The 55,666-nt window shown below is 72.2% G+C and carries 52 protein-coding genes (1 of these 52 cut by a window edge); 35 read left to right on the top strand and 17 right to left on the bottom strand.

Translation table 11 applies throughout. From position 1 onward, the window contains the following. From ACZ6MA_RS28610 to ACZ6MA_RS28585, 6 genes are all read left to right on the top strand, one after another. A protein-coding gene (locus ACZ6MA_RS28610; RefSeq protein ID WP_469437168.1) for a phosphatidylglycerol lysyltransferase domain-containing protein crosses the window boundary here: on the top strand, nt 1–1,166 show its 3' portion. 688 nt of this gene lie to the left of the window's left edge; the window shows 1,166 of its 1,854 coding nt (coding positions 689–1,854); its start codon lies beyond the left edge, outside the window; the stop codon is at nt 1,164–1,166. 97 nt (nt 1,167–1,263) lie between these two features. Further along, on the top strand, nt 1,264–2,151 hold the full coding sequence (gene folP / locus ACZ6MA_RS28605; RefSeq protein WP_469437166.1) for a dihydropteroate synthase: 888 nt from the start codon (nt 1,264–1,266) through the stop codon (nt 2,149–2,151). After that, a complete protein-coding gene (locus ACZ6MA_RS28600) occupies nt 2,148–2,627 on the top strand; it encodes a nuclear transport factor 2 family protein (protein ID WP_469437165.1) in 480 nt (159 codons plus the stop codon). The genes folP and ACZ6MA_RS28600 overlap by 4 nt, the downstream gene beginning before the upstream one ends. 373 nt (nt 2,628–3,000) lie before the next feature. Then, a complete protein-coding gene (folB, locus tag ACZ6MA_RS28595; RefSeq protein ID WP_130878302.1) occupies nt 3,001–3,360 on the top strand; it encodes a dihydroneopterin aldolase in 360 nt (119 codons plus the stop codon). Next, nucleotides 3,357–3,950, top strand: coding sequence for a 2-amino-4-hydroxy-6-hydroxymethyldihydropteridine diphosphokinase (folK, locus tag ACZ6MA_RS28590; protein ID WP_469437163.1), 594 nt, complete (start codon nt 3,357–3,359; stop codon nt 3,948–3,950). The genes folB and folK overlap by 4 nt, the downstream gene beginning before the upstream one ends. A gap of 53 nt (nt 3,951–4,003) precedes the next feature. Further along, nucleotides 4,004–4,495 carry a DUF3180 domain-containing protein gene (locus ACZ6MA_RS28585; RefSeq protein WP_469437161.1) on the top strand — a complete coding sequence of 164 codons (492 nt, stop codon included), beginning with the start codon at nt 4,004–4,006 and terminating at the stop codon, nt 4,493–4,495. Nucleotides 4,496–4,602: 107 nt separating this feature from the next. On the opposite strand, the gene ACZ6MA_RS28580 is transcribed toward ACZ6MA_RS28585, so the two are convergent. Beyond that, nucleotides 4,603–5,769: an ABC transporter ATP-binding protein gene (locus ACZ6MA_RS28580; RefSeq protein WP_469437159.1), complete on the bottom strand. Its 1,167-nt coding sequence runs from the start codon at nt 5,767–5,769 to the stop codon at nt 4,603–4,605. A 129-nt stretch (nt 5,770–5,898) separates the two neighbouring features. On the opposite strand from ACZ6MA_RS28580, the gene ACZ6MA_RS28575 reads away from it, so the two are divergent. The 4 genes from ACZ6MA_RS28575 to ACZ6MA_RS28560 all read left to right on the top strand — a co-directional run bounded on the left by ACZ6MA_RS28575 (nt 5,899) and on the right by ACZ6MA_RS28560 (nt 9,652). Continuing rightward, nucleotides 5,899–6,591 (top strand): ABC transporter permease, encoded by a 693-nt coding sequence (locus ACZ6MA_RS28575; RefSeq protein ID WP_469437157.1) that lies wholly within the window; start codon nt 5,899–5,901, stop codon nt 6,589–6,591. Next, nucleotides 6,588–7,334 (top strand): ABC transporter permease, encoded by a 747-nt coding sequence (locus ACZ6MA_RS28570; protein WP_469437155.1) that lies wholly within the window; start codon nt 6,588–6,590, stop codon nt 7,332–7,334. Before ACZ6MA_RS28575 ends, ACZ6MA_RS28570 begins: the two co-directional genes overlap by 4 nt. Before the next feature lie 93 nt (nt 7,335–7,427). Continuing rightward, entirely contained in the window at nt 7,428–8,408 is a 981-nt protein-coding gene (locus tag ACZ6MA_RS28565; protein WP_469437154.1) for an ABC transporter substrate-binding protein, read from the top strand. An 86-nt stretch (nt 8,409–8,494) separates the two neighbouring features. Beyond that, nucleotides 8,495–9,652, top strand: coding sequence for a hypothetical protein (locus ACZ6MA_RS28560; protein WP_469437152.1), 1,158 nt, complete (start codon nt 8,495–8,497; stop codon nt 9,650–9,652). A 190-nt stretch (nt 9,653–9,842) separates the two neighbouring features. Here ACZ6MA_RS28560 and ACZ6MA_RS28555 read toward each other — a convergent pair whose 3' ends face one another. Further along, nucleotides 9,843–11,012: an NADH-quinone oxidoreductase subunit D gene (locus ACZ6MA_RS28555; RefSeq protein ID WP_469437150.1), complete on the bottom strand. Its 1,170-nt coding sequence runs from the start codon at nt 11,010–11,012 to the stop codon at nt 9,843–9,845. Between the two features lie 93 nt (nt 11,013–11,105). Next, a complete protein-coding gene (locus tag ACZ6MA_RS28550) occupies nt 11,106–12,107 on the bottom strand; it encodes an SAM-dependent methyltransferase (protein ID WP_469437148.1) in 1,002 nt (333 codons plus the stop codon). 121 nt (nt 12,108–12,228) lie between these two features. On the opposite strand from ACZ6MA_RS28550, the gene ACZ6MA_RS28545 reads away from it, so the two are divergent. Continuing rightward, complete coding sequence (locus tag ACZ6MA_RS28545) at nt 12,229–13,434, top strand: sensor histidine kinase (RefSeq protein WP_469437146.1); 1,206 nt, start codon at nt 12,229–12,231, stop codon at nt 13,432–13,434. Between the two features lie 76 nt (nt 13,435–13,510). Continuing rightward, nucleotides 13,511–14,188, top strand: a complete 678-nt coding sequence (locus ACZ6MA_RS28540) for a response regulator (RefSeq protein WP_469437144.1) — start codon at nt 13,511–13,513, stop codon at nt 14,186–14,188. A 43-nt stretch (nt 14,189–14,231) separates the two neighbouring features. Here the strand turns inward: ACZ6MA_RS28540 and ACZ6MA_RS28535 are convergent, their stop codons facing one another. Continuing rightward, entirely contained in the window at nt 14,232–15,314 is a 1,083-nt protein-coding gene (locus ACZ6MA_RS28535) for a DUF5937 family protein (RefSeq protein ID WP_469437143.1), read from the bottom strand. 98 nt (nt 15,315–15,412) lie between these two features. On the opposite strand from ACZ6MA_RS28535, the gene ACZ6MA_RS28530 reads away from it, so the two are divergent. After that, nucleotides 15,413–15,727, top strand: coding sequence for a hypothetical protein (locus ACZ6MA_RS28530; protein WP_469437141.1), 315 nt, complete (start codon nt 15,413–15,415; stop codon nt 15,725–15,727). Here ACZ6MA_RS28530 and ACZ6MA_RS28525 read toward each other — a convergent pair. Beyond that, nucleotides 15,647–16,828: a threonine aldolase family protein gene (locus tag ACZ6MA_RS28525; protein WP_469437139.1), complete on the bottom strand. Its 1,182-nt coding sequence runs from the start codon at nt 16,826–16,828 to the stop codon at nt 15,647–15,649. The two genes, ACZ6MA_RS28530 and ACZ6MA_RS28525, sit on opposite strands and share 81 nt — an antisense overlap. A 188-nt stretch (nt 16,829–17,016) precedes the next feature. Here ACZ6MA_RS28525 and ACZ6MA_RS28520 point away from each other — a divergent pair, with 188 nt between their 5' ends. The 11 genes from ACZ6MA_RS28520 (at nt 17,017) to ACZ6MA_RS28470 (ending at nt 26,046) form a co-directional block, all read left to right on the top strand. Beyond that, on the top strand, nt 17,017–17,937 hold the full coding sequence (locus tag ACZ6MA_RS28520) for a Rossmann-like and DUF2520 domain-containing protein (RefSeq protein WP_469437137.1): 921 nt from the start codon (nt 17,017–17,019) through the stop codon (nt 17,935–17,937). Beyond that, on the top strand, nt 17,934–18,800 hold the full coding sequence (panC, locus tag ACZ6MA_RS28515; RefSeq protein WP_469437135.1) for a pantoate--beta-alanine ligase: 867 nt from the start codon (nt 17,934–17,936) through the stop codon (nt 18,798–18,800). The genes ACZ6MA_RS28520 and panC overlap by 4 nt, the downstream gene beginning before the upstream one ends. Then, on the top strand, nt 18,797–20,500 hold the full coding sequence (locus ACZ6MA_RS28510) for an L-aspartate oxidase (protein ID WP_469437133.1): 1,704 nt from the start codon (nt 18,797–18,799) through the stop codon (nt 20,498–20,500). The genes panC and ACZ6MA_RS28510 overlap by 4 nt, the downstream gene beginning before the upstream one ends. Continuing rightward, a complete protein-coding gene (gene nadC, locus ACZ6MA_RS28505; RefSeq protein ID WP_469437132.1) occupies nt 20,497–21,525 on the top strand; it encodes a carboxylating nicotinate-nucleotide diphosphorylase in 1,029 nt (342 codons plus the stop codon). The genes ACZ6MA_RS28510 and nadC overlap by 4 nt, the downstream gene beginning before the upstream one ends. Next, complete coding sequence (locus ACZ6MA_RS28500) at nt 21,525–22,322, top strand: type III pantothenate kinase (RefSeq protein ID WP_469437130.1); 798 nt, start codon at nt 21,525–21,527, stop codon at nt 22,320–22,322. Before nadC ends, ACZ6MA_RS28500 begins: the two co-directional genes overlap by 1 nt. Nucleotides 22,323–22,633: 311 nt before the next feature. After that, the gene (locus ACZ6MA_RS28495; protein ID WP_469437129.1) at nt 22,634–23,305 is read left to right on the top strand and encodes a hypothetical protein; all 672 of its coding nucleotides are present in this window, start codon (nt 22,634–22,636) and stop codon (nt 23,303–23,305) included. A 173-nt stretch (nt 23,306–23,478) separates the two neighbouring features. Then, nucleotides 23,479–24,219 carry a hypothetical protein gene (locus ACZ6MA_RS28490; protein ID WP_469437127.1) on the top strand — a complete coding sequence of 247 codons (741 nt, stop codon included), beginning with the start codon at nt 23,479–23,481 and terminating at the stop codon, nt 24,217–24,219. 66 nt (nt 24,220–24,285) lie between these two features. Further along, on the top strand, nt 24,286–24,465 hold the full coding sequence (locus tag ACZ6MA_RS28485; RefSeq protein WP_469437126.1) for a hypothetical protein: 180 nt from the start codon (nt 24,286–24,288) through the stop codon (nt 24,463–24,465). 138 nt (nt 24,466–24,603) lie between these two features. Next, a complete protein-coding gene (locus ACZ6MA_RS28480; RefSeq protein ID WP_469437124.1) occupies nt 24,604–24,999 on the top strand; it encodes a BlaI/MecI/CopY family transcriptional regulator in 396 nt (131 codons plus the stop codon). A gap of 9 nt (nt 25,000–25,008) precedes the next feature. Continuing rightward, the gene (locus ACZ6MA_RS28475; RefSeq protein ID WP_469437122.1) at nt 25,009–25,545 is read left to right on the top strand and encodes an amino-acid N-acetyltransferase; all 537 of its coding nucleotides are present in this window, start codon (nt 25,009–25,011) and stop codon (nt 25,543–25,545) included. A gap of 162 nt (nt 25,546–25,707) precedes the next feature. Beyond that, nucleotides 25,708–26,046: a histone-like nucleoid-structuring protein Lsr2 gene (locus ACZ6MA_RS28470; RefSeq protein WP_469437121.1), complete on the top strand. Its 339-nt coding sequence runs from the start codon at nt 25,708–25,710 to the stop codon at nt 26,044–26,046. On the opposite strand, the gene ACZ6MA_RS28465 is transcribed toward ACZ6MA_RS28470, so the two are convergent. Beyond that, the gene (locus tag ACZ6MA_RS28465; protein ID WP_469437119.1) at nt 25,977–26,663 is read right to left on the bottom strand and encodes an SCO3374 family protein; all 687 of its coding nucleotides are present in this window, start codon (nt 26,661–26,663) and stop codon (nt 25,977–25,979) included. The genes ACZ6MA_RS28470 and ACZ6MA_RS28465 overlap by 70 nt on opposite strands. 500 nt (nt 26,664–27,163) lie before the next feature. Here ACZ6MA_RS28465 and ACZ6MA_RS28460 point away from each other — a divergent pair, with 500 nt between their 5' ends. Beyond that, nucleotides 27,164–29,689 (top strand): ATP-dependent Clp protease ATP-binding subunit, encoded by a 2,526-nt coding sequence (locus tag ACZ6MA_RS28460; protein ID WP_130878268.1) that lies wholly within the window; start codon nt 27,164–27,166, stop codon nt 29,687–29,689. A gap of 102 nt (nt 29,690–29,791) precedes the next feature. Here ACZ6MA_RS28460 and ACZ6MA_RS28455 read toward each other — a convergent pair whose 3' ends face one another. Both ACZ6MA_RS28455 and ACZ6MA_RS28450 read right to left on the bottom strand, forming a co-directional pair. Further along, nucleotides 29,792–32,809 carry an NACHT domain-containing protein gene (locus ACZ6MA_RS28455; protein ID WP_469437117.1) on the bottom strand — a complete coding sequence of 1,006 codons (3,018 nt, stop codon included), beginning with the start codon at nt 32,807–32,809 and terminating at the stop codon, nt 29,792–29,794. Nucleotides 32,810–32,814: 5 nt separating this feature from the next. Continuing rightward, nucleotides 32,815–33,144, bottom strand: a complete 330-nt coding sequence (locus ACZ6MA_RS28450) for a trypco2 family protein (RefSeq protein ID WP_469437115.1) — start codon at nt 33,142–33,144, stop codon at nt 32,815–32,817. A gap of 445 nt (nt 33,145–33,589) precedes the next feature. Here ACZ6MA_RS28450 and ACZ6MA_RS28445 point away from each other — a divergent pair, with 445 nt between their 5' ends. Further along, on the top strand, nt 33,590–34,339 hold the full coding sequence (locus ACZ6MA_RS28445) for a M23 family metallopeptidase (RefSeq protein WP_469437113.1): 750 nt from the start codon (nt 33,590–33,592) through the stop codon (nt 34,337–34,339). 209 nt (nt 34,340–34,548) lie between these two features. Here the strand turns inward: ACZ6MA_RS28445 and cseC are convergent, their stop codons facing one another. From cseC to ACZ6MA_RS28420, 5 genes are all read right to left on the bottom strand, one after another. Next, the gene (gene cseC / locus ACZ6MA_RS28440; protein WP_469437112.1) at nt 34,549–35,847 is read right to left on the bottom strand and encodes a two-component system sensor histidine kinase CseC; all 1,299 of its coding nucleotides are present in this window, start codon (nt 35,845–35,847) and stop codon (nt 34,549–34,551) included. A 114-nt stretch (nt 35,848–35,961) separates the two neighbouring features. Next, on the bottom strand, nt 35,962–36,669 hold the full coding sequence (gene cseB / locus ACZ6MA_RS28435; RefSeq protein WP_469437110.1) for a two-component system response regulator CseB: 708 nt from the start codon (nt 36,667–36,669) through the stop codon (nt 35,962–35,964). 7 nt (nt 36,670–36,676) lie between these two features. Then, nucleotides 36,677–37,336 (bottom strand): hypothetical protein, encoded by a 660-nt coding sequence (locus ACZ6MA_RS28430; protein WP_469437108.1) that lies wholly within the window; start codon nt 37,334–37,336, stop codon nt 36,677–36,679. Further along, complete coding sequence (locus tag ACZ6MA_RS28425; protein WP_469437106.1) at nt 37,324–37,872, bottom strand: SigE family RNA polymerase sigma factor; 549 nt, start codon at nt 37,870–37,872, stop codon at nt 37,324–37,326. The genes ACZ6MA_RS28430 and ACZ6MA_RS28425 overlap by 13 nt, the downstream gene beginning before the upstream one ends. 507 nt (nt 37,873–38,379) lie before the next feature. After that, the gene (locus ACZ6MA_RS28420; protein ID WP_469437104.1) at nt 38,380–39,273 is read right to left on the bottom strand and encodes an HhH-GPD family protein; all 894 of its coding nucleotides are present in this window, start codon (nt 39,271–39,273) and stop codon (nt 38,380–38,382) included. A 417-nt stretch (nt 39,274–39,690) separates the two neighbouring features. Here ACZ6MA_RS28420 and ACZ6MA_RS28415 point away from each other — a divergent pair, with 417 nt between their 5' ends. Continuing rightward, nucleotides 39,691–40,167: a pyridoxamine 5'-phosphate oxidase family protein gene (locus tag ACZ6MA_RS28415; RefSeq protein WP_469437102.1), complete on the top strand. Its 477-nt coding sequence runs from the start codon at nt 39,691–39,693 to the stop codon at nt 40,165–40,167. 529 nt (nt 40,168–40,696) lie between these two features. Beyond that, on the top strand, nt 40,697–41,518 hold the full coding sequence (locus ACZ6MA_RS28410) for a hypothetical protein (RefSeq protein ID WP_469437101.1): 822 nt from the start codon (nt 40,697–40,699) through the stop codon (nt 41,516–41,518). Between the two features lie 631 nt (nt 41,519–42,149). Here ACZ6MA_RS28410 and disA read toward each other — a convergent pair. Both disA and radA read right to left on the bottom strand, forming a co-directional pair. Next, nucleotides 42,150–43,274, bottom strand: a complete 1,125-nt coding sequence (disA, locus tag ACZ6MA_RS28405) for a DNA integrity scanning diadenylate cyclase DisA (RefSeq protein ID WP_130878256.1) — start codon at nt 43,272–43,274, stop codon at nt 42,150–42,152. Nucleotides 43,275–43,400: 126 nt separating this feature from the next. After that, nucleotides 43,401–44,816 (bottom strand): DNA repair protein RadA, encoded by a 1,416-nt coding sequence (radA, locus tag ACZ6MA_RS28400; protein ID WP_184739292.1) that lies wholly within the window; start codon nt 44,814–44,816, stop codon nt 43,401–43,403. Nucleotides 44,817–45,009: 193 nt separating this feature from the next. On the opposite strand from radA, the gene ACZ6MA_RS28395 reads away from it, so the two are divergent. Then, nucleotides 45,010–46,611, top strand: coding sequence for a BACON domain-containing protein (locus tag ACZ6MA_RS28395; protein WP_469437098.1), 1,602 nt, complete (start codon nt 45,010–45,012; stop codon nt 46,609–46,611). A 238-nt stretch (nt 46,612–46,849) separates the two neighbouring features. On the opposite strand, the gene ACZ6MA_RS28390 is transcribed toward ACZ6MA_RS28395, so the two are convergent. Beyond that, the gene (locus tag ACZ6MA_RS28390) at nt 46,850–47,710 is read right to left on the bottom strand and encodes a DUF3109 family protein (RefSeq protein ID WP_469437097.1); all 861 of its coding nucleotides are present in this window, start codon (nt 47,708–47,710) and stop codon (nt 46,850–46,852) included. 45 nt (nt 47,711–47,755) lie between these two features. Here ACZ6MA_RS28390 and ACZ6MA_RS28385 point away from each other — a divergent pair, with 45 nt between their 5' ends. The 4 genes from ACZ6MA_RS28385 to ilvD all read left to right on the top strand — a co-directional run bounded on the left by ACZ6MA_RS28385 (nt 47,756) and on the right by ilvD (nt 52,162). Next, entirely contained in the window at nt 47,756–48,688 is a 933-nt protein-coding gene (locus ACZ6MA_RS28385; protein ID WP_469437095.1) for a Ppx/GppA family phosphatase, read from the top strand. 23 nt (nt 48,689–48,711) lie between these two features. Further along, nucleotides 48,712–49,536, top strand: coding sequence for a sugar phosphate isomerase/epimerase family protein (locus ACZ6MA_RS28380; RefSeq protein WP_469437093.1), 825 nt, complete (start codon nt 48,712–48,714; stop codon nt 49,534–49,536). Then, nucleotides 49,533–50,156 carry a TetR/AcrR family transcriptional regulator gene (locus tag ACZ6MA_RS28375; protein ID WP_469437092.1) on the top strand — a complete coding sequence of 208 codons (624 nt, stop codon included), beginning with the start codon at nt 49,533–49,535 and terminating at the stop codon, nt 50,154–50,156. The genes ACZ6MA_RS28380 and ACZ6MA_RS28375 overlap by 4 nt, the downstream gene beginning before the upstream one ends. 155 nt (nt 50,157–50,311) lie before the next feature. Beyond that, nucleotides 50,312–52,162, top strand: a complete 1,851-nt coding sequence (ilvD, locus tag ACZ6MA_RS28370) for a dihydroxy-acid dehydratase (protein ID WP_469437090.1) — start codon at nt 50,312–50,314, stop codon at nt 52,160–52,162. A gap of 78 nt (nt 52,163–52,240) precedes the next feature. Here the strand turns inward: ilvD and ACZ6MA_RS28365 are convergent, their stop codons facing one another. After that, the gene (locus tag ACZ6MA_RS28365) at nt 52,241–54,433 is read right to left on the bottom strand and encodes a protein kinase domain-containing protein (protein ID WP_469437088.1); all 2,193 of its coding nucleotides are present in this window, start codon (nt 54,431–54,433) and stop codon (nt 52,241–52,243) included. Between the two features lie 168 nt (nt 54,434–54,601). Between ACZ6MA_RS28365 and ACZ6MA_RS28360 the strand changes: the two genes are divergently transcribed. Both ACZ6MA_RS28360 and ACZ6MA_RS28355 read left to right on the top strand, forming a co-directional pair. Then, a complete protein-coding gene (locus ACZ6MA_RS28360; protein ID WP_469437086.1) occupies nt 54,602–54,928 on the top strand; it encodes an SH3 domain-containing protein in 327 nt (108 codons plus the stop codon). Between the two features lie 58 nt (nt 54,929–54,986). Next, nucleotides 54,987–55,487 (top strand): hypothetical protein, encoded by a 501-nt coding sequence (locus ACZ6MA_RS28355; protein ID WP_469437084.1) that lies wholly within the window; start codon nt 54,987–54,989, stop codon nt 55,485–55,487. Nucleotides 55,488–55,666: the final 179 nt, after the last annotated feature.

The raw sequence follows: 55,666 nt of genomic DNA, 5'->3' as shown, positions 1-55,666 counted from the left end.
TGGCCACCACCGCCTACCTGGCGTTCCGCCCGGCGTACCCGGCGCCCGTCCTCACCGAGGAGGACGAGGACCGGCTGCGCGAGCTGCTCGCCAAGCACGGTGAGCGCGACTCGCTCGGTCACTTCGCGCTGCGCCGCGACAAGAGCGTCGTCTTCTCGCCCTCGGGCAAGGCCGCCGTCTCCTACCGCGTCGTCTCCGGCGTGATGCTCGCCAGTGGCGACCCCATCGGTGACGTCGAGGCCTGGCCGGGCGCGATAGAGCAGTTCATGGACCTGGCCAAGCGCCACTCCTGGACCCCCGCGGTCGCCGGCTGCAGCGAGACCGGTGGCGAGGTGTGGACCCGGGAGACCGGGCTGGACGCGCTGGAAATGGGTGACGAGGCCATCGTCGACGTGGCCGACTTCAGCCTCTCCGGGCGTTCCATGCGCAACGTCCGCCAGATGGTCAAGCGCATCGAGCGCAACGGCTACAGCACCAAGGTGCGCCGGGTCGGCGACCTGAGCCCCGAGGAGCTGGAGGTCGTCCAGAAGGCCGCCAACGCCTGGCGCGACACCGAGGACGAGCGCGGTTTCTCCATGGCGCTGGGCCGGATCGGTGACCCGAAGGACCTGGACGCGGTCATCGCCACCGCCCACAAGGACCCGGAGGAGGGCGAGGACGCCCCCTTCGGTGATCTGAAGGCCATGCAGCACTACGTGCCGTGGGGCCCGGAGGGCAGCTCGCTGGAGCTGATGCGCCGCGACCGCAGCGCCGACCCGGGCATGAACGAGCTGCTCATCGTCGCCTTCCTGCAGGCGGCGCCCGAGCTGAAGATCAAGCGCATGTCGCTGAACTTCGCGTTCTTCCGCTCCGCCCTGGAGCGCGGCGGCAAGCTCGGCGCGGGCCCGGTCGTGCGCGTCCAGCGCGCGGTGCTGATCTTCCTCTCGCGCTGGTTCCAGATCGAGTCGCTGTACAAGTTCAACGAGAAGTTCCGGCCGCGCTGGGAGCCGCGCTTCATCGTCTTCCCGAACAGCCGCGACCTGCCTCGCATCGGTTTCGCGATGATGCAGGCGGAAGGCTTCCTGGAGCTGCCGCGGCTGCTGCGCCGCCGCCCGGCGGAGCCGAAGCCCTGCGAGCACGACGAGGACGTCGCCCCCGCGCGGAACGAGGTCACCCGCGCGGCCTGACCGTGCGACGCCCGCGCGTAGCGTGCGGAATAACGCCCCCTGTCCGACCTTTCGGGCAGGGGGCGTTCTTTTTGCCGCACGCCCTAGGCTGGTGGGCATGAGTACGTTGCGCGGTTTCGGACCTGTCGGGCTGCCGGAGTGGGACCGCTGTGCGGTGATGGGCGTGGTCAACGTCACGCCCGATTCGTTCTCCGACGGCGGCCACTGGTTCGACACCGCCGCGGCGGTCAAGCGGGGCCTGGACCTGGTCACGGGCGGCGCCGACCTGGTCGACGTGGGTGGCGAGTCCACCCGGCCCGGGGCCTCGCGGGTGGACGAGGCGGAGGAGCTGCGCCGGGTGGTCCCGGTGGTGCGCGGTCTGGCGGGCGAGGGCGTGGTGGTCTCCGTGGACACCATGCGGGCCTCGGTCGCGGAGGCGGCGGTCGCGGCCGGTGCGGTGCTGGTCAACGATGTGAGCGGTGGGCTCGCCGATCCGGAGATGGTGCCCGTGGTGGCCGCGGCCGGGGTGCCGTTCGTGGTGATGCACTGGCGGGGCTTCAGCGCCGACATGAACAGCCGGGCCGTCTACGGGGACGTGGTCGCCGAGGTGCTCACCGAGCTGCGGCAGCGGGTGGAGGCCGTCGTGGCGGGGGGTGTCGACCCCCGGCGGATCGTGGTGGACCCGGGTCTGGGCTTCGCGAAGAACGCCGAACACGATCTGGCGCTGGTCGCCCGGCTGGCGCACCTGCGCCGGGAGCTGGAGCTGCCGATGCTGGTGGCCGCCTCCCGGAAGCGGTTCCTCGGCCGGGTGCTGGCCGGGGACGAGGGCAGTCCGCCCCCGGCCCGCGAGCGGGACGCGGCGACGGCCGCCGTCTCCGCCCTCGCGGCGCGCGAGGGCGCGTGGGCGGTGCGGGTGCACGAAGTGGGTGCGAGCGCGGACGCCGTCCGCGTCGCGAGAGCCGTAGAGGGTGCGGCGGCCGCGGCCGCCGCCGAGGGGGCCTGGTGAGCACAGCGCGCACGGACAGCGAGCGGGTCGAGCTGGCGAACACCGCGCTGTACGAGGCGGTGGAGCGCGGCGACACGGCGGCCATGGACAGCCTGTGGCTGGACAGCCCCGATACCGACGTCTCGTGTGTGCATCCGGGATGGCCGGTGCTGCGGGGGCGGGGCGAGGTGCTCCGCTCGTACGCGCTGATCATGGCGAGCACCGACTACATCCAGTTCTTCCTCACCGACGTGGAGGTCGCGGTCGCCGGTGACACGGCGCTGGTGACCTGCACGGAGAACATCCTCAGCGGCGGTCCCGCGGAGACGGAGGGCGAGCTGGGGCCGCTGGTGGGCCAGCTGGTCGTGGCGACGAACGTCTTCCGGCGGGTGGGGGAGGACTGGAAGGTCTGGTCCCACCACGGCTCGCCGGTGCTCGCGGGCCGTGAGGACGAGGACGACGAGGACGAGGAGCCGGGCGGCCCGGACCGGGCGTGATCCGGCGTGTTCCGACGCGATCCGGGTATCGGCCGGGGGCGAAATGGGTGATACGCCAGTGGCATGCGTCACGTAGGAGGCGTGGGGTCCGTCACGGCCCGACGTCCGCGTGACGTCAGTGTGAGGGGAATGTGATCACTCGTTCGAGCTGCTTGCGGGCGGGGTAGGGGTGGAGCGCGAGGGCATCGGGTAGACGCGGCGGAAGCCGTCTAGCAGCGCATGCCCTCCTTGTCCATAGCACCCGTGGGCGGGCACTGTCGGTGCGCGCAGGTAGATTCGAAGATGGGGAACCCGGCCGAAGGCAGGGGACGGGCGATGTGCCGGCAGCGGTCGGCGCGCTCCCGCACACCGACAACCAGCAGGAGTGATTCGTGTGGATCGTGTCGCGCTGCGCGGCTTGAAGGCTCGCGGACACCACGGGGTGTTCCCCCGGGAGCGCGAGGAGGGCCAGACCTTCATCGTGGACCTGGTGCTGAGCCTGGACACCCGGCCCGCCGCGGACGCGGACGACCTCGCGAAGACCGTGCACTACGGCGTGGTGGCCGAGGAGGTCGTCGGCGTGGTGCAAGGTGAGCCGGTCGACCTGATCGAGACGCTGGCCGAGCGGATCGCCCAGCAGTGCCTCAAGCACGAAGCGGTACGGGAGGTGGAGGTCGTCGTGCACAAGCCCGACGCCCCGATCACCGTGCCGTTCGACGATGTGACGATCACGATTACCCGGAGCCGAGTATGAGCAGCAGCGACCCGACCGTGCAGCCGGTGCCCGCCTCCGTGGTGGAGCAGGTGGACGCCGCCGATGTGACGTTGAGCAACCCCAAACGGGCGGTGATCTCGCTCGGCAGCAACCTGGGCAACCGCCTGGAGACCCTGCAGGGCGCCATCGACGCGCTGGAGGACACCCCGGGCCTGCGGGTCAAGGCGGTTTCCCCGGTCTACGAGACCCGGCCCTGGGGCGTCGACGCCGATACGCAGCCGCCGTACTACAACGCGGTGGTGCTGGTGAAGACCACACTGCCGCCGGCCTCGTTGCTGGAGCGCGGACACGCCATCGAGGAGGCCTTCGAGCGCGTGCGGGACGAGCGCTGGGGCCCCCGCACCCTTGATGTCGATATCGTGACGTACCAGGATGTTTTGTCGGACGACCCGCTGCTGACGCTGCCGCACCCGCGCGCCCACGAGCGCGCTTTCGTCCTGGTGCCGTGGTACGACGTGGACCCGGAGGCCGTGGTGCCCGGCCGCGGCCCGGTCGTCGAGCTGCTGTCCGGTGTCGGTACGGACGGCGTCAGTCCGCGCGTCGACCTGGAACTTCGACTGCCCGAGTAGCCGTTGGGCCCATGTAGTTCCGGTGCGCCGAGGAATCATGGAGGAGCGACCCAGTGAAGCAACTGCGGGTCAGTGTGCTGGTCGGGCTGTTCGCGGTGGCCGGGGTCCTGTCCTGGGCGGGCGCCCGGCTGTGGGACTCGGTCGGCACCCTGCCGAGCGTGCCGGTGGCGGCGCCCATCGTGCTGGCGGTCATCGCCGTCGTCCTGGCAGCGACCGCGTTCTCGCTGCGCTCCAGGCTGCGGGCGCAGCGTGAGCGGCGGCCCGGCGCCAAGGGCGTGGATCCGCTGCTGGCCGCCCGCGCGGTCGTCTTCGGCCAGGCGAGCGCGCTGGTCGCGTCGCTGGTCGCCGGAATGTACGGCGGGGTGGGCGTTTTCATGCTCATCGACGGCCTGGAGGTCACGGCCCGCCGGGACCAGGCGATCTACGCGGGCGCGTCCGTACTGGCGGGCGCGTGCGTGGTGGCCGCGGGCTTCTTCCTGGAGCGCGTCTGCAAGCTTCCCGAGGACGACGACGAGGACGGCGGTACGGCGGCCAAGGCGGCGTAGCCGCCGCGGGGCGCGTCTGTCCGCACCTCCGCCGCGCGGCGGTGTCCTCACACGCCGGACGGGCCGGATGGGGCCGGCCTCGGCCCATCCGGCCCGTCCGGCGCGGGTCAGACGCCGGAGATCGTCTCCAGCTCCACGTCACCCCGCGCGGCCCCCCGGGAATCCGCGCCGATCGAGCGGCGCAGCGCCTCGTGGAGGCGCGCCGGGGTGAGGACGCCCAGGAAGTGGTCGGCGTCGTCGCCGTCGAGGACGGCGATCCACCCGGCGTCGTGCTGGAGCATCGTGCTGAACGCCTGCTTGAGCGAGGCACCCACCGGCAGCCAGGCGTCCATGCGCCGCGAGTGCCGCCGGACGGTGCCGTCGGAGCCGGTCAGCGCGTCGGCGGAGACCCAGCCGTGCAGATGGTCCGCGTCGTCCAGGACGACGGCCCAGCGCGCGCCCTCAGCGGCCAGGCGGGCGGCCGCCGTCACCACCCGGTCGTCGAGGTGGACGACCGGAGGCTGCTCCAGGTCGCCCGGCTCGATGGAGGTCACCGACAGCCGCTTGAGGCCGCGGTCCGCCCCGACGAAGTCGGCGACGTACGGCGTGGCGGGGGCGCCCAGGACCGCCGCGGGCGGGTCGAACTGCTCGATGCGCCCGTTGCCGTAGACCGCGATGCGGTCACCGAGACGGACGGCCTCCTCGATGTCGTGGGTGACGAACAGGACGGTCTTGCGGACCTGCGACTGAAGCCGCAGGAACTCGTTCTGCAGGTGCTCGCGGACGACGGGGTCGACCGCGCCGAAGGGTTCGTCCATCAGGAGTACGGGCGGGTCGGCGGCCAGGGCGCGCGCCACCCCCACCCGCTGGCGCTGCCCGCCGGAGAGCTGGTCGGGGTAGCGGTCGCCGTAGACCGACGGGTCGAGGCCCACGAGGTCCAGCAGCTCGGCCGCGCGGGCGCGGGCCTTCTTGCGCTGCCAGCCCAGCAGGTGCGGGACGGTGGCGGTGTTCTCCAGCACGGTCTTGTGCGGGAAGAGGCCGACCTGCTGGATGACGTAGCCGATACGGCGACGCAGCTCCACGGGGTCGACCGTGGCGATGTCCTCGCCGTCGAGGTGGATGTGGCCGCTGGTCGGCTCGATGAGCCGGTTGACCATCTTCATCGTGGTGGTCTTGCCGCAGCCGGAGGGTCCGACGAGCGTGACCAGCTCACCCTCCGCCACCTCGAACGACAGGTCGTCCACGGCGGTCGTGCCATCGGCGTAGCGCTTGGTGACGTGCTCGAAGCGGATCATGCTTCCCCATTCTGGCCGTACTCCTGACGGACATTGTTGCCGTTGTGTGGCGGCCGCAGTCGAATGTCAGTGCGCGGGGTTAGGGTCGCCAGTAACCGAGGGTCAAGGGCCAGGGGGAGGTGAGGGCGGATGGCGGGACAGAACTGTCTGATCACCAATGAGTGGATCTGCGGCGAATACCTGCGCACACGGGGGCAGGAGCTGACCGACGCCACGCTCCAGCACGTCGGCATCACGCTCGCGTCGGTCGCCATCGGGCTGCTCGTCGCCTTTCCGCTGGCCCTGCTGGCCCGCAGATGGCGCGGCGTGGCCGGGCCGGTGCTCGGGATGACCACGATCCTCTACACCGTCCCGTCGCTGGCCATGTTCTCGCTGCTGGTGCCCGTCTTCGGGCTGTCGGTGGCCGTCGTGGTCACGGGCCTGGTGCTCTATTCGCTGACGATCCTCGTGCGGAACATCCTGGCCGGGCTCGCCTCGGTGCCGGAGGAGGCGCGGGAGGCGGCCCGCGGCATGGGCTACGGGCCGGTGCGGCTGCTGTTCGGCGTCGAGCTCCCGCTCGCGCTGCCCGCCCTGATGGCGGGCCTGCGGATCACCACGGTCTCCACGGTCTCGCTCACCACCGTCGGCGCGATCATCGGCTACGGCGGTCTGGGCAATCTCATCTACGACGGCATGCACAGCTTCTTCAAGGCGCAGGTGCTCACCGCGTCCGCGCTGTGCGTGGCCCTCGCGATCCTCGCGGACCTCGCCCTGCTGCTCGTACAGCGGCTGCTGACGCCCTGGGCGCGGGCCGGGAAGCGGAAGAAGGCGGCGGCCCGATGAGTGTCATCGCGAACAGCTGGACGTGGCTGACCACCGGCTCGCACTGGTCCGGTGCGGACGGAATCTGGCTCCGCCTCGGCGAGCACCTGTTCCTGACCGTGGTGTGCCTGGCGATCTCCTGCGCCATCGCGCTGCCCGTCGCCGTGCTGCTGGGCCACGTCGGGCGGGGCGGCGCGCTCGCGGTGAACCTCTCCAACGCCGGCCGCGCGGTGCCCACGTTCGCGGTGCTGGTGCTGCTGCTCCTCAGCCCGCTCGGTACGCACGGGTCGTGGCCGACGATCATCGCGCTGGTGCTGTTCGCCATCCCCCCGCTGCTGACCAACGCGTACGTCGGCATGCGCGAGGTCGACCGGGACGTGGTCGAGGCGGCGCGGGGCATGGGCATGACGGGCCGCCAGCTGATCGGCCGTGTCGAACTGCCGCTCGCCTTCCCGCTGATCCTCACCGGTGTCCGGACCGCGGCCGTGCAGGTCGTGGCCACGACCACGCTCGCCGCACTGCCCGGCGGCGGTGGTCTCGGCCGGATCATCACCGCGGGTTTCCGGCTCACCGATACCGCGCAGGTGGTATCCGGGGCGTTGCTGGTGGCCGCGCTCGCGCTGCTGGTCGAGGGGGCGTTCGTGGTCGTGGAGCGACTGCTCGACCCGCGGCGCCGCCGCAGGCGCATAGCGGACCGGAAGGGCGGCGGCACCGGCCCGGCGGCCCCCGCCGAGCCGCTGCCACCGGTGGGGAACCCCGCCTGACGCGGCGCCGCGCTCCGCGATGCCGTCGTTCTGACGTCTGAACACCCGTGCGTCCGCCCAGGTGGACGCACAGCCGAAGTGGATGGAGTGCCCATGAGCTGGACCTCGCGCCCCGCGCGGACCACCCGCGCCCTGCTGGCCGTGGCCGGCGTCACCGCCCTGGCCGCGGGTCTCGCCGCCTGCGGTGGCGACAGCCTGGAGAAGTCCGGCGGTGGTGGTGGTCCGGCCGAGCCGGGCCAGGGCTCGCTGGTGATCGGATCCGCCTCGTTCACCGAGTCCAAGCTGCTCGCGGAGATATACGCGGGGCTGCTCAAGGACGCCGGGTATTCGACGCGGATCAAGACCGTCGACGCCCGCGAGCTGTATGAACCGGCCCTGGAGAAGGGGCAGATCGATGTGGTCCCGGAGTATGCGGCGACCCTCACCGAATTCCTGAACAAGAAGCAGAACGGTAAGGACGCGGACCCGCTCGCCTCGGCCGATGCGGACGCCACGGTGAAGGCCCTGCGGAAACTCGCCGAGCCGCGCGGACTGAAGGTGCTCGACCCCGGCCGGGCGGTCGATCAGAACGCCTTCGCCGTGAGCCGGGACTTTGCCGCCGAACACCGGCTCAAAACCCTTTCCGACCTGGGGAAATCGAAGCAGAAGATCAAGCTCGCGGCGGGCGACGAATGCTCTCGGCGGCCCTTCTGCCGGCCCGGTCTGGAGAAGACCTACGGCATCGACGTCACCGGCATCGACCCGCTGGAGGTCGGCAGCACCCAGGCCAAACAGGCCGTCAAGGACGGCAAGGACCAGATGGTCCTCACCACCACCACCGATGCCACCCTCGAACAGTTCGGCCTCGTTCTCCTCAAGGACGACAAGAACCTCCAGAACGCCGACAACGTACTGCCGGTGGTGAATGCGCGGAAGGCCGGTTCGCAGAAGGTCGCGGACGCGCTCGGGAAGCTCAGCAGGGTGCTGACCACGGCCGATCTCACCGAACTCAACAAGAAGGTCGACGCGGAACGGCTGAAGCCCCAGGATGTCGCCGCGCGCTACCTCAAGGACAAGGGTCTGCTCACGAAGTAGCCGGGAAGGCGGGGCGAAGTAAGATCAAGGGAAGAGTTTGGTGGTGGGGTCACACTCTTCGGGCGTCGCACGGTAAGTTTCAGGCCATGCCACGAGGACGCCACCGCCATTCGCCGCCCCTGCACAGGCTTCTTCCCTCATCGACGGTCGCCGCGACATCGGTCGCCTGCGCCGCCGGTGCCTGGGTGGTCGGAGAAACGGTCCTCATCCGCAGTCTCGCGGCGGCCGCTGCCGCCGCCTCTGTGGTCGGCGCCGTACTGATGCGCCGCTGGGACCGTTCCGCCGGCAAGCGCGTCGCCCAGCTCACCGCGGCCCGGGTGCGCGACGAGTGGAAGACCGAGGAGCGCATAGCCGAGCTGGAAACGGACCTCGAGGAGTCGCGTCTCCTGCGCACCAGGCTGGAGACCAAGCTCCGCGCCAAGCGTTCGGAGCTGGCACGGCTGCGCACCGAGCACGCCGATCTGCTGCGCCGGTACGCCACCGCCGAGACCGAGCGGGCCGGAGCCCTGGAGCGCCAGCGGCTGCTCGCCAAGGGCCCCGCCGCGTCCGCCGCCAAGGAACTGGAGGCCGCGGCATCGGCCCGGTCGGCGTCGGCCGCCGCCTACGTCAAGGCCGCCGAGGCCCTCCGCGATCTGGAGCGCAACGGCGCGGCCCAGCGGGCCGCCGCGGCGAACCCGGCCGTGCCCGCGGCCGCGATCCCCGCGCCCAAGGCCCTGGAGAAGGCCGCGAAGCCCGCGAACGCCCCGGACCCCGAGGCGGTCAAGGTCCCCCAGCCCGCGCGGAAGCCCGGCGGCCCGGGGAAGCCGGGCACACCGGGGACGCCCGCGTTCATGCCCGTACCGCGGCCCGGCACCGGCGGTGTCGTGCGCGACCAGCGCACGGTGCCCGCCGCCGCGGCCGTGCTGCCGCAGGCCCCCGCGCGCACCGCGTCCCGGGCACAGGGCGGGTTCGACTTCTTCGGCACCCAGGCGACGCCGGCCCTGCCCGCGCGCCCCGTCGAGGAGGAGGACCTCGCGGACGTCGTCGGAGAGGAGGCCCTCGCCGAGCGTGAGCGCCGCCAGACGGCCGAGGCCGAGGCCGCGGACGTGCCCGGCATGGAGGACACGGACGGGATCGAGGACGACGACGTCGAGGCCATAGCCGATGCCGAGCCGCGGACCGCGGCCGACGGTTCGGTCATCGACCTGACCGCGCACGACGAAACCGAGCAGATCGACGTCGCCGGCCTGCGCCGCGTGATCTGAACCCCATCGCCGGACGGGCTGGTGGTGGCTGACCTCAGCCACCACCAGCCCGTCCGGCGCTTGAGGACGCGCCCGCAGGGCGCTCGCCGCCGCAGGCGGCAAAGACGGCCCGCAGCCGAGGATCCGCCGGCCAAGCGTGAGACCGAGGATCCGCCGGCCAGGCGAGCGGCGGCAAAGACGGCCCCGAACGTTACTTGTCGATGTCCCCCACCACGAAGAACAGCGAGCCCAGAATCGCCACCATGTCCGCGACCAGCGTCCCCGGCAGCAGTTCCACCAGCGCCTGGATGTTGTTGAACGAGGCCGAGCGGAGCTTGAGGCGGTACGGGGTCTTCTCGCCCTTGGAGACCAGGTAGTAGCCGTTGAGCCCGAGCGGGTTCTCCGTCCACGCGTAGGTCGAACCCTCCGGCGCCTTGAGCACCTTGGGCAGCCGCTGGTTGATCGGGCCCGGCGGCAGCTCGGCCATCCGGTCCAGGCACGCGTCCGCCAGCTCCAGCGCGTTGTGGGTCTGCTCCAGCAGGCACTCGAAGCGGGCCAGGCAGTCGCCGTCCTGGCGCGTGACGACCTTCAGCGTGTCCTGGAGCTCCCCGTACGCGAGGTACGGCTCGTCGCGCCGCAGGTCGAAGTCGACGCCGGAGGCACGGGCGATGGGGCCGCTGACCCCGTACGCGTGCACGGCCTCGCGCGACAGCGTGCCCACGCCGCGGGTCCGGGCCCGGAAGATCTCGTTGCCGAGCACCAGCCGGTCGTAGACGTCCATCCGCGAGCGGACCTCGGCGACCGCGTGCCGGGCCCGGCCGAGCCAGCCCGCGGGCAGGTCCTCCTTCAGCCCGCCGACGCGGTTGAACATGTAGTGCATCCGGCCGCCCGAGACCTCCTCCATCACCGTCTGGAGTTCCTCGCGCTCCCGGAAGGCGTGGAAGACGGGCGTGATGCCGCCCAGCTCCAGGGGGTAGGAACCGAGGAACATCAGATGGTTGAGGACCCGGTTCAGCTCGGCCAGCAGCGTGCGCGTCCACACGGCCCGCTCGGGCACCTCCATGCCGAGCATCCGCTCGACGGCGAGGACGACCCCGAGTTCGTTGGAGAACGCGGACAGCCAGTCGTGGCGGTTGGCCAGCATGACGATCTGCCGGTAGTCGCGCGCCTCGAACAGCTTCTCCGCGCCCCGGTGCATATAACCGATGACCGGTTCGGCGTGCTGGATCCGCTCTCCGTCGAGGACGAGCCGCAGCCGCAGCACCCCGTGCGTGGACGGGTGCTGCGGGCCGATGTTGAGCACCATGTCGGTGCTTTCCGCCGCGCCGCCGATGCCGACCGTCGTCTCGGAGGTGGCGGAGGAACCAGAGGAAGGGGCCATGGGGAGTAGTTTGTCAGTCACGCGCGCGTGAGGCCGTCCGGGGCGCCCGAGGTGCCAGAGCCGGCCGCTGCTCAGCCCGCGGCCGGCCGCCGCTCAGCCCGCCGCCAGCTCCGCCGGAAGCCCCGCACAGGCCTCGCCCACCGGGTGCAGCAGCCAGCCGAAGCCCCCCAGCCCCGCCGGGGCCACCAGCTCCGCCGCCTCGCCCGCCGCGCCCAGCGCCCGTACGTACGCCGCCGGATCGGTGGAGGCGAGCGTCAGCGGCGGCCTGCGGCCGTCGACCCCGAGCGCCGTCAGGGCCTGGCGCTGGGTCAGCAGCGAGCCGCCCGCGCCGGCGCAGGCGTCCAGCGCGACGTGTGCGGTGATGTCGCACGAACCGTCCGGCACCGGCCGCACCTCGCGGCCCTCGCGGAACCCCGTCAGGGTGCCGAAGGGCGGGCGGTGGTCGCGGCCGTGCGCGTAGTCCACCGCCACCGCCAGCCCGGCCCGCAGGCCACGGACCGCCCGGGCCCACGCGGCGTCGCGCGGGTGCCCGATCTCCGCGCGGGAACCGGGGGGCGCGCCCTCCAGGGGCCACCAGCGGGCCAGCCAGGCGGCGTCCTCACCCATGACGGGCTCACCGAGCAACTCCTCGCCGTCCGGCCGCACGAGCACCAGGCGCGGTGTGCCCTCGGCGTCCGCCTCGGCCACGTCGAGCGGCACGTTGTCCAGCCACTCGTTGGCGAACAACAGGCCCGTCACGCCCTCCGGAGGGTCACTCAGCCAGGTGATCCGCGCATCGAGCCCCGGCGGCCGCGCCGCCCGCTCGACCGCGTACGGGCGCAGCCGCGCCGCGAGCTCCGGCGGCACCTGCGCCAGCACCCCGGTGAGCAGTTCGCCGCGCCCGGCCCCGACATCGATCAGCGCCAGCTCCGCCGGATGCCCGAGCGCCGCGTCGACCCGGCCCAGCAGCCGGGCGACGGCCCCGGCGTACAACGGCGAGGCGTGAACGGAGGTACGGAAGTGCCCGGCGGGGCCCTCGGGGCGCCGGTAGAAGCCATCGGGCCCATACAGGGCGGTCTCCGCCGCTGTCCGCCAGGTTCTCGTTCCCTCTGCCATACGCACACGCTATGCGCCCTCGGCGGTCACCTCGCCTCCACCTTGCGGAGTAGGCGGGACGTACAGGGATCGATCGTCCGGTTGACCCCGGCACGTACCCGGCGTGCCTACGCTGGGTGACGTGCAGCGCCTCTACGACTTCCTCCGCAGGCACCCGACGGGTGTGGACGGCTTCTGGGCCGTCCTGCTGCTCGGTCTGATCGTGATCTCCTCCTCCTCCTCGTCGGGCGGGCCGGGCGGCCGGGGGTCGGTGTTCGCGGAGATCGTCATCTACGGCGCGCTGTGCCTCGTGATCGGGCTGCGCCGCCGCGCCCCGGAGAAGATGCTCCTGCTGGCGACGGCCGCCGGGGTGGCCCAGCTCGTCTTCGACGTGCCCCAGCATCCGGCGGACTTCGCCATGCTCGTGATCATCTACACCGTCGCGTCCGGCCACACCCGCTGGGCGTCCCGGTACGCCCTCGTCGGCGCCCTAGTCGCCCCCGCGCTCGCCACGATCCGCTGGGGCACCTACGGGGGAAGTGTGACGAGCAAGGTCATCCAGACGGTGTTCCTCACCGTTCCCTTCGTCCTGGCCTGGGTGCTGGGCGACTCGATCCGGACCCGCCGCGCCTACTGGGCCCAGCTCGAGGAGCGGGCGGCGCGGCTGGAGAAGGAGCGCGAGCAGCAGTCGCGGATGGCGGTGGTCGCCGAGCGGGCGCGGATCGCGCGCGAACTCCACGACGTCGTGGCGCACAACGTCTCGGTGATGGTCGTCCAGGCCGACGGCGCCGCGTACGTGCTGGACGGCTCGCCGGAACAGGCCAAGCAGGCGCTGGAGACGATCTCCGGGACCGGCCGGCAGGCCCTGGCGGAGATGCGCCGGCTGCTGGGCGTACTGCGTACCGACGACGGCGGCGAGGGCGGCGAGTACGTGCCGCAGCCGGATGTGGAGCAGATCGGCGACCTCGTCGAGCAGGTGCGCAGCGCGGGCCTGCCGGTGGACTTCCGGATCGAGGGATCCCCCCGGCCGCTGCCCAGCGGGGTGGAGCTGACCGCGTACCGCATCGTGCAGGAAGCGCTCACCAACACCCGCAAGCACGGCGGCCCGGACGCCGCCGCGAGCGTGCGGCTCACCTACTTCGACGACGGGCTGGGGCTGCTCGTCGAGGACGACGGCCGTGGCGCGCAGCACGAGTTGTACGAGGAGGGCGGCGCGGACGGCATGGGGCACGGGATGATCGGCATGCGCGAGCGGGTCGGCATGGTCGGGGGCACGCTGGACGCGGGGCCGCGGGCGGGCGGCGGGTTCCGGATCAGCGTGCTGCTGCCGATCAGGTCGGGCCGCTGACCGGCGGCCGCTTTCGTTCACGGAGTATGGAAGGACGCGCGTGCCGCCCGTACGCGCGCCGAGGAAAGGGACCCGCATGTCGATCCGCGTGATGCTCGTCGACGATCAGGTGCTGTTGCGCACCGGATTCCGCATGGTGCTGGCGGCGCAGCCGGACATGGACGTCGTCGCCGAGGCCGGGGACGGCGCCGAGGCCCTGGAGGTGCTGCGCGGGACCGAGGTCGACGTGGTGCTGATGGACGTGCGGATGCCGCGGATGGACGGGGTGGAGGCGACCCGGCGGATCTGCGCGCAGGAGGGGGCGCCGAAGGTGCTGATCCTGACCACCTTCGACCTCGACGAATACGCCTTCTCCGCGCTCAAGGTCGGGGCGAGCGGCTTCATGCTCAAGGACGTGCCGCCGGCCGAGCTGCTGGGCGCGATCCGCGCGGTGCACAGCGGGGACGCGGTCGTCGCGCCCAGCACCACGCGGCGGCTGCTGGACCGCTTCACGCCCATGCTGCCGAGCGCGGCCGACGAACCGTTGAGCGCGGAGCTGGACCGGCTGACGAGCCGGGAGCGCGAGGTGATGCTGTTGGTGGCCCAGGGGTTGTCCAACGGTGAGATCGCGGCCCGGCTGGTGCTCTCCGAGGCGACGGTGAAGACGCACGTGGGCCGGATCCTCACCAAGCTGGGGCTGCGGGACCGGGTCCAGGTGGTGGTCCTGGCCTACGAGAGCGGTCTCGTACGGGCCGGGGGCGGCGGCGCGCAGTAACGGCGGCCATGGTGACGGCGACGGCATCTGCGCGCGCGCCGCGTCAGCGGAGGACCGTCTCCAGGAAGTCGCTGCCCAGCCGGGCCACCAGCGTCAGGTCCAACTGGTGCAGCACATACCGGCCGCGCCGCCGTGTCGTGAGGAGCCCCGCCTTCTTCATCACCGCTATGTGCCGGGAGACCTCGGGCGGCGTCAGCCCGTAGGCGGCGGCCAGTTCGCCCGTGGTGTGCGGGCCGCGGGCGAGGGTGCGGCACAGGCGCATGCGCACGGGGTGGGCGAGGGCCTCCAGCCGGTCCTGTACCAGCTGCGGGGCCGTGAGCTGGGGCAGTTCGGGGCCTGCCACGGGGTACTGGATCACCGGCTGCCAGCCGGACCGGTGCACGACGAACAGGTGCGGCCAGCCGAAGGCCGTCGGCAGGAACGTCACCCCCTGCCCGTAGGCGGTCGTCCGGCCGCTCGCCAGCTTGTCGACGACGATGCGGGACTGGTCCTCGTTGAGCGAGACCGCGGGGGACACCGCGGCCAGGGCCTCCGCCAGGCCCTTGCGCCGCAGCAGGTCCGCCTTGTGCCGGGCGTCGGCCGCGAGCTGGATCCGTACGCGCTGCCAGTTGTCGCCGAAGAACGCCTGCTCGCAGTCCTCCAACAGGCGCCGCAGCCAGGCCCGCAGGGCGCCCGGGTCGTCCAGCATCCGGTCGGTGAACCGTGCCTGCCGCGGCCCCCGGGCCGCGGAGAGTTCACGGATCAGCGTCCGCTGGCCCGCGTCGACCAGCGGGGAGGGCAGTCCCCGTTCGTAACCGGTCGTGCAGGTGATCTCGAACGCCGCGGAGGTGAACGTCTCGTCGTCCATCCGGTCGAGGTCGTCCAACTCCTCGGCGAGCGTGGCGCGGGGCACGGCCGGCAGCAGGATGTCCGAGCGCGAGGAGCGCCACAGGAAGTCGGCCTCGGTCAGCCGGTCGGCGAGATCCGGCTTGAGGGAGGAGGCCGTGGCCGTGGCCCAGGGATGCAGCCCGGGGTGGTGGCCGGGCTCGGACAGGGCGTGCAGCATCGCCCCCAGCTCCGCCAGCGGGGACGGGCTGAACCGAATGCGTTCGGCGGGCAGGCCGGTGATGTCGATGTCCACGCTCATGCGCTCATCGTGCCTCTCTTCTCGCAGGTCGGGCCGTCGATTGACGGTCCTCGTCAATCGACGGGCCGACGGGCCCTAAGCGGCGCAAGGTGATGCTCATGAACGCCACTCAGCAGCACATGCTCGACCTCTACCGCGCCGCCCAGCACGGCGAGCCCGCACCCCCGGCCCCGGGCCGTGACGACTGGCAGGCGGTCCGGGAGTTCCGCACTTGGCGGGAGTTCCGGGCGGTCGTCGACAAGAACACCGCGACCCGCCACGCCCGTTGGGCGGCACTGCTCCGGCTGTTCCGGCCGCAGCGGCCCGTGGCCCCTGCCCCCCGCCCCGCCCCGTCAGACGTCCGCCGCGACCCGGTCCAGCAGAGCGCCGACAGCCGCTGCGACGTCCTCGGCCGTCCAGCTCAGTGCGGATGAGGCGACGGTGACCTCGGTGACGGACAGGCCGGGTATCCCGCCCGGGGACCAGCGGTTGAAGAGGGAGGTGCGGGTCTCCTCCGCGAGCCGCACCCCCGCCTCTTCCAGGACCTCCGGCGGATACGGCAGCCACACCTGGAACTGATGGGTGTGCGGCACCCCCGGATGGATCCGGAACCAGGGCACCCCCGCCGCGCCGAACGCCTCGCCCAGCGCCTTCGCGACGACCTTCGCGTGCGCCACGTACGACGGCAGCCTCGGCAGCTCGCGGTCCAGCCCGGCCAGCGCGGACAGGACCGTCGGCCACTGCTGGAAGATCTGGCCGCCGTACCGGTGCCGCCACGCCTTCGCCTCCTCGATCAGCGTCGCGGGGCCCGCCAGGGCCGCCCCGGCGATACCGTCGAGCGACTTGTAGAACGACACATAGACCGAGTCCGCGAGAGCGGCGATGTCCGCGAGCCCCACGCCGAAGTGCGGGGCGCACTCCCACAGCCGGGCCCCGTCGAAGTGCACCACCGCGTCCCGCTCGCGGGCGGCTTCGACCACCGCCGTCAGCTCCTCCCACGTGGGCAGCACGAACCCCGGCTCACGCAGCGGCAGCTCCAGGGCGAGCGTCCCGAACGGCTCGTCCAGCGCGCGGATCTCCGCGGCCGTCGGTGTCCGCGGCTCACTCGTGGGGTGCACCGGGCGCAGCCCGCCCAGCACCGTGTACGCGTTCCGCTCGTGCCTCTCCAGGTGTGACAGCGGGTGCAGCGCCACCACGTCGTTGCCCGTACGGCCCGCCCAGCACCGCAGCGCCACCTGCTGGGCCATCGTCCCGGTGGGGAAGAACGCCGCGGCCTCCATGCCGAGCAGCCCCGCCGTCCGCGTCTCCAGATCGGCGACGATCCCGTCGCCGTACAGGTCCGGCCAGCCGTCCAGGTCGTAGGAGTCCGGGGCCTCGGCGGCCAGGTGGGCCAGCCGCTCGCCGATCGTCCGGGCGAAGGGGCCGGCCGACAGGACCCGCTCGGAGCCGCGCAACGCCGCCAGCCTGCGGTCACGGCTCACCGCCCGCACCTCTTCGCCACCGGTGCCGTCCGTGGATGCGCTCTCGTCAGCCATGCCCCGATCATGACGCATGGGCCCGGCACCGGCCCGGGTTATCCACAGGGGGTGGGCGGCGGCCCGCGGCGGCGTCCCCGTTGTCCACAGGCCCCGCGACGCCCGGAAGGTGCGCACGCACTCTCGCGTAGCATGACGAAGGAATCGTCCGGTACCCCCCGCGGACTGGAACGGAAGGCCACCGCCGCGTGAACGCACACCACTCCCCGGAGCACCCGAGCCCGCAGGACCGCCCCGCCCGGCTCACCGTCGGCGTCGTCGGCGCGGGCCGCGTCGGCCCCGCCCTCGCCGCCGCGCTGCGGCTCGCCGGGCACCGCCCGGTCGCCGTCTCCGGAGTCTCCGACGCCTCCGTGCGCCGGGCCGCGGACCTGCTGCCCGACGTGCCGCTGGTGCCGCCCGCCGAAGTCCTCGCCCGCGCGGAGCTGGTGCTGCTCACCGTGCCGGACGACGCGCTCCCCGGCCTGGTCGCCGGCCTCGCCGAGACCGGGGCCGTCCGCCCCGGCCAGCTGATCGTCCACACCTCCGGCCGGCACGGCACCGCCGTCCTCGACCCGGCCCGGCGAGCCGGTGCCCTGCCGCTCGCCCTGCACCCGGCCATGACCTTCACCGGCACCCCGGTCGACGTCGACCGCCTCGCCGGCTGCTCCTTCGGCGTCACCGCGCCCGAAGAGCTGCGGCTGGCCGCCGAAGCGCTGGTCATCGAGATGGGCGGCGAGCCCGAATGGATCGAGGAAGCCGCCCGCCCGCTCTACCACGCGGCCCTCGCGATCGGCGCGAACCACCTCGTCACGCTCGTGGCCCAGGCCATGGAGCTGCTGGGCACCGCCGGGGTCGCCGCCCCCGCCCGGATGCTCGGCCCGCTGCTCGGCGCCGCCCTGGACAACGCCCTGCGCAGCGGCGACGCCGCGCTCACCGGCCCGGTGGCGCGCGGCGACGCGGGCACCGTCGCCGCCCATGTGGCCGAACTGCGCGCACACGCGCCGCAGGCCGTCGCCGGATACCTGGCCATGGCCCGTACGACCGCCGACCGTGCCCTCGCGCACGGCCTGCTCAAGCCGGAACTGGCGGAGGACCTGCTCGTCGTCCTCGCGGACGGAGGCACCCAGTGACCACCCAGCTCGCCCGCACCGCCGAGGAGCTGCGCGCCCTGCCGCGCGGCGGCCGCCGCGCCGTCGTCATGACCATGGGCGCCCTCCACGAGGGGCACGCCACCCTCATCCGCACGGCCCGCACCCTGGCCGGGCCCAACGGGCAGGTCGTCGTCACCGTCTTCGTCAATCCCCTCCAGTTCGGCGCCGGCGAGGACCTCGACCGCTACCCGCGCACCCTGGACGCCGACGTCCTGCTCGCCGGGAAGGCCGGAGCCGACGTCGTCCTCGCCCCCGCCGTCGAGGAGGTCTACCCCGGCGGCGAGCCCCAGGTACGGATCACCGCCGGCCCCATGGGCGAGCGCCTCGAAGGTGCCTCGCGCCCCGGGCACTTCGACGGCATGCTCACGGTCGTCGCCAAGCTGCTGCACCTCACCGGCCCCGACGTCGCGCTGTTCGGGCAGAAGGACGCCCAGCAGCTCGCGCTGATCCGCCGCATGGTCCGCGACCTCAACTTCCCCGTCGAGATCGTCGGCGTGCCCACGGTCCGCGAGGGCGACCACCTCGCACTGTCGAGCCGCAACCGCTATCTGTCCGACGCCGACCGCGCCACGGCACTGGAGATCTCCCGCGCCCTGCTGACCGCCGGGGCCGCCGCCGGCACCGGCGCCGCGTCCGTACGGCGCTCCGCCCGGACGATCCTCGACGATGCCGCGCGCAGGGAGCCCCCGCTCCGCCTGGACTACGTGGCCCTCGTCGACCCCGCCGACTTCACCGAGGTCCCCGACGACCACACGGGCGACGCCGTCCTCGCCGTGGCCGCCAAGGTCGGCACCACCCGCCTGATCGACAACATCCCCCTGTACCTCGGAGCGCAGCGATGACCGGCATACGACTCCACGCGCCCCGCCCCGGCTGGGCGGTCGACGCCGACGTCGTCGTCATCGGCTCCGGCGTCGCCGGGCTCACCGTCGCGCTGCGCTGCGCCGCCGCCGGCGCGAAGGTCACCGTCGTCACCAAGGCCCGGCTCGACGACGGCTCCACACGGTGGGCGCAGGGCGGCATCGCGGCCGCCCTCGGTGAGGGCGACACCCCCGAGCAGCACCTCGACGACACGCTCGTCGCCGGCGCCGGGCTCTGCTCCGAGGAAGCCGTCCGGGCGCTGGTCACCGAAGGCCCCGACGCCGTGCGCCGCCTCATCGCCACCGGCGCCACCTTCGACACCGACGACGACACCGGCGAGATCCTGCTGACCCGCGAGGGCGGCCACCACCGCCGCCGCATCGCCCACGCCGGCGGTGACGCGACGGGCGCCGAGATCTCCCGGGCCCTCGTCCAGGCCGTCCGGGACGCGGGCATAGAGACCGTCGAGAACGCCCTCGTCCTCGACCTCCTCAAGGACGCCGAGGGCCGGGCGGCGGGCGTCTCGCTGCACGTCATGGGCGAGGGCCGGCACGACGGCGTCGGCGCCGTCCGGGCCAAGGCCGTCGTCCTCGCCACCGGCGGCATGGGCCAGGTGTTCTCCGCGACCACCAACCCCGCCGTCTCCACCGGCGACGGCGTCGCGCTCGCCCTGCGCGCCGGAGCCGAGGTCTCCGACCTCGAGTTCGTCCAGTTCCACCCCACCGTGCTCTGGCTGGGCCCCGACGCCGAGGGCCAGCAGCCCCTGGTCTCCGAGGCCGTGCGCGGCGAGGGCGCCCACCTCGTTGACGCGACCGGCCATCGCTTCATGGTCGGCGCCCACGAGCTGGCCGAGCTGGCCCCCCGCGACATCGTCGCCAAGGGCATCATGCGCCGGATGCGGGAGACGGGCACCGAGCACATGTACCTCGACGGCCGGCACTTCGGCGCCGAGATGTGGGCGAGCCGCTTCCCCACCATCCTCGCCGCCTGCCGCGCCCACGGCATCGACCCGGTGACCGAGCCGGTCCCGGTCGCCCCCGCCGCGCACTACGCCTCCGGCGGCGTCCGCACCGACCTGCGCGGACGCACCACGATCGAGGGCCTCTACGCCTGCGGCGAGGTCGCCTGCACCGGTGTGCACGGCGCGAACCGGCTGGCGTCCAACTCCCTGCTGGAAGGGCTGGTCTTCGCGGAGCGCATCGCCGCGGACATCGCCACGACGGCACCGGCCACCCTGCCCCACTGGGACGGACGGACGGAGGAGACCGACAGCCCCGCGACGTTCCTCGTCGCCCCCGCCGCCCGCATCGAGATCCAGCGCACCATGACCGCGGGCGCCGGAGTCCTGCGCTCCGCCGACAGCCTGCAGCAGGCCGCCGCCCGCCTGGAACGGATCGACACCGAGGTCGGCGCGGAGGACGTGCCCGGCACCGAGGCCTGGGAGACCACCAACCTGCTCCTCGTCGCCCGCGTCCTGGTCGCCGCGGCCCTGCGCCGCGAGGAGACCCGCGGCTGCCACTGGCGCGAGGACCGCCCCGACCGCGACGACAGCGGCTGGGGCCGCCACCTCCTGGTGAGCCTGCGCCCGGACCGTACCCTGGCGGTCTCCACGACGGAAACGGCCGCCTTCCCGCCCGTCAGCCCGCTTGTCACGCCCGCTGCCCCAAGGAGAACCGCGTGAGCACCCCCGACACCCCCGGTGAGACCCCCCTGCACCAGATCGGCCGGCCCGGCGAGGAATTTGCCCCGGCCACCGGCGGCTGCGGGGACGCCTGCGGCTGCGGCGGCGAGGAGTACGACGGCGACCCCATGGAGTGCGGCCTCGACCCGCAGCTCGCGGAACTGCTCGCCGACGCGGGCCTGAACCCGCTGCAGATCGAGGACATCGCCCACCTGGCCATCGAGGAGGACCTCGACGGCGGCAAGGACGTCACGACCTTCGCGACCGTCCCCGCCGACGCCGTCGCCACCGGCGACTTCACCGCCCGCGAGCCCGGCACGGTCTCCGGGCTGCGCATCGCCGAGGCCATCCTCTCCGTGGTCTGCACCGACGAGTTCGAGGTCGAGCGGCACGTCGAGGACGGCGACCGGGTGACGGCGGGTCAGAAGCTGCTGAGCGTCCGGACCCGCACCCGCGACCTGCTCACCGGCGAACGCAGCGCCCTCAACCTCATGTGCCGGCTGTCGGGCATCGCCACCGCGACCCGCGCGTGGGCCGACGCCCTGGAGGGCACCGGCGCCGCCGTCCGCGACACCCGCAAGACCACCGTCGGCCTGCGCGCCCTGGAGAAGTACGCCGTGCGCTGCGGCGGCGGTGTGAACCACCGCATGTCCCTGTCGGACGCGGCCCTCGTCAAGGACAACCACGTCGTCGCCGCCGGTGGCATCGCCGAGGCGTTCCGGGCCGTACGGGCCGAGTTCCCCGAGGTACCCATCGAGGTCGAGGTGGACCGGATCGACCAGATCCCGCCGGTCCTCGCCGAGGGCGCCGACCTGATCCTGCTCGACAACTTCACCCCCGAGCAGACCCGCGAGGCCGTCGGGCTCGTCGCCGGGCGGGCGAAGCTGGAGTCCTCCGGCCGCCTCACCCTGGACAACGCCCGCGCGTACGCCGAGACCGGAGTCGACTACCTCGCCGTCGGCGCGCTCACCCACTCCTCGCCGATCCTGGACATCGGCCTGGACCTCCGGGAAGAAGCCGTCTGATGCTGCTCACCATCGACGCCGGCAACTCCCACACCGTCCTGGGCCTGTTCGACGGCGAGGACATCGTCGAGCACTGGCGCATCTCCACCGACGCCCGGCGCACCGCGGACGAACTGGCCGTGCTCCTCCAGGGCTTGATGGGCATGCACCCCCTCCTCGGTGACGAACTCGGCGACGGGATCGAGGGCATCGCCATCTGCTCCACGGTGCCCTCCGTCCTGCACGAGCTGCGCGAGGTGACCCGCCGCTACTACGGCGACGTGCCCGCCATCCTCGTCGAGCCGGGCGTGAAGACCGGTGTGCCGATCCTGATGGACCACCCCAAGGAGGTCGGCGCGGACCGCATCGTCAACGCGGTCGCCGCCGTCGAGCTGTACGGCGGCCCGTGCGTGGTCGTCGACTTCGGCACGGCCACCACGTTCGACGCGGTCAGCGCGCGCGGCGAGTACGTGGGCGGGGTGATCGCCCCGGGCATCGAGATCTCCGTTGAGGCGCTGGGCGTCAAGGGCGCCCAGCTCCGCAAGATCGAGCTGGCCCGCCCGCGCAACGTCATCGGCAAGAACACCGTCGAGGCCATGCAGTCCGGCATTCTCTACGGCTTCGCGGGCCAGGTCGACGGCGTCGTCAACCGCATGGCGCGCGAGCTGGCCGAGGACCCGGACGACGTCACCGTCATCGCCACCGGGGGGCTGGCGCCGCTGGTGCTCGGCGAGGCGTCGGTCATCGACGAACACGAACCGTGGCTCACGCTCATCGGCCTGCGGCTGGTGTACGAGCGCAACGTCTCCCGGGCGTAGGCCTGGCCGGCGGGCCGTCGTTGCCGCCTGCGGCGGCGAGCGCCCTGCGGGCGCGTCCTCAAACGCCGGACGGGCCGATATGGGCCGAGCCCAGCCGAATCAGCCCGTCCGGCGTTTGAGGACACCGCCGCGCAGCGGTGGTGCACTCCCTGCCCTGCGGGACAACCCCCGGGCCCAAGGCCCATCTGGCCCCCCGAACCGCCGCCCGCCGGGTAAGTTGCACACCACACGATCCGAGGCAACCAACCGGTCGCCCCAACTGTCCTGACAGGCACGGAACATGATCGTGCGACAGGGATGGGCGAGGGCGTATGGGCTCGAAACGGACACTGCGGCGGACGGTGGCGGCCACCGCGGTGCTGGCGGCCGGCCTGGGGCTGGCCGCCGCCCGGGCCCATGCCGACGAGGCCACGCGGCTCGTCGACTACCAGGCCATCGCCCAGCCCGTCGCGGGCCGGATCGGCCAGACCGTCGAGGTCGAACTCGGCGTGCGCAACGGCGGCCCGGCCGGCCGGGACACCGCCCCTGGGGCCGGGCGCGACCCGGGAGCCTACGAGGTGACGGCCCCGGAAGGCACCACCATCACCTCCCTGGCCACGCCCGCCGACGGGCGCGCGCACCCGTGCACGGCGAAGCTCCGTGCCGCGGGCGGCCCCGCCTACGTCTGCGCGATAGGCGACGACTTCCCGGCCGGGGACCGCGAGACGCTGCGCTTCCACGTCCGCATCGACAGAAAGGTCGAGGGCGCCGAGGGCCGGGTGGAGATCATCGACCGCGACGGCCACCCGGCCCGCGACCCGGACCCGCAGAACGACTCCGCCCCCATCCGCGTCGAGGTGGTCGACCCCGCCCCGGCGTACCCGTCCTCCCCGTCCTCGACGGTCGACGCGGCCACCTCCAAGACCCTTCTGCTCGCCACCACCTCGGGCACCGCCTTCTCCGCGGGTGTCATCGCCCTGGGCGTGGCGCGCCGCCGACGCTGACCCCGGGCCGTACGCGACACCTGCACGCCCGGGTCCCGTACGGCAAAACCCGGGCGTGCGAAGGGCCGGGACGGGTAGGAGGGCCGACGGGTGACCGCGCCGGGTGGCCCTCATGCCACGCCCGAATTATTAAGCTAAGCGAAAATTGTCCGCTTAGCACTTAAAATCGGTCCATGCCCACGCCCTATGGAACCCGCGGCGGCATGGCGTTCAGCGCGGACGAACTGCGCGTGCTGCGCCGAGCCCTCGCCATCGCCCTCCAGCCCCCGTCCGTGTCCCGGCGCCCCGGCCCCGAGCGCGGCGCGGAGGTGCGCGACTGCCTCCTCCTCATGGAAGCCGTGGACGAGACGGCCCGGGAGGGCGACAGGCTGCGCGCCTTCCTCCTCGCCGACCTCGCCCGCTACCGCGCCGCCCTGCCCGGCGCCGCGTCCGGCTACACGGAGCGGCTCCAGGACGCCCTCGCGGCGGGCTACCGGCCCGGTGCGGAGGACCTCGCGGCGCTCCGGGCGCTGTGCGCGGTCCCGTCCGGCGACGCCGAGACCGACCGCCGCCGCGCCCTGCTGCACCGCTGTGAGCGCCTGGCCGAGCTGTCCGTGCGGGCCCGGCTCGCCGGCCGTGCGACCGCCGCGGCGACGCCCGCGCAGCGCGTCCGCGGGTCCGCGCCCGGCCGTACCCGGCTGCTCGCCGTACCCGGCGGCCGCGCCGCGGGGGCCGACGCGGCGGAGCCGAAGCCCAAGCCCGCGGACCGACCGGACGGGAGGCCCGCCCCGGGCGCGCCGCCCGCCTCCCCCGCCAAGCCGCCCACGGGCCCCCGGCCCGGCCGCCCCGTGCCGACCCCCGGCGAGGTGTTCCCGCCCCGCCGGAAGCCCGCCCCGCCGTCCGCGTCACCGGCCCCCGAGACCCGGACCGCCTGACGCGCGCGTAATCTGGATCCGTCGTTCAGCAACCGCGTAAACCGGATTCAGAAGGAGCCGACGGCCATGGACTATGTGTCCGCGCTGGTCCCGCCCGTGGTGATGGCGGTGGCTTTCATCGCGCTGATCGTGACGATCGTCAAGAGTCAGGGCGGTGCGAACAAGGGCAAGGAAGACGCTCTCGTCGACGCCGCGCTCGCCCGCGCCGAAGGTGTTCGACAGGCACCCGAGGGCACCGGCGTCTGACCGGCCGCCGGGAGGCGATCGCCGCACCCGTGAGGGGCGTGCGCTGCGAGAGGAATTCTCGGACCGCACGCCCTTTTTGCTGCCTTCACGCCGCCCCGATAAACCGGCATTCAAGACATCTGCCACTATTATTCGCTTGTGGTTCGACGCCTGGGTGATCTGGAAGACGCCGTCATGACGCGCGTGTGGGACTGGAACCGACCGGTCACTGTTCGAGAAGTCCTGGAAGACCTTCGGCAGGAACGGTCCATCGCCTACACGACGGTGATGACCGTAATGGACAACCTGTATCAGAAGGGCTGGGTGCGCCGGGAAGCCGAAGGGCGCGCCTATCGATATGAGGCGGTCTCCAACCGCGCCGCCTACTCGGCCGCACTGATGAACGAAGCCTGGTCCGTCAGCGACAACCCCGCGGCCGCTCTCGTCGCCTTCTTCGGCATGATGTCTGCCGAACAACGCGAAGCCCTGCGGGACGCCGTCCGCATCGTGCAACTGGACGGGCCCGGGGACGGTACGACCGCCGAGGAGCGATAACGTCCGGCTGTGTCTACTCCCTCGGCCAAGGCCGCCCTATCTAAAGTCGTCACCGTCCGCCGGGCCCGGACCAGCGATGTCCCGGCCGTGCGCCGGCTCATCAACCTCTACGCCCGTGAGCGCATCCTGCTCGACAAAGCCACGGTGACGCTTTACGAGGACATCCAGGAGTTCTGGGTCGCGGAGCGGGACGAGGACGGCACGGTCATCGGCTGCGGCGCGCTGCATGTGATGTGGGAAGACCTCGCCGAGGTCCGTACTCTCGCCGTGGATCCGACGGTCCGGGGCGGCGGAGTCGGACACTTCGTTCTGGACAAGCTCCTGCAGACGGCACGCTGGCTGGGCGTGCGCCGCATTTTCTGCCTCACCTTCGAAGTCGACTTCTTCACGAAGCACGGCTTCGTCGAGATCGGCGAGACGCCGGTGGACGGCGATGTCTACAGCGAGCTGCTGCGTTCCTATGACGAGGGCGTTGCCGAGTTCCTGGGTCTCGAACGGGTGAAGCCGAACACCCTTGGCAACAGCCGGATGCTTCTGCAACTGTGATCGCGGTGCCTATGTCCGAATCGCGCCCCTATCACAGGCCTCCGGAAGGCATGGTTCCCACAGGGAAGGCGGGCTGAACCTTCCCGGGGGGTTTGTGTTTTTTCGAGAAAGGCGGTTTGCTATTCCCTCGTAATCCCTTTTCCACTGCTGAAAGGATTCCCCGTGGCACAGAAGGTTCAGGTCCTTCTTGTTGATGACCTCGACGGTGGCGAGGCGGACGAGACCGTGACGTTCGCGCTCGACGGCAAGACCTACGAGATCGACCTCACGACTGCGAACGCGGACAAGCTCCGTGGGCTGCTGGAGCCGTTCACCAAGAGCGGTCGTCGCACGGGTGGCCGCGCCGCGGCCGGTCGCAGCAAGGTGCGCGCCGGTGCGCCCGGCGGCAGCCAGGACACCGCGAAGATCCGCGCCTGGGCCAAGGAGAACGGCTACAACGTCAACGACCGTGGCCGCGTCCCCGCCGACATCCGTGAGGCGTACGAGAAGGCCAACGGCTGATTTCCCGTCGGCTGATCTCTGCGCACCTTTCCGGAACGCAGCAATCGGGCCCGGTGGCACTCCGTGGCCGCCGCGCTCACGAGCCGTACGAGATCGGGGGCGTCCGTCTCGCCCCCGAGGCCGGTCACCGGCAGCGTCGGCTCGATCTCGCACCCCGGCTCGGGAGGCCGTAGCCAAACGGCCTCCCGCGAGCCGGACGGACCCAGCGGTCCGCAGCGCCCCCGGTCGTCGCCGACGGGCGCCGGTGCGGCCATCCGGCCGCCCGGCCCCAGTGCGGTCAGCTCCAGGGCCACCCCGCCCCACTCCAGCCAGTCGAGCAGCGCCGGCAATTCGTCCGCACTGCCCGCGGCGGTCAGGAACCGCATCTTCCGGGCCTGCCCGTCGAAGGCGACCGGCCCGGTGCGGGGCACGCGGCCGAGCACCGCGAAACCGGCGTCGGCGGGCAGCTCGAGCACGTCGAAGCGCACCCCGGTGAGCAGCTCCGGGGGCCGCCCGTCCCGGGTGGGCCAGCCCATCTGGTGCTCGTACCACCGGCGCCACTGGCACCATGGGTGCGAGGCCCGCACCTGGTGCGTGGCATCCAGGGATCCGCAGGGGCGCGGGAGGACGACGGTCATGACTGAAGCAACTGCGGAAACCCCAAGAGGTTACGCAGGGTGGATAGTTGGGCACGCTGCGTATAGGGCCTGCGGGGCGCATAAAGACTCCGTACGGCGCGAGGGTGTTCGCCCGTAGCGGATGGAATGGGCCTGCGCGGCATGGAGTGTCCGTGCTTGCGGGTAAGACATTCCCCGTGGGGAGAGGCGATATAACACCGCGCGGAGCGGGCCGCCGGGGTGGCGGCCGGGCTACGCGCGGGCGTGTCGGCCCGGGCACGCGTTCGCCATCGGCGTAGTGATGGTGGGCGTATATGCCTGGCCTGCGGGAACATCGTCTCCCACCATCGGGTTGGAGGAGTTGTCGGCTGTTCGGCAGCAGGTTTCCCCGCCGACCGCGGGGTGATCCGGACGGATGTCGGCAGTTGGAATGAGCTGTCCCGTCCTGCGGGACTAGCATGCGGAAGGACAGGGAGGGGACCGACCCCTAACTGCCTGACCGCTCTGAGGAGCGATTAACGATGTTCGAGAGGTTCACCGACCGCGCGCGGCGGGTTGTCGTCCTGGCTCAGGAAGAAGCCCGGATGCTCAACCACAACTACATCGGCACCGAGCACATCCTCCTGGGCCTGATCCACGAGGGTGAGGGTGTCGCCGCTAAGGCCCTGGAGAGCCTCGGGATTTCGCTCGAGGCGGTCCGCCAGCAGGTGGAGGAGATCATCGGGCAGGGCCAGCAGGCTCCGTCCGGTCACATTCCCTTCACTCCCCGTGCCAAGAAGGTCCTGGAGCTCTCGCTCCGCGAGGCCCTTCAGCTCGGCCACAACTACATCGGTACGGAGCACATCCTGCTCGGCCTGATCCGCGAGGGCGAGGGCGTCGCCGCCCAGGTCCTGGTCAAGCTGGGCGCCGATCTGAACCGGGTGCGTCAGCAGGTCATCCAGCTGCTCTCCGGCTACCAGGGCAAGGAGGCCGCCACGGCCGGCGGCCCGGCCGAGGGCACGCCCTCGACCTCGCTCGTCCTGGACCAGTTCGGCCGCAACCTGACGCAGGCCGCTCGCGAATCCAAGCTCGACCCGGTCATCGGGCGCGAGAAGGAGATCGAGCGGGTCATGCAGGTGCTCTCCCGCCGTACGAAGAACAACCCGGTCCTCATCGGCGAGCCCGGCGTCGGCAAGACGGCGGTCGTCGAGGGCCTGGCCCAGGCCATCGTCAAGGGCGAGGTGCCCGAGACCCTCAAGGACAAGCACCTCTACACCCTCGACCTCGGCGCCCTGGTCGCCGGCTCCCGCTACCGCGGTGACTTCGAGGAGCGCCTGAAGAAGGTCCTCAAGGAGATCCGCACCCGCGGCGACATCATCCTGTTCATCGACGAGCTGCACACCCTGGTGGGTGCCGGTGCCGCCGAGGGCGCGATCGACGCCGCGAGCATCCTCAAGCCGATGCTGGCCCGAGGCGAGCTCCAGACCATCGGTGCCACGACGCTCGACGAGTACCGCAAGCACCTGGAGAAGGACGCGGCCCTCGAGCGCCGCTTCCAGCCCATCCAGGTCGCGGAGCCGTCGCTGCCGCACACCATCGAGATCCTCAAGGGCCTGCGCGACCGCTACGAGGCGCACCACCGCGTCTCCATCACGGACGAGGCCCTGGTCCAGGCCGCCCAGCTGGCCGACCGCTACATCTCGGACCGCTTCCTGCCGGACAAGGCGATCGACCTGATCGACGAGGCCGGCTCCCGCATGCGCATCCGCCGGATGACCGCGCCGCCGGACCTCCGCGAGTTCGACGAGAAGATCGCCGACGTGCGCCGGGACAAGGAGTCCGCGATCGACTCGCAGGACTTCGAGAAGGCCGCCTCCCTCCGCGACAAGGAGAAGCAGCTCCTCGCCGCCAAGGCGAAGCGCGAGAAGGAGTGGAAGGCCGGCGACATGGACGTCGTCGCCGAGGTCGACGGCGAGCTGATCGCCGAGGTCCTGGCCACGGCCACCGGCATCCCGGTCTTCAAGCTCACGGAGGAGGAGTCCTCCCGCCTGCTGCGCATGGAGGACGAGCTGCACAAGCGCGTCATCGGCCAGAAGGACGCCATCAAGGCGCTCTCCCAGGCCATCCGGCGCACGCGTGCGGGCCTCAAGGACCCGAAGCGCCCCGGCGGCTCGTTCATCTTCGCGGGCCCGTCCGGTGTCGGTAAGACGGAGCTGTCCAAGACGCTCGCCGAATTCCTCTTCGGCGACGAGGACGCGCTGATCTCCCTCGACATGTCGGAGTTCAGCGAGAAGCACACCGTCTCCCGGCTCTTCGGCTCCCCGCCCGGATACGTGGGTTACGAAGAGGGCGGTCAGCTCACCGAGAAGGTGCGCCGCAAGCCGTTCTCCGTCGTCCTCTTCGACGAGGTCGAGAAGGCCCATCCGGATATCTTCAACTCGCTGCTGCAGATCCTTGAGGACGGTCGCCTGACCGATTCCCAGGGTCGCGTGGTCGACTTCAAGAACACCGTCATCATCATGACGACGAACCTCGGCACCCGGGACATCTCCAAGGGCTTCAACCTGGGCTTCGCCGCCCAGGGCGACGTCAAGACCGGGTACGAGCGGATGAAGGCCAAGGTCAACGAAGAGCTGAAGCAGCACTTCCGGCCGGAGTTCCTCAACCGTGTCGACGACACGGTGGTCTTCCACCAGCTGACCGAGGAAGACATCATCCAGATCGTCGACCTGATGGTCGCCAAGGTGGACGAGCGTCTCCGCGACCGCGACATGGGCATCGAGCTCAGCTCGGAAGCCAAGTCGCTGCTGGCGAAGAAGGGCTACGACCCGATCCTGGGCGCCCGCCCGCTGCGCCGCACGATCCAGCGCGAGATCGAGGACATCCTCTCGGAGAAGATCCTCTTCGGTGAGCTGCGCCCCGGTCACATCGTGGTCGTCGGCACCGAGGGCGAGGGTGAAGAGAAGAAGTTCACCTTCCGCGGCGAGGAGAAGGCAGCCCTGCCGGACACCCCGCCGATCGAGTCCGCCACGGGTGGCGCGGGTCCGAACCTCTCGAAGGACGCGTAAGTGGTAGCTGCCCTCGGGGCAGCGTGAACAGCAGGGCCGGCCCCGGAACCGTTCGATCGGTTCCGGGGCCGGTTTTGTTTTCCCGGCGGGCGGTGGGCGGAGTCAGTGGATCCGGAGCCGGTCGCCGAAGTGCTCGGCGCCGAGGATTTCCACTTTCTCGGTGTTCACCACATCCAGTCGCAGCTCCGGCTGGATGTGCAGGGCGCTCAGATCCAGCGGCTGTGGTGGTGCCCTGAGTACGTGCAAGCCCAGGAAAGACAGGTTGGGGAAGAGGTGGAGAACCTGCTCGATCACTGAGAAGTCGTCGGTCAGTGTGAGGAGGAGGCTGGTGGTCTGTGGCAGTGGCCCCGTGCTCGTGGCGATGACCTCCAGGTTGGGGCTCCCCAGAGCCAGCCCGAGCAGTTGTAGTTTCAGGTCCGCCAGTGCGGAGAAGTCCCGCAGCCGGGGGCAGGCCGTGATGGTCAAATGCTGGATTTCCGGGTGTTCCCTAAGGAAGTGCAGGTCCCGGAGAACGGAGTTGTGCTCCAGCTCCAGCCAACGCACCTCTTGTCCCGCGAGGCCGCGGCGTAGCTCGGCCGAGCTGTGGTCCTGCGAGACGGAAAGGTTCCCGATCCGGTCCAGATGGCGCAGGGCGGAAAGCTGTTCCGGGAAGAGGATGCGCAGTGACACATCGTGCAGTGGCATCGCGGCGAGGACTTCTTCCGCGTACCGCTGTGGGGGCTGAGACCGCCACGCGTTGGCTACCGCGTTGCGGGCCAGGGGGGAGCTGTGCTGTCCGTACCGCTTCAGCAGCGGAAGAGCTGTCTCCCCGAGTGAACCGAGAATTCTTGCGATTCTGGCTGCCTGTTCGGCGCCCAGCCCTTCCGGCTCCGGCAGAATCGGCAGCACTTCCGGCCCCAGAGAGGCCAGAAAGCCGTACTCCCGCTCCTCGCGCGGCGGCCCCAGCGCCTTGAGCCCGCCCCACACAGCCTCATGCAGTGCGTCGTCCACATACGCCGAGCCGATCGCACAGGCCGCGGCGAGTGTGCGGAGCGGCCACTCCGCCTCCGGATCGGGCGCCTCGTCCGCCGCCTTCAACACCCCCGAGATGACCCGCCGGGCTTCGCTCCGCCCGCAGTGCCCGATCACGAGCCGGATGACGTCCTGCCATTGCTCCTCGGCCGCGTGGCCCAGCAATTCGTCCAGGCTGTCGTTGTCCTGGAACTCCTTCGCCGCGAGGTAGTCCTGGAACGTGCGATGAATGAATTGAATGACGTCCGTCGCCCGCTCCTGGAGCAGTCCACTGCGGTTGAGCAGATGCGTCAGCACCTGGTCCGCCGTGCCCTGCTCGCGCACATGCCGTAGGCCGCTCATGGCCAGTGTCAGTTGGCGTACGGCCTGGGCGCGGGAGAGTTCCACGCGGCCGTTGCGTACGAGCCACAGGGCGATGTGCTGGAGCAGTTGCTGACCGTCGTCGACGCTGAGGGTGATGCCTTCCGGCTTGTGGATGCGCCGGTAGTCGTCGCGGCCGCCGAGCAACATGGCCAGCGCGGCACGGTAGAGGTCCCACCGGGTGCGGGGCAGCAGCCCGCTGCGGCGGCGGTGCAGGGCGCAGATGACGGCGCACAGCAGGGGGGTGCGGGCCAGGTCGCGCAGAGTGGCGTTGCGCTGGAATTCCTGGGCGAGATCGCGCTCCAGGGAGTCGAGCCGGCCGCGTTGCCGCAGGGCGTGCGGCGCGTCGGGGAAACGCTCGCACTCCAGCCGGGCCGCCTGGTGCCAGGCGCCGACGAAGGCCTGGATGTCGGTGTCGCTCATGGGGAGCAGCAAGAGCTCCTCGAAGCCCTCCGACTCCAGCCAGGAGTCCTCGACGGCGAGCGGCCGCACGGTGACCACGCACCGGGTCTCCGGATGGAGCCGTAACAGCTCGGCAAGCCATCTGCGGGCGGGGGCGCGGTCGGGCTGGGGAAGCTCGTCCAGGCCGTCGACGAGCAGGAGGGCGCGGCCGGATTCCAGCACGCGCCCTGCCCAGCCGGTCGGAGGTTCGCCCACCTGGAGCTGAGCGACGGCGGGCAGCCGGTCCGGAGTGGGCGTGAGGGTGCCCTGGGCCGCGAGGCTGCGCATGGGGACGACGAAGGGGATCAGGCCGTTGAGCGCGCTCAGCTTCGGAGGCAGGGTGCGGCAGACGGCGTGGGAGGCCAGCCACCACACCAGGGTCGTCTTTCCGGCGCCCGCCTCGCCGCGCAGGACGGTCCGGGGCCTGGAGGCGAGGAGGTCCTCGACGCGCTGGGTCTCGGGGCGGGCGCGGTGCTCGCCGTGGTCGGCCGCGTCCCGGGGCGCGCGGGCTTCCAGGCTCAAGTAGGCGGTGTCCAGGTCCCAGCTGTTCTCGTTGGTGCCGAGGTCGTCGAGGCCGAAGATCTCCAGGCGGCTGTAGCGGGCCTTGAGCGCCTTGGCGTACCGCTCCTCGTGGGCGAGGTCCTCCGGGTGCGGGGAGTGGATCGGCTCCAGGGCGGGGGCGTTCGGCCAGTGGTCCAGCAGGGCGGCCGTGAAGCCCTTGTCGCTCATGGCCGAGGTCAGCGGGACCGCGTCGATGGAGGAGTGCTCCCAGCCCATCGGGTCCTCGGCGGCGATACCGACGAGGACCTGACCGATGACGACGGGGCCGCCCGACAGCCCCGCCCAGGGGGAACCGTCCCCTGGGGACGAGGGCGGGTGGTGATCGCTGCGGAGCACGTACCGGCCGCGCAGCCGGCCCGACAGGGGCACGAGCGTGCCCGGGACCTGGACCGCCTCCAGCTCGTCGTCACCGAAGCGCTGCACCTGGGGAAAGCCCAGCGCCTGGCACCCGTGCACCGGCTCTCGGGTGACGATCTCGCCCCAGCGCAACGCGGCGAGGTCGGTCTCGCCCGCTACGGCGTGCCGGGTCCGGAGGAGGGCGGCATCACAGCCGTCGGGGCGTCCCAGCCACAGGACGTCACAGCTCACCGGCTGTCTGCCGTCGAGGCCGAGGACCGCGACCTCCGCCGGGTCGGGCCCTATGACGTGGGCGCTGGTCAGGACGAGCCGCGGGGTCAGCAGCACCCCGCTGCCCTGGGAGCCGGCCAGCACCGCCACGAGCCGGTCCGCCACGGAACGTAAGCGCACGCCCGTCACCCCTGGGGGGTGCCGAACCGCGAGGTTTTGCCCTGGCGGTCGTTGCCGACCTTCCAGCCCTCGCCCGTGCGCCGGTCCTTCGGCGTCAGGGTGAACGCGACCTTATGCGTACGGGTCGAGCCGCGGGATGCCTCCGCGTCCGCGCTGACGACCCAGGCCTTCACGCCACCCTTGCCCTTGGCGTCCTTGCGGATCTCGACGGTGAACTCCATCGAGATCTCGCCGACGTCGAAGCCCAGATCCCGGCCCGAGCCGCGGGCGGCGGCCTCGGTGAGGCCGTCGCGGACCGCCTCGACCGCGTCCGCCAGCTCGATGTCGTCGTTCATCGTGGTGCCCCCCGGCTGCCGGGCCGCGCGTGCCGCGGCCGCTGCCCGGGAGCGTACCGGTGGGGCGGGCACCGGCCCCCGGGAATCGGCGGGCCTGTGACCTGAGTGAGCCCAAGAGCTTGCCGGTGCTGTGGGGGCTATTGGTGCGTACGAAGACGCAGAATTCCGGCGGGTCGAAGGTCCCAAAACCGGTAAGGCCGTAAGTCCATTCGCGGTGATACGGCCCATAGGGTGTGGGTCACATACTGGGCCGGTTAGTAGAAATGCCGCCCATGGAAATCCTCCATTGCCACCCGATGCGCCCCCGGATAAGGGGGTGATCGCCCGCCGCCCGGCTACGGCATTCTCTAGTAGTGGCCGCCCTTGGCCGGACGGCGAATGCGGGTTACCAAGGTATGGCGATCCCGGTCCGCAGCCGGGACCAATTCATGCCTGGAGGTTTCACATGTCGAAGCACACCACTTTCCGAAATTCCGGTAAGACCCTGCACCGCGCCCGTACCGCCGTTGTCGTGGCCGTCGGACTCGGAGCCTCGGTCGTGCTCGGCACCGGCGCGGCGCTCGCCGCGGACACCACCTCCGCTCAGGCACAGCTTCCGGCCTTCGCCTCCGTCGCGGCCCTGGGCGACGCGATCAACGCGCAGGCCGAGACGCAGCTGAAGGTCGCGGCCAAGGAGAAGGCGAAGGCGCAGCAGGACGCGGCCAAGCGCGCCGCCGACGCCCGTAAGCAGGCGGAGGCCTCCCGTAAGCAGGCCGAGGCCGCCCGTAAGCGCCTGAACGGCTGGGTGGCGCCGGTCGCCGGTTACCAGGTCGGCCAGCCGTTCGGTAAGGCCGGCAGCATGTGGGCCAACAAGCACAGCGGCCAGGACCTGGTCGTCGGCACCGGTACGTCCGTGATGGCCGTGCACGGCGGTACGGTCGTGAAGGCCGGCCCGAACGGCGGCGGCGACGGTCCCGCGTACGGCAACGCCATTGTGATCAAGCACGACAACAACACGTACTCGCAGTACGCGCACCTTTCGCAGGTGAAGGTCTCGGTCGGCCAGACCGTGACCACCGGCCAGCAGATCGGCCTGTCGGGCTCCACCGGCAATTCCTCCGGCCCGCACCTGCACTTCGAGATCCGTACGACCGCGAACTACGGCACGGCCGTCGAGCCGGTCGGCTTCATGAGCGCCCACGGCGAGAAGCTCTGATCCAGGCGGATAACCGAGAACCACATACTGCGGGGACCACGGGCCCCCGAGCCGGCCACCACCGGCTCGGGGGCCCGTGCCGTTTTCGCTGCCGCTCCGGTTGCCGGATATCCCGCCGGATTGTTCTGTGTCCTCAATCGCCGGACGGGCTGCTGTGCCGTGTCCTCAATCGCCGGACGGGCTTTTGGCTGAGGTGTGCCGGGCCGGTTCTAGTCCGGGACCTGGATGATCGGGAAGCTTCCGGTCGCGGTCGGCGAGGACTCCGGGAGCCAGAGCACGGCGACCGCGCCGCCGTCGCCCTCCGCCGTCGGGTCCGCGTTGCGGAAGGTGAGGCGTGCGCCGAGGACGCGGGCCTGGCCGGCCGCGATGGTCAGGCCCAGGCCGTGGCCCTTGCCCGCCCGGTCCTTGCTGCCCGTGCGGAAGCGGCTCGGGCCCTCCCGCAGCAGCTCCTCGGGGAAGCCGGGGCCGTGGTCGCGCACCCGCAGGACCCGGCCCTCGACGGTGACCTCGAAGGGCGCCTTGCCGTGCTTGGCGGCGTTGGCCAACAGGTTGCCGAGGATCCGCTCCAGGCGGCGCGGGTCGGTGGAGACGTAGGCCTCACGGACGACCTTGACCTTCGCGTCCGGGGCCGCGGCCCGCACCCGCCGGAGCACGAACTCGCCGAGTTCGATCTCCTGCATCTCCGCCCGTTCGGCGAAGCCGTCCAGCCGGGCGACCTCCAGGACGTCCTCGACGAGCGTGCGCATGGCCTGGGCCCGGTCCCGTACCAGCTCGGTGGGGCGGCCCGGCGGCAGCAGTTCCGCGGCCGTGAGCAGCCCGGTGACGGGCGTGCGCAGCTCGTGCGCGATGTCGGCGGTGACGCGGCGCTCGGCCTCCAGCCGGTCCTGGAGGGCCTCGGCCATCCCGTCCACCGCGCGGGCGAGGTCGTCGGTCTCGTCGCGCACCCGGCCGCCGATGGCCTCGCGGACGCGGACGTCCGGGTCGCCGTCGGCGAGTTTGCGGGCGGCGGTCGCGGCCTTGCGGAGCCGCCGCGAGAGCTGGCCGCCCACCAGGATGCCGAGCGCGCAGCCGCCGAGGACGACGGAGACCGAGCCGACGATCAGTGCCTTGTCGAGGTCGTCGAGGATGTCGAAGCGGTCCTTGAACCGGGTGTGGATGGAGAGGACCTTGCCGTTGCGCAGCGGCACGGAGGCCCAGACCTCGGGGGCGCCGTCACCGGAGTCCTGCAGATAGGTGGCGCGCAGCCCTATGTCGGCGGCGTCGCGCAGCTGCTTCGGCAGCGCGGGGTCGTCCAGCTTCGCGCGGAGCATCAGCCGGCCGGTGGTCTCGTAGAAGCGCTGGGCGACCTGGACCCGCTCGTCCATCACGTCGCGGCTGTTGTCGAGCATGGAGACGCGGGCGGCGTTGTGCACGACGAGGCTCAGCGCGACGGCCACCAGGGCGCCGACGCCGGCGATGGCCAGACTGACCTTCCAGCGCAGTCCGCTGCGGAGGGCGAGCTTCACCACGGCGCGACCGTGACCTTGCCGGACGCCACCCGATCACAAACGAACTCACGCGCGGGAGCGGTCATGTCGTGCGCGATCACGCCCTTCGCCATGCGGGGGTTCACCACCTGGCGCTCAGCCTCTGAGCTTGTAGCCGAAACCACGGACCGTCTCGATCCGGTCCTGGCCGATCTTGCCCCGCAGCCGCTGCACGTGCACGTCCACCACGCGGGTGTCCCCGCCCCAGCCGTAGTCCCAGACCCGCTCCAGCAGCCGGTCCCGGGAGAGGACGGTGCCGGGCGCGGCCGAGAACTCCAGCAGCAGCCGCATCTCGGTGGGGGTCAGCGCGACGGGCAGGCCCGCCTTGCGGACCTCCATGCCCTCCGTGTCGACCTCCAGGTCACCGAAGCGCAGCACGCCGCCCTCGATCGCCTCGGTGGTCTCGGGCGCGGCGTTGCCGTTCGGCCCGCTGGCGTGGCCGAAGCGGCGCAGTACGGCCCGTATCCGGGCGACGAGCACGGCACCGTCGAAAGGTTTCGTCACGTAGTCGTCGGCACCGGCCTCCAGGCCGAGCACGACGTCGATGGAGTCCGCGCGGGCGGAGAGCATGATCACGGGAACGGTGGACTCGTCACGGATCCGGCGGCACAGGCTCACACCGTCCAGGCCCGGGACCATGACGTCCAGCAACGCGATGTCCGGCTGACGCCGGCGGAAGCGCTCCAGCCCCGTCAGCCCGTCCGGTACCGCGGTCACCTCGAAGCCGTCGCGCTCCAGCGCCAGCTGGGTCGCCTCGCGAATGACGTCGTCGTCCTCGACGAAGAGCACATGCGTATCACCCACGCCGCTCTCAGCCCTCCGTTCCTTCGCTCGGGAGATCGGCCTTGCCGTCGTTCCCCGTCTTGCTGTAGTCCGTGTGCGTACGGCCGGTCTCGCGGAAATCCTTGCCCGACCAGTGGTACGTCACGACATCTTCGCCGGACGCGCAGCACACCGCGTCACCGGGGCCGTAGACCTGCTTGGTGAGCCGCAGGTCCCGGCGGTCGATCTCGGCGTACACGGGCGGCTGCTCGGCCACGAAGACGTTCTCGTACCCGTCGCCCTTGGCACGGTACACATACGCGCCGATGCCGATGCCGTCACCGCAGGTCAGGATGTTCACCACGACGTCGGACCGGGAGCCGTCGGTCAGTTTCCCGTAGGTGATGTCGACCGGGTACTGGTTCTTCACGCACGGCTTGAGGTTCTTCTTGATCTGATCGCTGATCTTCGGATCGCCCTTGATCAGCTTGACGGCGTCGACCTTCTCCTGGGTGGGAGTGGCCGACGCCGAAGGCATGCGGGTGGCTTTCGCGGCGGACTGGCTCTGCGCCGGTCCCTCCTTGCGCACGCCCTGACTGCTCGCGTCGCAGCCGGCAAGCAGAAGACCGGCGACGGCGGCCATTCCCGCGACCGCGCCGCCGGTGATCAGTGCCGGCTTGAGGGGAGCCGCCTTTTTCAGGCCGCGCACCGTTCCTGCCCCCGCTCGTCGCGTTCGAGGGCGTGGAAGTCCAGGTCGCGGCTCTCCAGCTCCTGACGCAGCCGGGCCAGGGCCCGGTGCAGCGTGCTCTTGACCGTGCCGGTCGACATGCCGAGCGCCTCCGCGGTCTCCTCGGTGCTCATCTGCTCCCAGTGTCGCAGCACGACCACGCTGCGCTGCTTGGGCGCCAGGACTCCCAGGATGTCCATCAGCAGGGCGCGATCGGCGTGCTGCTCGGTGCCGTCCTCGACGCGGGCGTCGGGGAGCTGCTCCGTGGGCACCTCGTCGAGCTTCCGGGCGCGCCACCACTCCGTACGAGTGTTGATCATGACACGACGCAGGTAGGCGTCGGCCAGCGACTTGTCCGCTATGCCTTCCCAGCGGCCGTACGTGCGTACCAGGGCGGTCTGGAGGAGGTCCTGCGCGTCGATGGGGTCCGGCACGAGACGGCGGGCGCTGCGCAGGAGGGCGTCCTGACGGTTGCGCACGTACTCTTCGAAGTCCAGAACCTTGCCGCTGCTGGCCATCTCGCAGCCTCCATTCCGCTTGCGTCCCCACGTCACGCTGGTGGTCCTCCAGCACGAGTAGGACGCTACGGAGACGCTGTTGCGGCGTGATGTGCAGCAGCCCTTCGACTGGTGCACAGCTACCCATAGGTTGTGTAACAGCGGGGAGGAAAGAGCGGCTCTGTCCGTTTCGCAGGGTGAAACGGGTGTGCGGTGATGAAACGAAGGAACGCCTCGCCTGGTCGGCGGATCTTTGGCTGCGGGCCGGTCTGTGCCGCCCGCGGCGGCGAGCCTCTCGCCTGGCCGGCGGTCTCTTCGGCTGCGGGCCGGTTGTGCCGCCTGCGGCGGCTCAGCGCCCTGCGGGCGTGTCCTCAATCGCCGGACGGGCTTGATTGGCTGGGCTCAGCCGCAATCGGCCCGTCCGGGCCAAACCAGCCCGTCCGGCGATTGAGGACACAGGCACAGCAGCCCGTCCGGCGATTGAGGACGGCACCGTGCAGCGGGGGGCAGTAGCGAGCGACGGGCCGGCTAGGCCAGCGGCAAGCGGTACGTGCCGTCGTCGAGCGGTTCGACCAAGCCGTCGGCGACGAGTCCGTCCAGCGCGCGGGCTCGCTGTACGGGCTCGTCCCACACCCGGTCCAGTGCCTCCTGCGGCACCGGGCCGACGGTCTCGCGCAGTACGGCCAGCAGCTTGCCGCGCACCTGCCGGTCCGTACCGGCGTAGGTCTGGCCGCGCCGCGGCGGGCCGTCGTGGGCGGGCGACCCGGCGGCCTTCCAGGCGCAGCGCCCGGCGATCGGGCAGTGGGCGCAGGAGGGGGTGCGGGCGGTGCAGACCAGCGCCCCCAGCTCCATCGTCGCGGCCGCCCAGCGCGCGGCGACCGGCTCCTCCTCGGGGAGCAGGGCACGGGCGAGCTTGCGCTCGGCGGCCGTCGTGGCGTTCGGCGGGTACTGGGCGCCGCTGACCGCACGGGCGAAGACCCGGCGGACGTTGGTGTCGAGGACCGCGTGCCGCTGCCCGTACGCGAAGGACGCCACGGCCGCCGCCGTGTATTCGCCGACCCCCGGCAGCGCCAGCAGCTTGGCGTGGTCACGCGGTACGTCGCCGCCGTGCCGTTCGGTGATGGCCGTCGCCGCGCCGTGCAGCCGCAGCGCGCGCCGTGGGTAGCCGAGCCGTCCCCAGGCGCGCACCGCCTCGCCGGGCGGCTCGGCGGCCAGGTCGGCGGGGCGCGGCCAGCGGGCGAGCCACTGCTCGTAGACCGGCAGGACCCGGCTGACGGGGGTCTGCTGGAGCATGAACTCGCTGACCATCACACCCCACGGACCGGCCTCGGGGCGGCGCCACGGCAGATCACGGGCGTGCTCGTCGAACCAGTCGATGACGGGGGCGTGCAGGACGGTGGGCGTCTGGGGGATGGCAGTCATGGCGCCACCGATCCTGGCATGAGCGCGTACGACGGGGAAACGCGCCGGGCCCCGGACACCCGACTTTCGGCAGGGGCGGGCCGCCCCCGCGCCCCGTGGCGGCGGCAGACCGGTCCGCGCGGGGCGTACCCACCGTCGCCGTGTCGCGAGACCGGCCGCGGCCCTGGCCCTGGTCACGGCCCTCGGCTGCCCGCCGGGACGCCGCTCGGCCGCGCCCTGGCCGGCGCCACCGGACTTCGCGGGGGTCACCTCGGCCGGTGCCGTGCGCGGCTTTTCCACTGCGCCGACCCGGTGGTCGAATGGCTGGTTCTGATCGGCACGCAGCCGTTCGCCGGGGTCCTCGTGCACCCCCGCGCACCGGCTGTCGGCCTTCCACCCCGCTGGTACCCCGGAGCCGATCGGGGTGGAATGGGGATCATGACCGAAACCCAAGCCCGCCCCCCGCTGGAGCTCCTCGCCGCGCTCGACGCCCACACGACCATGACCCTGGCGTACACCGACGAGGACGGACCCCAGGCGTGCGCCGTGCTCTACGCGCCCGCCGAGGAGTCCGTGCCCGCCCTGGTGTTCGTCACCTCCGCCACCACCCGTCACGGCCGTGCCCTGCGCGACGGCGAGACGCGCGTCGCCTTCACCGCCCAGCGCGACCACCAGGACTGGATGACCCTGAGTGGCGTCCAGGGCCGGGGCGTCTGCCGTCGGCTGGAGGGCGCGGAACGCGAGGCCGCGTGGCGGTCCTTCACGACGCGTTTCCCCTACGTCGAGGAGACCGAGCAGCTTCGGCAGGCGATGGAGCGCCAGGACCTGTGGGAGCTGCGCCCCGACTGGCTGCGCCTGATCGACAACGGCCAGGGCTTCGGCCACAAGACGGAGTGGCCGCCCGCCGGAGCCTGACGGCACGTGCCGTCAGACGAGCCGTCACCCCTTGGGCTGAAGGGGGAACGACAGGGGGACGCTGCTCCATGGTCATGGTCACGGTCACCCCGGCGTACGGGCGGCCGTGGCGGCGGCGCCGAGAGCCCTTGCCGCGCCCTGAACCTCCGGGCACGACCTCGTTCACGGCGTAGGCGACGGCCGTGCTGCCCGGCACGAGCGCCGCGCGCGCCACCCCGCGCGCCCCGCCACGCCTGGCCTGCCGTCAGATTCCGATGGCCGCCCCCCCATCGGCGGCAACAATGCGGCTTCCGCGCCCACTTCCCCGAGGCGCCGCGCCCAACCCGGGGCACCGCGGGTGCGCTGGAACCGTCGGGTACACGCCCCACCGCCCCATCGGCAAGGCCCGTGCCCGACCTTCGCCGGATGGCGTGGCCCTTCTCCGGTGTGCGTATGTCGGCTCTCGGAGCCGGGTAGATGATGAGAAAAGTCTGCACTCCTACGGCGGGTACTGGCTGGTGCCCTGGCCGATCTCTCGTAGAGTCTTCGCGTGGGATCTTTGCGCAATCCGATCGGGCCGCTTCCCTCCTCCATCTACTGGCGGCGGAGGGCAGTTGCGCTTGGCCTGCTCGGCGTCCTCTCGCTGCTGGTGCTGTGGGCCGTCTTCGGAGGCGGTGACGGCTCCGGCGGCGACTCCAACGGATCGAACAGCAAGGGCCCCGAGGACACCACCATCACGCCCGGGCCCACCCCGTCGGGGCCGCATTTCAGCCAACGGCCGGGCGGTCGCGATGGATCGGGCACCGGCGGCAGCGGCGGTGGCGTCGGCGGCGACCATGGCGGGACGGGCAATGCCGGCAGTGGCGGCGCGGGCGCGGGTGCCGGCGGCGGTACGGGCGGCTCCGCCGGTTCCGGTGGCGGCGGACTGGGCACGGGCGACGGCAAGGCCGTGCCGGCCGGATCGAAGCTGCCCGACTGTGCGTCAGGATCCGTACAGGTGAGCGTGCGTACGGTGAAGGACGTCTACAAGCCCGACGAGAAGCCGAAGTTCGAGTTCGTCGTGAAGAACTCCGGCGGTACGGCCTGCAAGGTCGACTTCGGATCGGCCGCGGCCGCCCTCAAAATCGTGAAGGCCGACGGCAACGACCACGTGTGGTCCACCGACGACTGCGTCACGGGCGGCGCGCCCGTGCTGCTGGAGCTCCCCGGCTCGGGCGAGATCAAGAGCGCCCTGGAATGGGACCGCAAGCGCAGCGCCCCGCGCTGCGCGACGCCGTCCGGTTCCCCGACCGCCGAACCCGGTACCTACAAGGTCGAGGTCAAGATCGCGGGGGTCACCCAGACGGTGAACTTCACGCTGGAAAAGGCCTGACCCCCGAGCCAAGGCCCGACCCCGGCTGCCCCGCCGGGCACCCTGCGGGCAGCGCGGCGGGGGCGCCCCACCGCGGCCCGCAGGGCCAAGCGCACTCCGCCCCGCCTGCGGGGCCAAGTGCCCGTTGCGGCCCGCAGGGCTGCACGCACACCACGGCCCGCAGGGCCAAGCACAAAGCGCCCGCAGGGCTGGACGCACGTCGCGCCCGCAAGGGCCAAGAACGTGCGGCCTGCAGGGCCAAGCCCACATCGCCCACAGGGCGGACGCACGACGCCCGCAGGGCCAAACGCACGTCACCTACAGGTAGAAACACACGACCCCTGCAAGGCCATACGCACGGCGCGCCCAGGGGTCGAACGCCCACCACAGCCCGCGGGATCAAGCGCACGTGCCCGCAGGACCAAGTGCACGCCGTGCCCCTGCCGGGGGCCAAGCGCACGCCGCGCCCGCAGGGGCGAACGCACGACGCGCCCGCAGGGCCGAACGCCCACCACTTGCCTGCAGGGCCCAAAACACGCGGCCCGCAGGGCGAAACGCACGCCGCGCCCGCAAGGGCCGAACACGGCGGCCCGCAGGGCCAAGCGCACGGCCCGCGAGGGCCAAGCGCACAATCGCCAAACAGCCGGCCAGGCTAAACGTACCGCTCGAGGATCGAGGACTCCGCGAGTCGGGACAGACCCTCGCGGACCGAGCGGGCGCGGGCCTCGCCGACGCCGTCGACCGTCTGGAGGTCGTCCACGCTCGCGGCGAGCAGCTTCTGCAGTCCGCCGAAGTGCTCGACGAGCCGGTCGATGATCGCGCCGGGCAGTCGCGGCACCTTGGCCAGCAGCCGGTAGCCGCGCGGGGAGACCGCGGAGTCCAGCGTCTCGGGGGAGCCGCTGTAGCCCAGGGCGCGCGCGACGATGGGCAGTTCGAGCAGCTCGGCGTGGCTGAGGGAGTCCAGCTCGGAGAGCGCCTCCGGGACCGTGCGGGTGCGCTTGGCGGTCGGCTCGGGGACGTAGTCCCGCACGACCAGGTCACGCTCCGGCTCGACGCCCGCGATCAGCTCCTCCAGCTGGAGGGAGAGCAGACGGCCGTCGGTGCCCAGCTCGATCACATACTCCGCGATCTCCGTGGCGATCCGGCGGACCAGCTCCAGCCGCTGCGAGACCGCCGTGACGTCGCGGACGGTGACCAGGTCCTCGATCTCCAGGGCGGAGAGCGTGCCGGCGACCTCGTCGAGACGGAGCTTGTAGCGCTCCAGGGTGGCCAGCGCCTGGTTGGCGCGGGAGAGGATCGCGCCCGACTCCTCCAGGACGCGGCGCTCGCCGCCCACGTACAGCGCGATCAGCCGCATCGACTGGCTGACCGAGATGACGGGGTAGCCGCACTGGATGGACACGCGCTGCGCGGTGCGGTGCCGGGTGCCGGTCTCCTCGGTGGGGATCGAGGCGTCCGGGACGAGCTGCACGCCCGCCCGCACGATCTTGGTGATGTCCTTGTCGACGATCAGCGCGCCGTCCAGCTTGCACAGCTCGCGCAGCCGGGTGGCGGAGAACTCCACATCGAGGACGAACCCACCGGTACACATCGATTCGACGGTCTTGTCCATGCCCAGGACGAGCAGTCCGCCGGTGTTGCCGCGGAGAATGCGCTCCAAACCGTCCCTCAGGGGAGTGCCGGGCGCGACGGCGCTCAGCGAAGCGCGCATCAGACCGTCAGCACCGGAGCTTCCCCCGGCCTTGCCGGGGCCCGATGCCCGGTCGTTGGCTGCCACTGCACTCCTCCGGTCGCAAGGTCATCGGTGCCGCAGGCCGCCCTGGCTGTCGCGTACGTGCGTACGTACGGGCGAGACCAGGGCAAAGTCTACTGGCGCCCAGCCTATTAGAGAGGGCTCCTCCGGTCAGGCGTCCGCATCGGCCTCCCGCCGGCTCTCCCGGCGTACCCGCTTGGGGAGCACCCGAAGCGCGTCGCCGATGTCCGCGACCTCCAGAACCTTCATCCCGGCCGGGATCTTCCCCGGGTCGGAGGGCACGAGGGCGTGGGTGAAACCGAGCCGGGCGGCTTCGGCCAGGCGGCGCTGTACGCCCGTGACGCGCCGGACCTCGCCCGCGAGCCCCACTTCGCCGATGGCCACCAGATTCTTCGGCAGCGGCGAGTCACTGGCGGCGCTGGCGAGGGCGAGCGCGATGGCCAGGTCGGCGGCGGGCTCGGAGAGCTTCACACCGCCGACGGTGGCGCTGTAGATGTCCCGCTTGCCCAGGGCACTGATCCGGCCGCGCTGTTCGAGGACGGCCAGCATCATCGACACCCGCGAGGTCTCCAGGCCGGAAGTGGTGCGGCGGGGCGAGGGGATCTGCGAATCGACCGTCAGCGCCTGCACCTCGGCCACCAGCGGGCGGCGGCCCTCCAGGGTGACTGTGAGACACGTACCGGGCACGGGCTCCGCACGCCGGGTCAGGAAGAGGCCACTGGGGTCGGCGAGGCCGGTGATGCCTTCGTCGTGCAGCTCGAAACAGCCGACCTCGTCGGTGGCGCCGTAGCGGTTCTTCACACCCCGCACCAGGCGCAGCCGGGCGTGCCGGTCGCCCTCGAAGCTCAGCACGACGTCGACCAGGTGCTCCAGCAGACGGGGGCCCGCGATGGCGCCGTCCTTGGTCACGTGGCCCACCAGCAGGGTGGCCATGCCGCGCTCCTTGGAGGCGCGGATCAGGGCGCCCGCCACCTCGCGCACCTGGGCCATCCCGCCCGGCGCCCCGTCGATCTCCGGGGAGGCGACGGTCTGCACCGAGTCCATGATCAGAAGGGAGGGCTTCACGGAGTCGAGATGGCCGAGGACGGCGGACAGATCGGTCTCGGCGGCGAGATAGAGATGGTCGGAGAGCGCGCCGATGCGGTCGGCGCGCATCCGCACCTGGCTCGCGGACTCCTCACCCGTCACATACAGCGTGCGGTGCTCGTCGGACGCGGCCTTCGCCGCCACGTCCAGCAGCAGCGTCGACTTGCCGACCCCGGGCTCGCCCGCGAGCAGCACCACCGCGCCGGGCACCAGCCCGCCGCCCAGTACACGGTCCAGCTCGTCCACGCCGGTGCTGCGCGCGGTGGCCTGCCGGCCGTCGACCTGGCCGATGGGCAGCGCGGCGGAGGTCACCCGGCCCGGTGCCGTCGTGCGGACGGCGGGCGCGCCGTACTCCTCGACCGTGCCCCACGCCTGGCACTCCGGGCAGCGGCCGAGCCACTTGGCAGTGGTCCAGCCGCACTCGGTGCAGCGGTAGGAGGGCCGGTCCTTGGCGGACGAGCGAGCGGTACGGGCAGCCATGGGGTCACCGTAGCGGTGCCCACTGACAGGGCCGTGAGAGCGGCCCTTGAGAGACGCCTGAGAGACGCCTCCGGAAAGGGGCCTCGCGGAACGTACAGTTCCTGTCCCCCTTCGAGGGAGATGGTCACCCGAACGGGTTAAACCTGTGCGAGCAGGACGAGGGAGGCCGCACCATCCGCCTACCGTCGCCGGGATGACAAGCAGCGGCCCCGAGCACCCTACGTACGCCACCGGCGCGTTTCACGCACACCGCCGTGCGCCGCGCGCGGTCGACGACACCCTCGTCCAGCGGCCGCCCGTGCGGTACGAGCCGTTCCTGGACGGGTTGTTCACCTACTGCCTGTCCGTGCTGTGCGAGCACGACTCCGCCACCTCCGTGCTCGGCGAGGCGCTCGCCCTCGCCGAGCGGCGCGCCGACCGGGCCCCCGCCGACGAGGAGATGCGCCGCCCCTGGATGTACGCCCTGGCCCGCTGGGCCTGTCTGCGCCGGCTCGCGGAGCGCGGCGCCAAGGTCGCCGACCCGGTCCCCACCGGGTCCCTGGCGGCCCATCGCCGCGCGGAGCTGTCCCTGCTGGCCTGGCCGGAGGCCGCCGGCACCACCCCTGAGCAGCGCGAGGCCCTGGAGCTGGCCGTCCGCCACGGCCTCACCCCCCACGAGGTCGGGATCGTGCTGCGGCTGGATCCCGACGCCACCCGGGCGCTGCTGTCCAGCGCCGCGTGCGAGGTGGAGCGGACCCGGACCGCGCTCGCCGTCGTGGAGTCCGGCCGCTGCCCGGTCGTCGCCCGGTTCGCGGGCGACACGGAAATGCTGCTGGGAGCCGCGCTGCGGCGCGAACTCGTGCGGCACGTCGACGACTGCGCCGACTGCCGGCGGACGGCCGAGCGGGCCAACGCGGGCGACCCCTGGCCGGGTACGTCGGCGTCCACCGCCGCGCTGCCCGTGCTCGAAGCACCGCGCGCCGCGGCGCACGCCGCCATGCTGTGCGCGCTGGCCGCCCGCCCGCAGCGCGCGGCGGCGGCGGGAGTGATGCCCCGGTTCGACCGCAAGGGGTTCCCGCTGGCGCCCAAGGACCGCACCGCGCGGCGCGGCCGGCTGCGCAGCAGAGCCGTGACGACGACCGTCGTCGCGACGGTCGTGGCCGCGCCGGTGCTGGCCCTGTGGGCCGCCTACCGAGGAGCACCGGCCCTCGGGGAGGGCCAGGACACGGCCTCGGTCTCCGCCCGGGAGACCGAGGGGCTCGGCCAGTACCCGTACGAGGAGACCGGCCGGTCCCACAACTCCACCGACGCGCGCTCGGCCGTGCGCCACCGGGCCTCCGACGTCTCGGTCGCCGTGCTCGGCCCGGACGGCAGACCCGTGCCGGTGGTGGCCGACGCCAGTGCCTCGCCCACGCCGGGCGACAGCACGCGGCCGCTGCCGGCCCCGTCCGGACCCGGCCCGGGGCCCGGCCGGCTGACGGTCGAGGCGCAGCCCAGCGGGGGCACCACGCTGATCACCCTGACCGCGAGCGGCGGGGGGCCGGTGCGCTGGTCGGTGACGGCCGACGCGCCGTGGCTGCGGCTGAACCGGGTGGGCGGGGTGCTCACCCCGGGGCAGTCGGTCACCGTCACGGTCTACGTGGACCCGGACCGCGAGCCGGTGGGCCACTGGACGGCGCGGGTGGCCGTCGCGCCGGGCGGTTCCGTGGTGACGATCGAGGGCCGCGGCGCCGCCCCCGAGCCGACCCCCACCCCGACCCGGCCCCCCGCGAGCCCGACCGGCACGCCCCCGGCGCCCACCCCCAGCACCGGCTGACCTGCGGTCGCCTGCCCAAGCCGCCCCTCGGGCCGCCGCGCGGGCGCCCCCGCGAAGGCCCCGGCTCCGCCGTGCGCAGGCCGCCGCCGCGTGAGCTACCCGGCCACGGGCCGGGCGCCGCTGTGCGCAGTCACCGGGGGAGTGCCTCGCGAAGCGACCGGCCGGCTGTCCGCGAGTCGTCGTACGGGCTGCCGCGCGAGCCGTCCCGGCACGGGTACCGGCTCACCCGGCGGGGGCGTCAGCGACGATTCGGCAGCTTCGCCGTCATTCCGCCGTCCGCCGGGTGCGGAGCCATCGGCAGCAGCGAGGACAGCCGTTCCTCGCACAGCTCCACCAGCCGCGCGTACCCCTTCTTGCCCATCAGCTCCGTCAGCTCCGGCGCGTAGCTCACGTAGACCGGGTCTCCCGCGCCGTGCGCGGACGTCGCCGACGTGCACCACCAGTGCAGGTCGTGGCCGCCCGGGCCCCAGCCCCGGCGGTCGTACTCGCCGATCGTGACCTGGAGCACCTGCGTGTCGTCCGGCCGGTCGAGCCAGTCGTAGGTGCGCCGGATCGGCAGCTGCCAGCACACGTCCGGCTTGGTCTCCAGCGGCTCGCGGCCCTCCCTCAGCGCGAGGATGTGCAGCGAGCATCCCGCGCCGCCCGCGAAGCCGGGCCGGTTCTGGAAGATGCACGAGCCGTTCCAGCGCCGGGTCTGCCGCTCGCCGTCGTCCTCGTCGAGCTGGGTCCAGCCGCTGTCGGTGCCCACGTCGTGGAACTGCCAGATGTCCGGCGTCAGCCGCGCCACATGGCCGGCGACCCGCTTCTCGTCGTCCTCGTCGGAGAAGTGCGCGCCCAGCGAGCAGCAGCCGTCGTCGGCGCGGCCCGCCTGGATGCCCTGGCAGCCGCTGCCGAAGACGCAGCTCCAACGAGAGGTGAGCCAGGTCAGGTCGCACCGGAAGAGCTGCTCGTCGTCGGCCGGGTCGGGGAATTCGACCCAGGCACGGGCGAAATCAAGCCCCACCTCGTCGGAGATCTCGGCCTTCACATCGATGACCTTGGTCTTCTTGGAGGCTTTGTCCTGCGCTTTGTCCTGCTTCGCCTTCTTCGTCTTTGCCACCCCTCAAGCCTAAGCGCCCCCGGAGCGGGCAGTAGCGTTCACGCCATGAGACTCGGTGTCCTCGATGTGGGTTCGAATACGGTCCACCTGCTGGTGGTGGACGCGCATCCGGGCGCCCGTCCCCTGCCCGCCCACTCGCACAAGACCGAGTTGCGGCTCGCCGAACTCCTCGACGGCGACGGCGCGATCAGCGACACCGGCATAGACCGGCTGATCGCCGTCGTCCAGGACGCCCTTCAGGCCGCCGAGGACAAGGGTGTCGAGGAGGTCCTGCCGTTCGCCACCTCCGCGGTCCGCGAGGCGGCCAACGCCGACGCCGTCCTCGCACGTGTGGAGAAAGAGACCGGCATCACGCTGCCCGTCATGACCGGCGACGAGGAGGCCCGGCTGACCTTCCTCGCCGCCCGCCGCTGGTTCGGCTGGTCGGCGGGCAAGCTCCTCGTCCTCGACATCGGTGGCGGCTCCCTGGAGATCGCGCTGGGCCTGGACGAGGAGCCCGACGCGGCCGTCTCGCTGCCGCTGGGCGCCGGCCGGCTCACGGCCGGCCGGCTTCCGGGCGACCCGCCGGACGCCGGCGACGTCCGCGCGCTGCGCCGCCACGTACGGGCCGAGATCGCCCGTATCGTCGGCGACTTCGCCCGCCGCGGCACCCCCGACCGTGTCGTCGCCACCTCCAAGACCTTCAAACAGCTCGCCCGCATCGCCGGCGCCGCCCGCTCCACCGAGGGCCTTTACGTCACCCGCACGCTGAGCCGCCGCGCTCTGGAGCAGTGGGTGCCCAAGCTCGCCGCCATGACCGTGCGGCAGCGCGCCGCGCTGCCCGGCGTGTCGGAGGGCCGGGCGTCCCAGCTGGTGGCGGGCGCGCTGGTCGCCGAGGCCGCGATGGACCTGTTCGCGGTGGAGGAGCTGGTGGTCTGCCCGTGGGCGTTGCGCGAGGGAGTGATCCTCCGGCGGCTGGACCACCTGCCCGTCGCGTGAGAGGCGGTCGTACGCTGTTCCCCGTGACAGAGCCAGTGGTGCGCATCCCGGATGCGAAGGTCGCGCTGTCCACGGCCTCGGTCTATCCCGAGTCGACGGCGACGGCCTTCGAGATCGCCGCCCGCGTCGGGTACGACGGTGTCGAGGTCATGGTCTGGACCGACCCGGTCAGCCAGGACATCGAGGCGCTGCGCCGCCTCTCCGACTACCACCAGGTCCCGATCCTGGCCGTCCACGCGCCCTGTCTGCTGATCACCCAGCGCGTCTGGTCGACGGATCCGTGGGTCAAGCTCCAGCGCGCCCGGGCGGCGGCCGAGAAGCTGGGCGCCACCACCGTGGTCGTCCACCCGCCGTTTCGCTGGCAGCGCTCGTACGCGCGTGACTTCGTGCGCGGGATCTGGCGGATGGCCGACGAGACCGACGTCCGCTTCGCCGTCGAGAACATGTACCCCTGGCGCTACCGTGACCGCGAGATGCTCGCCTACGCGCCCGACTGGGACGTCACCAAGGACGACTACCGGCACTTCACCGTCGACCTCTCGCACACGGCGACCGCCCGCACGGACGCCCTCCACATGGTCGACCGGATGGGCGACCGGCTCGCCCACGTCCATCTCGCCGACGGCAACGGCTCCGCCAAGGACGAGCACCTGGTGCCCGGCCGCGGCAAACAGCCCTGCGCCGAGCTGCTGGAGCGGCTCGCGGGCAGCGGCTTCGACGGGCACGTGGTGATCGAGGTCAACACCCGTCGCGCGATGTCCAGCGCGGAGCGCGAGGCCGACCTCGCCGAGGCCCTGGCCTTCACCCGCCTGCACCTCGCCTCCCCGACCCGCGTGCCCCGACCGTGAGCGACGCGCGGGAGGGCACCCCCAGGAAGCGCGGCAGGCCCGCCCGGACGGACGCGGGCGACGGTCCCGGCGCCCGCGAGCGGATCCTCACTGCGGCCCGCGCCGAGTTCGCCGAGCACGGCTACGACAAGGCGTCCATCCGCGGCATCGCCAAGGGCGCGGGCGTCGACCCGGCACTCGTCCACCACTACTTCGGCCCGAAGGAGAAGATCTTCGCGGCCGCCGTCGAGGTGGCCGCCGCGCCCGCCGTCCGGTCCCAGGACCTCGTCGCGGACGGCGGCCTCGACACGCTGGGGGAGCGGCTCTCGGCCCACATGCTCGGCATCTGGGAGGACCCGGTCACCCGGGAGCCGCTGCTCGCCATCGTCCGGTCCGCGGTCGCCAACGAGACCGCCGCCGCCGTCTTCCGCGACCTCGTCACCGAGCGGCTGATGACCCACGTCGCGGACGCCCTCGACGTCCCGGACGCGCGGCTGCGCTCGGAACTCGCCGCGGCCCAGCTGGTGGGCGTCGCCCTGCTGCGCCACGTGATGAAGGTCGAACCCCTGGCGTCGGCGCCCATCGACCAGATCGTCGCCATGGTGGCCCCGGCGGTCCAGCGCCACCTGACCGACGACTGAGGGCCCTCCAGGGGGCGGACGCGGGACCACCGTCTGAGCTACGCGTCTCAAATCGCGGAATCCTGTCCGGATCTTGGATCGCGGGCGTAGGCTCGGAAGACGCCGACCCGGCGCCGGTCCACCGCGCGCCGACGCACTTCGAGGAGTGGAGCAGGATGCCCGAGCTGAGGTCCCGCACCGTCACCCACGGCCGCAACATGGCGGGTGCCCGAGCCCTCATGCGGGCGTCGGGCGTAGCGAGCGAGGACATCGGCAAGCCGATCATCGCGGTCGCCAACTCCTTCACCGAGTTCGTCCCCGGCCACACCCACCTCGCCCCGGTCGGCCGGATCGTCTCCGAAGCGATCCTGGCGGCGGGCGCGGTGCCCCGCGAGTTCAACACGATCGCGGTCGACGACGGCATCGCCATGGGCCACGCCGGCATGCTCTACAGCCTGCCCTCCCGCGATCTGATCGCCGACTCCGTCGAGTACATGGTCGAGGCGCACTGCGCCGACGCCCTGATCTGCATCTCCAACTGCGACAAGATCACGCCGGGCATGCTGATGGCGGCCCTGCGCCTCAACATTCCCGTCGTCTTCGTCTCCGGTGGCCCGATGGAGGCCGGCCAGGCCACCCTCGTCGACGGCACGGTCCGCAAGCTGGACCTGATCAACGCCATCGTGGACGCGGTCGACGAGAACGTCTCCGACGAGGACGTCCTGCGCATCGAGGAGAACGCCTGCCCGACCTGCGGCTCCTGTTCCGGCATGTTCACGGCCAACTCCATGAACTGTCTGACCGAGGCCATCGGCCTCTCCCTCCCGGGCAACGGCTCCGTCCTCGCCACCCACACCGCCCGCAAGGCGCTGTACGAGAACGCCGCCCGCACGGTCGTCGAGATCACCAAGCGCTACTACGAGCAGGACGACGACTCGGTCCTGCCGCGCAACATCGCCACCCGTGCCGCCTTCGACAACGCCATGGCCCTCGACATCGCCATGGGCGGCTCGACCAACACGATCCTGCACCTGCTCGCCGCTGCCCAGGAGGCAGGGCTCGACTACGACCTCAAGGACATCGACGCGGTCTCCCGCCGGGTGCCCTGCCTCGCCAAGGTCGCGCCCAACGTCGCCCCCGGCGGCACGTACTACATGGAGGACGTGCACCGCGCCGGCGGCATCCCCGCCATCCTCGGCGAGCTCTACCGCGCCGGTCTGCTCGACGAGGACGTCCACACCGTCCACTCGCGCGGCATCAAGGACTGGCTGGAGACCTGGGACGTGCGCGGCGGCTCCCCGTCGCCCGAGGCCGTCGAGCTGTGGCACGCCGCGCCCGGCTGCGTCCGCTCCGCGACCGCCTTCTCACAGTCCGAGCGCTGGGACTCCCTCGACACCGACGCGGCCGGCGGCTGTATCCGCGACGCGGCGCACGCCTACTCCAAGGACGGCGGGCTGGCCGTCCTCAAGGGCAACCTGGCCGTCGACGGCTGTGTCGTGAAGACGGCCGGCGTCGACGAGTCGATCTGGACGTTCGAGGGCCCGGCCGTCGTCTGCGAGTCACAGGAAGACGCCGTCGACAAGATCCTCCGCAAGGAGATCAAGGAGGGCGACGTCGTCGTCATCCGCTACGAGGGCCCCAAGGGCGGCCCCGGCATGCAGGAAATGCTCTACCCCACCTCCTTCCTCAAGGGCCGTGGTCTCGGCAAGTCCTGCGCCCTGATCACCGACGGCCGCTTCTCCGGCGGCACCTCGGGCCTGTCCATCGGCCACGCCTCACCCGAGGCGGCCTCCGGCGGCACGATCGCCCTGGTCGCGGACGGTGACCGGATCCGGATCGACATCCCGGCCCGCTCGATCGAACTCCTCGTCGACGACGAGGAGCTGGCGGCCCGCCGCGAGGCGCTCGGCGGCACGTACGCCCCGAAGAACCGCGAACGCCAGGTCTCGGCGGCGCTGCGGGCCTACGCGGCCATGGCGACCAGCGCGGACAAGGGCGCCGTCCGGGACGTCTCCCGACTGGGCTAGGCCGTGCCGACCGCCGCCGCGGACGCTAGATACGGCTCGCGGCTCGCAGTCGCCGGGAGCGCGGAGCGCCGCGTCCGGCTACCGCCAGCGGGACGGTGACCCGGCGTCCACCGCGAACACCGTCCCGTCCGGCGCCGCGCCGAACACCTTCCCGTCCGCCGCGACCGGCGCCGGCAGCAGCTCCAGATAACCCCGCCCGGCCCTGGCCAGGCGGGGTGACGTCTGCCCGAGCAGCGTGCCGTGGGCGGTGTCCACGGCCAGCAGCCGCCCGTCGGCCGCCGAGAAGTACAGCCGGTCGTCGTCCGCGACGAGCGCCGACGCGTTGGCGACGGAGGTGTCCAGCCGCCAGAGCCGAGCCGAGGGTTTCGATCCCGCGGCGGTGCTGAAGGCGGTGAGCCCGCCGTCCGAGGACAGCACATAGACCGCACGGCCGTGCACGACGACGCTCGTGGCGGCCACCGGCGCCCCGAGCGGCACCCGGTACGCGCGACCGGCGGCCGGGTCATAACTGACGACGGCGGAAACCCGGGTGTCCGCGTCGGCGGCGCTGAGGTGGAGGACACCGCCCGGACCGGCCCCTACGGCGGACAGATTGCCGTCGGCCGTCCACTGCCACAGCGTCGTGCCGCGCACCGGGTCGAGCGCGACGACGTGCGTACGGCGCCCGTCGGGCGACGGGGCGACGGCATAAGCGGGCCCGGCCCCGTACGAGGAAAAGACGGGCTTGGCGTGACCGGGCAGCCGGTGGTGCCACCGCTCCTTGTTCGTGGCCCCGTCGACGGCGGTGACCGACCCGTCCGCCGCGACCAGCAGCACCGTGTCGCCCGCGTGGTAGACCCGCCCCCGGAACGCCGACACGTCCCGCGACCAGCGCGGCTCACCCGACCCCGGATCGAGCGCCGACAGCCGCCGGCCGTCCGGCGCCAGCACGTGCACCAGACCGCCGGAGACGACGGGCGCGCTCGGCGCGCCGTCACCGGGCCGTCCCGACCCGCCCGCCACCGGCCGCCGCCAGGCCACCGCACCGTCACCGGCCCGGATCCGGGCCGCCGACACCCCGCGCGCGGAGCAGTACAGGGCCGACTTCCCGTACGTACAGAACCCGGCCCGCACCTCACCGTCCCCCGCCGCGTCCTCCCGTACGGACGTCTCCCACGGCTGCCACGCGGCACCCATCGGCGTGGGCCGGGCCCCGGACGGCCGGTGCAACCCGTCCACCTCGCGCAGTGCCCAGTAACCACCGGCGCCGGCCACGGCCACGACCGCCAGGGAGGCAGCGGCGATCCACCGGTTCCGCCGCCGGAGCCGGGCCCGCCGGGGAAGCGGCGCCGCGGCCGGCCCGGCCGACGGCTCCACAAGATCGGTGGCCGGGGCCGGAACGGGGGTGCCGGCCCGCTGCCCGGGGACCGGGGGCGCGACCGAGGCGGGGGCAGCGGGAGCGGAAGGGGGTGGGTGCGGCAACCGGGCCATGATCGCGTCGGGCGTCGGCCGGTCCCCGGGCTCCTTCGCCAGGCACGCCAGGATCAGCGGCACGAGATCCTCCGGCACCCCGGCCAGCTCCGGCTCGTTGTGCACCACCTGGTACGCGACGATGTACGGGCTCTCCGACTCGAACGGCCCCCGCCCCGTCGCCGCGTGGACCAGCAGCGAGGCCAGCGCGAAGACATCCGCCGCGGGCCCGACCTCACGCGGCCGCTGGAACTGCTCGGGCGCCATGAACGGCGGGGTGCCGATCAGCTTTCCCGTCTCGGTGCGCAATTCACTGTCGTACGGCCGGGAGATACCGAAGTCGATGACCTTCGGCCCGTCCTCGGCGAGCAGCACATTGCTCGGCTTCAAATCGCGGTGCACGACGCCCGCGCGATGGATGTCGCGCAGCGCCTCCGCGAGCCCCGCCGCCAGCCGCCGTACCTCGTCCGGGCTCAGCGGACCGTTCCGCTTCACCCGCTCGGCAAGAGTGGGCCCGGGAATGTAGAGGGTGGCCATCCAAGGCCGCTCGTCATCGGGATCCGCGTCCACGACCGACGCGGTGAACGCCCCGCTCACCCTCCGGGCGGCCGCGACCTCCTGCCGGAACCGCGCCCTGAACTCCGGATCCACCGCGTACTCGGCGTGCACCACCTTGACCGCGAGGGGCAGCCCCGACGCGGAGCGCGCCAGGTGCACCACTCCCATGCCGCCGGAGCCGAGACGCCCTTCCAACCGGTACCGGCCGGCATACTCCGGCTCCTCCGCTTCCGGGCCCGTCCCGGACGTGCGCAGCGGCGGCATTCCCCCCACCCCCGTTGTATTTCGGCCGCGTCAGGCGGCGTGGCGGAGCCTAGTCGATGGCACCTCACAGACCCGGAAGGCTTGCCGAGCGGAGTTGCTAGCCTGCACATGACATACGGGCGGGGCAGTTTTCCGACGCCTTTCGACGCTTGCACGGGGGAGGGCCGGATGGCCACCGAAGAGTTGAACGAGACCAGCGGCAGCGAGGAGAGCGCGACGCTCTCGGTCCAGGCGGCCGGCGCCGTGGCCTACTACCCGATCGCCCCCGGCTACCAGGTCAACGTCCGCCGTGGCCCCAGCTCGGACAGCCAGCTCATCAAGGTCCTCCCGCAGGGCTCCAGCGTGCCGATCCGCTGCCAGACCCGCGGCGAGAGGGTCTCCGGCCCGTGCGGCACCACGGACATCTGGGACAGCATCGCGCCGGGGCAGTACGTGTCGGACGCCTATGTGAAGACGGGCAGCAGCGACTTCGTTGCCGTCCGCTGCTCGGGCTGACCCACCGGCCCGCACATTCCCTCCGGGGCGCTTCCCGGGCGGCGGCGATAATCGATGTATGAGCGATGAGCACGAGGCAGCGGGTCCGCGGCCGGAGCCGATCCGGTTCTTCGGTACGACCTGGGTCGACCACGACGGCGGCTACGCACTGCGCAGGGCGGGGGTCGCCGTGGGCGCGCTCGCCGCGGCGGCGGCCGGCGCGTTCGTCCTCCGCCTCGGCTACGAGGGTCTGGCCGTCGCCGAGGTCGGCAACCTCGTCAACATGCTGGTCGTCGTGGCCTTCGCCATCTGCAGCGCCCTTGCCTTCCGCCGGACCTGGGAGGGCTTCCAGCGCCGCCCGGACCCGGCGGCCGACCCGGCGGCCGAGAAGTCGATGCGCAGCATCCTGATGATCGGCTTCATCGGGTCGCTGCTCGCGTACTTCTTCCGCGCCCTGCGCGAGGCCCCGGGCGAGCGGCTCCACCGGGAGGAGTACGAGGAGGCGCGCACCCGTTACGAGCGTCGCCGCACCACCCGCGCGGGCAACCCGGCGGCCCGTAAGAAGAAGCGCAAGAACTAGGCCCACCCGGGGCGGAGCACCCCCCGGCCTCGTGTAGAGTTCTTCGAGTTGCCACGGCGTCCGCGAGGACGGCGAGGCGGCACTTCACGCCTGACTGGCGGCAATCTCTACTGCACGGCCCTTGAACGGGATCGATTTCGGCATGCCGGAATTCGGGACCGGGTTCCGATTAGGAACCG

It is taken from the genome of Streptomyces sp. NPDC042259 (assembly GCF_055582085.1).
This window is presented reverse-complemented; position numbering and strand designations above follow the sequence as displayed.

What these genes read in the sequence shown, in the direction of transcription:
- ACZ6MA_RS28495 (WP_469437129.1), top strand. Translation starts at nt 22,634, where the DNA reads ATGGGCTCGAAACGGACACTGCGGCGGACGGTGGCGGCCACCGCGGTG.
- ilvD (WP_469437090.1), top strand. Translation starts at nt 50,312, where the DNA reads ATGCCCGAGCTGAGGTCCCGCACCGTCACCCACGGCCGCAACATGGCG.
- ACZ6MA_RS28460 (WP_130878268.1), top strand. Translation starts at nt 27,164, where the DNA reads ATGTTCGAGAGGTTCACCGACCGCGCGCGGCGGGTTGTCGTCCTGGCT.
- ACZ6MA_RS28360 (WP_469437086.1), top strand. Translation starts at nt 54,602, where the DNA reads ATGGCCACCGAAGAGTTGAACGAGACCAGCGGCAGCGAGGAGAGCGCG.
- ACZ6MA_RS28555 (WP_469437150.1), bottom strand. Translation starts at nt 11,012, where the DNA reads ATGGCCCCTTCCTCTGGTTCCTCCGCCACCTCCGAGACGACGGTCGGC.
- ACZ6MA_RS28530 (WP_469437141.1), top strand. Translation starts at nt 15,413, where the DNA reads ATGAACGCCACTCAGCAGCACATGCTCGACCTCTACCGCGCCGCCCAG.
- ACZ6MA_RS28565 (WP_469437154.1), top strand. Translation starts at nt 7,428, where the DNA reads ATGAGCTGGACCTCGCGCCCCGCGCGGACCACCCGCGCCCTGCTGGCC.
- ACZ6MA_RS28560 (WP_469437152.1), top strand. Translation starts at nt 8,495, where the DNA reads ATGCCACGAGGACGCCACCGCCATTCGCCGCCCCTGCACAGGCTTCTT.
- ACZ6MA_RS28465 (WP_469437119.1), bottom strand. Translation starts at nt 26,663, where the DNA reads ATGACCGTCGTCCTCCCGCGCCCCTGCGGATCCCTGGATGCCACGCAC.
- ACZ6MA_RS28445 (WP_469437113.1), top strand. Translation starts at nt 33,590, where the DNA reads ATGTCGAAGCACACCACTTTCCGAAATTCCGGTAAGACCCTGCACCGC.
- ACZ6MA_RS28500 (WP_469437130.1), top strand. Translation starts at nt 21,525, where the DNA reads ATGCTGCTCACCATCGACGCCGGCAACTCCCACACCGTCCTGGGCCTG.
- ACZ6MA_RS28450 (WP_469437115.1), bottom strand. Translation starts at nt 33,144, where the DNA reads ATGAACGACGACATCGAGCTGGCGGACGCGGTCGAGGCGGTCCGCGAC.
- ACZ6MA_RS28415 (WP_469437102.1), top strand. Translation starts at nt 39,691, where the DNA reads ATGACCGAAACCCAAGCCCGCCCCCCGCTGGAGCTCCTCGCCGCGCTC.
- ACZ6MA_RS28575 (WP_469437157.1), top strand. Translation starts at nt 5,899, where the DNA reads ATGGCGGGACAGAACTGTCTGATCACCAATGAGTGGATCTGCGGCGAA.
- ACZ6MA_RS28385 (WP_469437095.1), top strand. Translation starts at nt 47,756, where the DNA reads ATGAGACTCGGTGTCCTCGATGTGGGTTCGAATACGGTCCACCTGCTG.
- ACZ6MA_RS28490 (WP_469437127.1), top strand. Translation starts at nt 23,479, where the DNA reads ATGCCCACGCCCTATGGAACCCGCGGCGGCATGGCGTTCAGCGCGGAC.
- ACZ6MA_RS28550 (WP_469437148.1), bottom strand. Translation starts at nt 12,107, where the DNA reads ATGGCAGAGGGAACGAGAACCTGGCGGACAGCGGCGGAGACCGCCCTG.
- folK (WP_469437163.1), top strand. Translation starts at nt 3,357, where the DNA reads ATGAGCAGCAGCGACCCGACCGTGCAGCCGGTGCCCGCCTCCGTGGTG.
- ACZ6MA_RS28535 (WP_469437143.1), bottom strand. Translation starts at nt 15,314, where the DNA reads ATGAGCGTGGACATCGACATCACCGGCCTGCCCGCCGAACGCATTCGG.
- ACZ6MA_RS28540 (WP_469437144.1), top strand. Translation starts at nt 13,511, where the DNA reads ATGTCGATCCGCGTGATGCTCGTCGACGATCAGGTGCTGTTGCGCACC.
- ACZ6MA_RS28425 (WP_469437106.1), bottom strand. Translation starts at nt 37,872, where the DNA reads ATGGCCAGCAGCGGCAAGGTTCTGGACTTCGAAGAGTACGTGCGCAAC.
- ACZ6MA_RS28395 (WP_469437098.1), top strand. Translation starts at nt 45,010, where the DNA reads ATGACAAGCAGCGGCCCCGAGCACCCTACGTACGCCACCGGCGCGTTT.
- ACZ6MA_RS28580 (WP_469437159.1), bottom strand. Translation starts at nt 5,769, where the DNA reads ATGATCCGCTTCGAGCACGTCACCAAGCGCTACGCCGATGGCACGACC.
- radA (WP_184739292.1), bottom strand. Translation starts at nt 44,816, where the DNA reads ATGGCTGCCCGTACCGCTCGCTCGTCCGCCAAGGACCGGCCCTCCTAC.
- ACZ6MA_RS28525 (WP_469437139.1), bottom strand. Translation starts at nt 16,828, where the DNA reads ATGGCTGACGAGAGCGCATCCACGGACGGCACCGGTGGCGAAGAGGTG.
- ACZ6MA_RS28510 (WP_469437133.1), top strand. Translation starts at nt 18,797, where the DNA reads ATGACCGGCATACGACTCCACGCGCCCCGCCCCGGCTGGGCGGTCGAC.
- ACZ6MA_RS28485 (WP_469437126.1), top strand. Translation starts at nt 24,286, where the DNA reads ATGGACTATGTGTCCGCGCTGGTCCCGCCCGTGGTGATGGCGGTGGCT.
- ACZ6MA_RS28420 (WP_469437104.1), bottom strand. Translation starts at nt 39,273, where the DNA reads ATGACTGCCATCCCCCAGACGCCCACCGTCCTGCACGCCCCCGTCATC.
- folP (WP_469437166.1), top strand. Translation starts at nt 1,264, where the DNA reads ATGAGTACGTTGCGCGGTTTCGGACCTGTCGGGCTGCCGGAGTGGGAC.
- ACZ6MA_RS28570 (WP_469437155.1), top strand. Translation starts at nt 6,588, where the DNA reads ATGAGTGTCATCGCGAACAGCTGGACGTGGCTGACCACCGGCTCGCAC.
- ACZ6MA_RS28365 (WP_469437088.1), bottom strand. Translation starts at nt 54,433, where the DNA reads ATGCCGCCGCTGCGCACGTCCGGGACGGGCCCGGAAGCGGAGGAGCCG.
- ACZ6MA_RS28355 (WP_469437084.1), top strand. Translation starts at nt 54,987, where the DNA reads ATGAGCGATGAGCACGAGGCAGCGGGTCCGCGGCCGGAGCCGATCCGG.